At 40.5% G+C, this 44,475-nt stretch carries 40 protein-coding genes and 3 tRNA genes; 31 read left to right on the top strand and 12 right to left on the bottom strand.

Annotated features, from left to right (window positions below; all coding sequences use genetic code 11):
• The first annotated feature begins 403 nt into the window (after nucleotides 1-403).
• Complete coding sequence (locus A7Q09_RS06300; RefSeq protein WP_134390424.1) at nucleotides 404-748, top strand: hypothetical protein; 345 nt, start codon at nucleotides 404-406, stop codon at nucleotides 746-748.
• Nucleotides 749-956: 208 nt separating this feature from the next.
• On the opposite strand, the gene A7Q09_RS06295 is transcribed toward A7Q09_RS06300, so the two are convergent.
• Nucleotides 957-1,032 (bottom strand) — tRNA-Arg (locus tag A7Q09_RS06295).
• Between the two features lie 224 nt (nucleotides 1,033-1,256).
• Between A7Q09_RS06295 and A7Q09_RS06290 the strand changes: the two genes are divergently transcribed.
• The 4 genes from A7Q09_RS06290 (at nucleotide 1,257) to ispD (ending at nucleotide 4,481) form a co-directional block, all read left to right on the top strand.
• Nucleotides 1,257-2,033 carry an ABC transporter permease gene (locus A7Q09_RS06290; protein WP_134390423.1) on the top strand — a complete coding sequence of 259 codons (777 nt, stop codon included), beginning with the start codon at nucleotides 1,257-1,259 and terminating at the stop codon, nucleotides 2,031-2,033.
• A 183-nt stretch (nucleotides 2,034-2,216) separates the two neighbouring features.
• A complete protein-coding gene (locus A7Q09_RS06285; RefSeq protein WP_134390422.1) occupies nucleotides 2,217-2,963 on the top strand; it encodes an ABC transporter ATP-binding protein in 747 nt (248 codons plus the stop codon).
• Between the two features lies 1 nt (nucleotide 2,964).
• Nucleotides 2,965-3,780 carry an MlaD family protein gene (locus A7Q09_RS06280; RefSeq protein WP_134390421.1) on the top strand — a complete coding sequence of 272 codons (816 nt, stop codon included), beginning with the start codon at nucleotides 2,965-2,967 and terminating at the stop codon, nucleotides 3,778-3,780.
• Between the two features lie 5 nt (nucleotides 3,781-3,785).
• Nucleotides 3,786-4,481 carry a 2-C-methyl-D-erythritol 4-phosphate cytidylyltransferase gene (gene ispD / locus A7Q09_RS06275; RefSeq protein WP_134390420.1) on the top strand — a complete coding sequence of 232 codons (696 nt, stop codon included), beginning with the start codon at nucleotides 3,786-3,788 and terminating at the stop codon, nucleotides 4,479-4,481.
• A 27-nt stretch (nucleotides 4,482-4,508) separates the two neighbouring features.
• On the opposite strand, the gene rpmG is transcribed toward ispD, so the two are convergent.
• A complete protein-coding gene (rpmG, locus tag A7Q09_RS06270) occupies nucleotides 4,509-4,676 on the bottom strand; it encodes a 50S ribosomal protein L33 (RefSeq protein ID WP_009059060.1) in 168 nt (55 codons plus the stop codon).
• Between the two features lie 117 nt (nucleotides 4,677-4,793).
• On the opposite strand from rpmG, the gene A7Q09_RS06265 reads away from it, so the two are divergent.
• Nucleotides 4,794-5,687 (top strand): CHAD domain-containing protein, encoded by an 894-nt coding sequence (locus A7Q09_RS06265; RefSeq protein ID WP_134390419.1) that lies wholly within the window; start codon nucleotides 4,794-4,796, stop codon nucleotides 5,685-5,687.
• On the opposite strand, the gene A7Q09_RS06260 is transcribed toward A7Q09_RS06265, so the two are convergent.
• Nucleotides 5,680-6,978, bottom strand: coding sequence for an exo-beta-N-acetylmuramidase NamZ domain-containing protein (locus tag A7Q09_RS06260; RefSeq protein WP_244228577.1), 1,299 nt, complete (start codon nucleotides 6,976-6,978; stop codon nucleotides 5,680-5,682). The genes A7Q09_RS06265 and A7Q09_RS06260 overlap by 8 nt on opposite strands.
• 152 nt (nucleotides 6,979-7,130) lie before the next feature.
• On the opposite strand from A7Q09_RS06260, the gene glgP reads away from it, so the two are divergent.
• From glgP to rpoC, 17 genes are all read left to right on the top strand, one after another.
• Entirely contained in the window at nucleotides 7,131-8,849 is a 1,719-nt protein-coding gene (gene glgP / locus A7Q09_RS06255; RefSeq protein ID WP_166791937.1) for an alpha-glucan family phosphorylase, read from the top strand.
• A gap of 8 nt (nucleotides 8,850-8,857) precedes the next feature.
• On the top strand, nucleotides 8,858-9,709 hold the full coding sequence (locus A7Q09_RS06250) for a PPK2 family polyphosphate kinase (protein ID WP_134390428.1): 852 nt from the start codon (nucleotides 8,858-8,860) through the stop codon (nucleotides 9,707-9,709).
• Nucleotides 9,710-9,746: 37 nt separating this feature from the next.
• Nucleotides 9,747-11,138, top strand: a complete 1,392-nt coding sequence (gene fumC / locus A7Q09_RS06245; protein ID WP_134390417.1) for a class II fumarate hydratase — start codon at nucleotides 9,747-9,749, stop codon at nucleotides 11,136-11,138.
• 14 nt (nucleotides 11,139-11,152) lie between these two features.
• The gene (locus tag A7Q09_RS06240) at nucleotides 11,153-11,674 is read left to right on the top strand and encodes an adenylyltransferase/cytidyltransferase family protein (protein WP_134390416.1); all 522 of its coding nucleotides are present in this window, start codon (nucleotides 11,153-11,155) and stop codon (nucleotides 11,672-11,674) included.
• Nucleotides 11,675-11,701: 27 nt separating this feature from the next.
• On the top strand, nucleotides 11,702-12,310 hold the full coding sequence (purN, locus tag A7Q09_RS06235) for a phosphoribosylglycinamide formyltransferase (RefSeq protein WP_134390415.1): 609 nt from the start codon (nucleotides 11,702-11,704) through the stop codon (nucleotides 12,308-12,310).
• A gap of 24 nt (nucleotides 12,311-12,334) precedes the next feature.
• The gene (xseA, locus tag A7Q09_RS06230) at nucleotides 12,335-13,687 is read left to right on the top strand and encodes an exodeoxyribonuclease VII large subunit (RefSeq protein WP_134390427.1); all 1,353 of its coding nucleotides are present in this window, start codon (nucleotides 12,335-12,337) and stop codon (nucleotides 13,685-13,687) included.
• Nucleotides 13,688-13,856: 169 nt separating this feature from the next.
• A tRNA-Thr gene (locus tag A7Q09_RS06225) sits at nucleotides 13,857-13,929 on the top strand.
• 53 nt (nucleotides 13,930-13,982) lie between these two features.
• Nucleotides 13,983-15,167 (top strand): elongation factor Tu, encoded by a 1,185-nt coding sequence (gene tuf / locus A7Q09_RS06220; protein WP_134390414.1) that lies wholly within the window; start codon nucleotides 13,983-13,985, stop codon nucleotides 15,165-15,167.
• Nucleotides 15,168-15,203: 36 nt separating this feature from the next.
• Nucleotides 15,204-15,276 (top strand) — tRNA-Trp (locus A7Q09_RS06215).
• 10 nt (nucleotides 15,277-15,286) lie between these two features.
• A complete protein-coding gene (locus A7Q09_RS06210) occupies nucleotides 15,287-15,589 on the top strand; it encodes a preprotein translocase subunit SecE (protein WP_039721803.1) in 303 nt (100 codons plus the stop codon).
• Nucleotides 15,590-15,649: 60 nt separating this feature from the next.
• Nucleotides 15,650-16,252, top strand: a complete 603-nt coding sequence (gene nusG / locus A7Q09_RS06205; protein WP_134390413.1) for a transcription termination/antitermination protein NusG — start codon at nucleotides 15,650-15,652, stop codon at nucleotides 16,250-16,252.
• Nucleotides 16,253-16,315: 63 nt separating this feature from the next.
• Nucleotides 16,316-16,741, top strand: a complete 426-nt coding sequence (gene rplK / locus A7Q09_RS06200) for a 50S ribosomal protein L11 (RefSeq protein ID WP_134390412.1) — start codon at nucleotides 16,316-16,318, stop codon at nucleotides 16,739-16,741.
• 24 nt (nucleotides 16,742-16,765) lie between these two features.
• A complete protein-coding gene (gene rplA, locus A7Q09_RS06195; protein ID WP_134390411.1) occupies nucleotides 16,766-17,485 on the top strand; it encodes a 50S ribosomal protein L1 in 720 nt (239 codons plus the stop codon).
• 13 nt (nucleotides 17,486-17,498) lie between these two features.
• Nucleotides 17,499-18,035 (top strand): 50S ribosomal protein L10, encoded by a 537-nt coding sequence (gene rplJ, locus A7Q09_RS06190; RefSeq protein WP_134390410.1) that lies wholly within the window; start codon nucleotides 17,499-17,501, stop codon nucleotides 18,033-18,035.
• A 280-nt stretch (nucleotides 18,036-18,315) separates the two neighbouring features.
• Nucleotides 18,316-18,705, top strand: coding sequence for a 50S ribosomal protein L7/L12 (gene rplL, locus A7Q09_RS06185; protein ID WP_134390409.1), 390 nt, complete (start codon nucleotides 18,316-18,318; stop codon nucleotides 18,703-18,705).
• 27 nt (nucleotides 18,706-18,732) lie between these two features.
• Entirely contained in the window at nucleotides 18,733-22,602 is a 3,870-nt protein-coding gene (gene rpoB, locus A7Q09_RS06180; protein WP_134390408.1) for a DNA-directed RNA polymerase subunit beta, read from the top strand.
• A gap of 22 nt (nucleotides 22,603-22,624) precedes the next feature.
• Complete coding sequence (rpoC, locus tag A7Q09_RS06175) at nucleotides 22,625-26,800, top strand: DNA-directed RNA polymerase subunit beta' (protein ID WP_134390407.1); 4,176 nt, start codon at nucleotides 22,625-22,627, stop codon at nucleotides 26,798-26,800.
• Between the two features lie 63 nt (nucleotides 26,801-26,863).
• On the opposite strand, the gene A7Q09_RS06170 is transcribed toward rpoC, so the two are convergent.
• Complete coding sequence (locus A7Q09_RS06170) at nucleotides 26,864-27,754, bottom strand: bifunctional 5,10-methylenetetrahydrofolate dehydrogenase/5,10-methenyltetrahydrofolate cyclohydrolase (RefSeq protein WP_134390406.1); 891 nt, start codon at nucleotides 27,752-27,754, stop codon at nucleotides 26,864-26,866.
• A gap of 18 nt (nucleotides 27,755-27,772) precedes the next feature.
• Complete coding sequence (locus A7Q09_RS06165) at nucleotides 27,773-28,609, bottom strand: NAD-dependent epimerase/dehydratase family protein (RefSeq protein WP_134390405.1); 837 nt, start codon at nucleotides 28,607-28,609, stop codon at nucleotides 27,773-27,775.
• A gap of 107 nt (nucleotides 28,610-28,716) precedes the next feature.
• Here A7Q09_RS06165 and proB point away from each other — a divergent pair, with 107 nt between their 5' ends.
• Entirely contained in the window at nucleotides 28,717-29,526 is an 810-nt protein-coding gene (proB, locus tag A7Q09_RS06160) for a glutamate 5-kinase (protein WP_134390404.1), read from the top strand.
• Entirely contained in the window at nucleotides 29,486-30,748 is a 1,263-nt protein-coding gene (locus A7Q09_RS06155) for a glutamate-5-semialdehyde dehydrogenase (RefSeq protein WP_134390403.1), read from the top strand. The genes proB and A7Q09_RS06155 overlap by 41 nt, the downstream gene beginning before the upstream one ends.
• 164 nt (nucleotides 30,749-30,912) lie before the next feature.
• Here the strand turns inward: A7Q09_RS06155 and A7Q09_RS06150 are convergent, their stop codons facing one another.
• The 6 genes from A7Q09_RS06150 to A7Q09_RS06120 form a co-directional block, all read right to left on the bottom strand.
• Nucleotides 30,913-31,575, bottom strand: coding sequence for a YrhA family protein (locus A7Q09_RS06150; protein WP_134390402.1), 663 nt, complete (start codon nucleotides 31,573-31,575; stop codon nucleotides 30,913-30,915).
• Nucleotides 31,576-31,589: 14 nt separating this feature from the next.
• The gene (locus tag A7Q09_RS06145) at nucleotides 31,590-32,699 is read right to left on the bottom strand and encodes a hypothetical protein (RefSeq protein WP_134390401.1); all 1,110 of its coding nucleotides are present in this window, start codon (nucleotides 32,697-32,699) and stop codon (nucleotides 31,590-31,592) included.
• A gap of 421 nt (nucleotides 32,700-33,120) precedes the next feature.
• Entirely contained in the window at nucleotides 33,121-33,927 is an 807-nt protein-coding gene (locus tag A7Q09_RS06140; RefSeq protein WP_134390400.1) for an undecaprenyl-diphosphate phosphatase, read from the bottom strand.
• A 45-nt stretch (nucleotides 33,928-33,972) separates the two neighbouring features.
• The gene (locus tag A7Q09_RS06135) at nucleotides 33,973-34,938 is read right to left on the bottom strand and encodes a D-alanyl-D-alanine carboxypeptidase family protein (protein WP_134390399.1); all 966 of its coding nucleotides are present in this window, start codon (nucleotides 34,936-34,938) and stop codon (nucleotides 33,973-33,975) included.
• A 412-nt stretch (nucleotides 34,939-35,350) separates the two neighbouring features.
• The gene (gene hisG / locus A7Q09_RS06125; protein ID WP_134390426.1) at nucleotides 35,351-36,229 is read right to left on the bottom strand and encodes an ATP phosphoribosyltransferase; all 879 of its coding nucleotides are present in this window, start codon (nucleotides 36,227-36,229) and stop codon (nucleotides 35,351-35,353) included.
• Between the two features lie 114 nt (nucleotides 36,230-36,343).
• The gene (locus A7Q09_RS06120) at nucleotides 36,344-36,853 is read right to left on the bottom strand and encodes an HIT domain-containing protein (RefSeq protein WP_134390398.1); all 510 of its coding nucleotides are present in this window, start codon (nucleotides 36,851-36,853) and stop codon (nucleotides 36,344-36,346) included.
• A gap of 24 nt (nucleotides 36,854-36,877) precedes the next feature.
• On the opposite strand from A7Q09_RS06120, the gene holA reads away from it, so the two are divergent.
• On the top strand, nucleotides 36,878-38,008 hold the full coding sequence (holA, locus tag A7Q09_RS06115; protein WP_134390397.1) for a DNA polymerase III subunit delta: 1,131 nt from the start codon (nucleotides 36,878-36,880) through the stop codon (nucleotides 38,006-38,008).
• 80 nt (nucleotides 38,009-38,088) lie between these two features.
• Nucleotides 38,089-38,856 carry a glycosyltransferase family 2 protein gene (locus A7Q09_RS06110; protein ID WP_134390396.1) on the top strand — a complete coding sequence of 256 codons (768 nt, stop codon included), beginning with the start codon at nucleotides 38,089-38,091 and terminating at the stop codon, nucleotides 38,854-38,856.
• 1 nt (nucleotide 38,857) lies between these two features.
• On the opposite strand, the gene A7Q09_RS06105 is transcribed toward A7Q09_RS06110, so the two are convergent.
• Nucleotides 38,858-39,430 carry a nucleoside monophosphate kinase gene (locus tag A7Q09_RS06105; protein WP_134390425.1) on the bottom strand — a complete coding sequence of 191 codons (573 nt, stop codon included), beginning with the start codon at nucleotides 39,428-39,430 and terminating at the stop codon, nucleotides 38,858-38,860.
• A 176-nt stretch (nucleotides 39,431-39,606) separates the two neighbouring features.
• On the opposite strand from A7Q09_RS06105, the gene A7Q09_RS06100 reads away from it, so the two are divergent.
• Genes A7Q09_RS06100 through A7Q09_RS06085 form a run of 4 tightly spaced genes read left to right on the top strand, consistent with a single transcriptional unit; the run spans nucleotide 39,607 to nucleotide 44,290 of the window.
• Complete coding sequence (locus A7Q09_RS06100) at nucleotides 39,607-40,401, top strand: MotA/TolQ/ExbB proton channel family protein (protein ID WP_134390395.1); 795 nt, start codon at nucleotides 39,607-39,609, stop codon at nucleotides 40,399-40,401.
• A 25-nt stretch (nucleotides 40,402-40,426) separates the two neighbouring features.
• Nucleotides 40,427-40,855 (top strand): biopolymer transporter ExbD, encoded by a 429-nt coding sequence (locus A7Q09_RS06095; protein WP_039721787.1) that lies wholly within the window; start codon nucleotides 40,427-40,429, stop codon nucleotides 40,853-40,855.
• A gap of 46 nt (nucleotides 40,856-40,901) precedes the next feature.
• A complete protein-coding gene (locus tag A7Q09_RS06090) occupies nucleotides 40,902-43,265 on the top strand; it encodes a tetratricopeptide repeat protein (protein WP_134390394.1) in 2,364 nt (787 codons plus the stop codon).
• Entirely contained in the window at nucleotides 43,265-44,290 is a 1,026-nt protein-coding gene (locus A7Q09_RS06085) for an OmpA family protein (protein WP_244228574.1), read from the top strand. Before A7Q09_RS06090 ends, A7Q09_RS06085 begins: the two co-directional genes overlap by 1 nt.
• Nucleotides 44,291-44,475 lie beyond the last annotated feature (185 nt).

Here is a 44,475-nt window from a genome sequence, read left to right as displayed (position 1 = left end):
AGGCCGATGAGAGTGTCAGGGTCTATCAAAACCTCAACACCCTCATCGGAGAGCTTGCCCTGGCTAAATCTGGTCAGTTATCTCCAGGAATCCCCTGCCTTTAGGCATGGGGAGGATGTCAATCCAAAAGCATGTTGAGTTCACCAGAGTTTGTACTTTATGGATAAAGCAACATGAACAACTTCTGTAGCTAATGTAAAAAAACTGGAACCTCAATGGTTATTCCATTCCCAATCGTAGGCTATTATGAAAGGCAACTACTTCTCTAGTAACAGTAAGTAACGCCAGTGGGCTTGTCTGAATCCTATCTATGACACAAAACTAAGATGCTATGCTCTCTCAGTATTATCATAGAACGATAGTTTTCTTGCAAAAAAGATAAAGCACTGGATAATCTTAAGTAATGGAGTGGGTTCAAACAATTACGGTAATCATTACTGTTATAGGTGCTGTGGTCTGGTTTCAGAATAGTCTACGAGGGGAAATGAACAGTCTTCGAGGGGAAATGAATAGTCTACGAGGGGAAATGAACAGTCTTCGAGGGGAAATGAACAGCCTACGGTTAGAAATGAATTCTAGGTTTGAAGCGATGGAGAAAAGGCTGGATGATCTCCGCTCAGAAATGAATTCCAGGTTTGAAGCAGTGAACGCGAGGTTCGCCGAGCAGGGGAAAAGAATAGAGTTAATAGAAAAAATTTTGGCTAAAGCCGTTCGACTGGATGTAGAAGAACTTAAAAAATCTTCTTGATTGTTATGCTTTTACTCCGAAACCGTAAACGAAATACTTTCTTTCTTCCCAATGAGACAGTCGGTAGAGTAAAAATTCTAAAAATTCTTGTAGGAGAGATAAAATTTTTGGGCTTTTTTATGTATTCTGAGGTACTGTTCCATTTTTATAAGTTTTATTGAGTTTAACTTACCATCTTGATCTACTCTTGATTTTTGGCTATTTATCGTGGCGCACCCGGCGTGATTCGAACACGCGACCAACGGATTAGAAATCCGCTGCTCTATCCACTGAGCTACGGGTGCATAGAGCTATCATAATACTATAGCTTCATTCCTAGAGGAATTGCCAACCTTTGCTACATTTGTTTTCCTTTTGGAAAGGATAGTTCAAATATCTTATTTATCTTCAAAAAAGAGTGAATAAGTTTTTTCTTTTATTTTTAGGAATTTAATTTTTTCTTTTTTTTTCTTTTTTATTAAAACGAAAAAATAAAGCACTATCCAGTTACAGAAAAAGGAGGATTAAATTGATACAGCGTCTTGGGCATCAGTGTATTCAATTTTTAAGAAGCACGGGTGAAATTTTTTTCCTCCTCCTTGATACCATTTATTCCTTTTTTAGTTTTCCATTACGTTGGAAGCTGTTTTTGATGCAGATTTTATCTATTGGGGCAAAATCCCAGATGATAGTTTTAATAACCGGAGCTTTTACAGGCGCTGTTTTTGCAGCCCAAGTGCAGTTTCATTTTGGAAAACTTGGAATGAGTTCAGCTACGGGCCCAGTCGTAACTTTAGCCATGTTAAGGGAATTGGGGCCTGTACTCTGTGCTCTAATGGTGTCGGGTCGAGTAGGTTCTGCAATGGCTGCAGAAATTTCAACAATGAGAGTGACCGAACAGATTGACGCCTTGAGGGCTCTGGGAGTATACGTGACCCAATATCTGGTTGTGCCACGTTTTTTGGGCCTGGTTGTTTCTATGCCGTTGCTTGTGGCTATTACTTCGGGAGTAGGTATTCTCTGTGGCTATTTGGTCTCTGTGCCATTGCTGGGAGTGGAGCCTGCTTATTATTGGGAAAATACAATCCGCTTTACATCGCTTGATGATGTATGGATGGGAGAATTAAAAGGGATGTTTTTTGGGGGACTGATTGTATTGATTAGCTGCTATCGGGGACTTAATTGTCAATTGAGTGCTGAAGGAGTAGGGATTGCTGCGACGCAGGCAATGGTATATTCTTCGATATCCATTCTTATTTCTAACTTTTTCTTTAGTTTTCTTATGAATATCCTGTTTGCAGGATAAAGAAGAGATAGATAAATGACAAATGCTTATAAGGTGGGTATTTGTAAGAAAATATAAGTATGTGGGTGTTCTGTTGTTTGTGTCTGATAACTGATAAATGATGGAGAAGGGTAGAGAAACAAAAAAAGAGAGCAGGGAAAAGAACTTATTTGTTCTTGAATCGCACAAAAAGGTAGCAGAAAGATGCTGAAGGTAGTCAATATCAAAAAAACTTTCAATGGAACAGTTGTTTTAGATGGAGTCAATTTTGAAATCCTTGAAGGAGACCGGTTCATGATTATAGGAAGGAGCGGAGGGGGTAAAAGTGTCCTTTTACGCATTATTCTTGGCTTAATAAAGCCAGATTCTGGAGAAGTTTGGTATAAGGGTCAAAATATTGTAACCCTTTCGGAAAGAAAACTTGCTCCCTTACGGAGAGATATGGGAATGGTTTTTCAGAATGGTGCCCTATTTGATTTTATGACCGTTGAAGAAAATGTTGCTTTTGCCTTGCGGGAAAAAGGAGGAATGAGTGAAAAAGAGATTAAGAAAGAAGTGAGTGAACTTTTAGAAAGGCTTTTGTTAAAAGGCCAGGAAAAGAAGATGCCATCTGAGCTTAGTGGAGGAATGCGAAAAAGAGTAGCCGTGGCTCGTGCAGTTATAGCCAAACCGAAGATCATATTTTTCGATGAACCCACTGCTGGACTTGATCCTATAGCCTCTTCGGAACTTAACGCTCTTATTTGTTCTTTAAACAAAGAATTTAATGTAACTACTGTTATAGTTACCCATGATATGGAGGCGGTTCGGCAATTGGGAATCACTGTAGCCATGCTCTATAATGGTAAAATTTATTCTATTGGGACCCCACAAGAGTTCGAATCTTCTAAGGATCCAGTGATTCGGAATTTTGTACATGGGATTATAGAATCCGAAGTGAGGTGTAATTGAAATGGAACCAAAAAATTTGGAATTGAAGGTGGGTTTATTTCTTTTGATAGGACTAGCGATTTTAGGGGCATTGATCATTTATTTCGGCCGGTATGGGGAAAAATTTCGTCCTTCATATCAAATTACTGTCGAGTTTCCTAATGCTTATGGATTGATTAAGGGTGCGCCTGTTTATTTTGCGGGTGCACCAGTTGGTAGAGTGATCAGTACCCCACGGCAAATAAGGGAGGGGAGGGCAGTGGAGGTAGATATAAAAATTAACGCTGATGCTAAAATCCGTAAGGATGCTTTGTTTCAAATTGTAGATGTAGGGATGTTAGGGGATAAAGCTATTGCCATTACTCCTAAAGGAGTAACGGCTCCTTTTTTACGGAATGGGGATAAGGTTCGGGGAACTAGAGCTTCAACCTTAAGTGATGTGACAAGTCAGATCACTCCTTTAATAAATTCGGCGACCCAATTACTTGAAGGGGCGGGAACCATTGTAAACAGGATCAATCAGAATGTATTGACAGAGGAAACTGCAGCTGATCTTCGAGCTACTATAAAGGAGTTGCGGTTGGTTTTGAGTCGAACTGATCAGCTACTGGCAGACGCTCAGTATGGTAAAGGACCACTAGCAAAGATTCTTAACGATCCTGAAATTTCAGAAAATCTGTCCGCTTTCGTTTTCAATCTCCGAAAAAAAGGCATTCTTTTTTATTCGGATGTTGCTGCCAAAGAAGAAGCTAAAGCAGAATCGGTGCAAGCCCGCGAAGGAACAAAAACCAAAGGCCCGGTTCTAAAGGCAAAAATGGGAAAAAGCAATGTCAAATAGACACGATGAATGCTTCTATAGGAACCATTCTTGTTGCGGCTGGACAAAGCAAGCGGATGGGTTTTGACAAGATATTCAAACCGTTTGCTAATGGACTATGTCCTTTGGAAATCTGTTTGCATAGAATTCTGAGCTCTCCTTTAGTGGGACAAATTGTCGTGGTTGTATCGAAAGAAAATCTCGAAAGGGCGATGGAAAAAATTTCAACCCTTTGTCATGGTAAAGATATAAAAATTGTAGAAGGGGGCAAAGAAAGGCAAGATTCGGTCTATCAGGGATTATTGGCTTTGGATTCTCTTTGGGAATATGTAATGGTTCATGACTCGGCTAGACCTTTTATTAGCGAAGGACTTATTTCAGTAGTCTTCCAAGCAGCAAGAGAAATGGGAGCAGCTGTTTGCGGGAAACCTTGTTCGGATACTCTAAAAGAAGTAGATATGGATGGAAAAATCCTTAAGACCCTGGACAGAAGCAAAATATGGACGGTGCAGACGCCTCAGATTTTTAAAAGGTCTTTATTGGAAAAGGCCTATATGGCATTACAAAACCAAGGGGATATAGTAACCGATGATGCCTCCGCTGTTGAGCGAATTGGGGGAACTGTAAAAGTCGTTTTCTATAAAGGAAATAACATGAAGATGACATTGCAAGAAGATTGGGAGATAGCAAATCTCCTTTTGCAAAAGGAGAAATTTAACTAACCCATTAGCCTATTTCTATAGCTTTTTTTATTTAATTTCTCGATGTAGGGTGTGACGTCTAAGAAAAGGATTATACTTTCTGAGTTCAATCTTGCCTTGTTGTAACTTTTTGTTCTTTGTTCCATAGTAGCGAGAAGCAGGTTTGCCTTCGGCCTTCGCTTCCGTGCATTCAAGGATGATCTGTTCTCTTGGCATGTTTTAAACTTTATTTCTTAAAAAAATGATTGTCAATGGAAAGAATAAAAGAGAAGAAATTGGCCCTTTTTTTTCTTTTTAAACTGATAGATATTTTTTAACCGATCTTTTCTTATTATGGAAAAGCTAGTTAGGAGAATAAGCAAACAGCAGGAATGCCTGGATTTATGGGATACTGCCTCCAAGGACCTTTTGAAATGGAAAAATCCAGAAAGCTTCGCTGAACAGATCCATGATCTAAGAGTATTAGGCAAAAAATTGCGTGCCCTTTATTATTTTTTTAAGCCAATACTTGATTGCCGTCTTTTAGAAAAAGAAAAGCATCGTGTCAAGATGGCTATGTCAAGCTTAGGTTCTATAAGAGATTCGCATGTGTCGCTAGATGTTCTTAGAAAAATTAAGAAAGATGATCCTCAATTGATAATTCCCAACGAAATTGATCGTCTTTTGGAAGAACAATCGTTGGAATGGAACCAAAACCAATCCTTTTCTAATGGGGAGAAGATGGATGCTTCTAAAAAGCTTGCTTCGGCTATGGAAGTGCTTTTAGAAGCCAAAGAAAAGCTGCTTAGTCAATTAGCTAAACGAGCAATCGAAAAAAAAATAATCTTAGAAAGATTAACAAAAGGATTTCAAGCTGTAAAAAAAACAATGCAAAGAGCTATAAAAGAAGAATCGGCTGATTCGTTTCATCGTTGGAGACTCAAAACAAAGAGATTTTACTATCTCCTTGATCTTTGCATGCGGCAAAACGCTTCTAAAGAGCTAAGCAAAGTCCTAAAAAAATTTAAACAGATCGAACAACTACTTGGTCAAGCACATGATTTTCATGTGCTTGCCTCTTTTCTTATGAACAGGAAATATCTTAAAGAAGGACAGAATAAATCTTTCAAAAACTTTATCTTGCTACTGGATACTCTTGAAAAGGAAAAGGAAAAAAAAGCGTTATCTGTGGCTAAAAAAGTTGTAACGGCTGATTTTGAAAAAAACATTCAACGTATTGTTACTTAAAAGAATCAGAGTCCTCTGTCCTGTTGACCTTTTGTGCCTTTTTGATGGGAATTTTTTCCTCTATGGTTTTTATCTTACTTGGATAGAGCAAATAACGGTTTCTGGCTAATAAAAAAGCATTTAGCTCATAAGCCCATTTTCGTGCAATGGATTGAAGGGATCTGTAGGTATTGAGCTCTGTCAGAATAAGAGGACTGCCATAGACTTTAAAAAAAAGGTTTCTATGGGCAACAGAAGATCTTTGAAAAGGACTTGGATGGGCCATGTTGTTGATTCGAGACGCAAGAAAGACAGCAAGAGCGGTGAGATTGGCAGGAGTTTTAGGATCGATCTGCAATTCTAATCCAATAAGTCCATTAATAGATCTAGGAACAGCAAGAACTCCAGGAAGATTCAATCCGTTTATTTCTCTTGCCAACTGATAGCCATCCAGTCCTTTGGCTGCTATCAGCCTAAAGGCTTCTGTTGTGCCTGTTCCAAGTTCAAGTCCTGATAGACTGCCAACAAGACCTGTGACGACATAGTAAACAGGGGTGTCTTCTCTTGGTATATTGGGAGAGGTAGGGATCCATCGCAAGCCAGTATCTTGCCATACCATGGATCGATTCCATCCTTTCATGGGAATTACATAAAGTTGGCAGGGATGCGAGATGAACCCCCTGTCATTAGCCATCTGGGCTATTTCTCCCACTGTCATTCCATGCACATAAGGTACAGGAATAAAACTGACGAAGGATTTCCAGCTGGGATTAACCATTGGTCCCTCCACACGTAGTCCACCAAGAGGATTAGGTCTATCTAGTACATAAAAAGGAATTTGGGCTTCTCCACAGGCCTCCATCGCTGCCACCATAGTGCTTACGAAAGTATAGCTTCTGCAGCCAATGTCCTGAACGTCGAAAACTAAACAATCAAGATTCTTTAGCATTGCCTGCGTCGGCTTTTTTGTTGCTCCATAGAGGGAAAAAACCTTTAAACCCGTCAGTCTATCTCGATGAGAGGGAACTTCATCTCCGGCTTTGATTTTTCCTTCAATGCCATGCTCTGGGGCAAAAAGGCTGACGAGTTTGACCCCAGGTGCCTTTTGGAGTATCAGTCTGGTAGGTACTCCATGAGAATCTACACCACTTTGATTAGTAATAAGTCCTACTCTTTTCCCTCTTAAAGGGGCGAAATTTTCTTCCCGTAAAACGTCAATCCCAAGAAGAACGGCTGCATTGAGACAGGAGAAGAAGTTGTGAATTAAAACAAAAAAAATGAAAAGCAATAGACCCAATAGGGATCTTTTCATTTTTTTATCATTTTTATGCATGCGAGCAAAGTAAGCAAGACAATATTTTTGTTTGTAGGAGTTGGGAATAAAGTTTGATATTCTCTATTCTTCAGTATACAATCAAAAAGCTAAGCATAGTCCTCTGGGTGTGAGAAGCCATACCCCCTAAAATGAATCATTTTAAAAATTCTATCTATCGCACTATTGCTTATTTTTCAATGGAAATCGCTGTTGATGAGCGCATTCCTACTTATAGTGGAGGACTCGGTGTTTTGGCTGGAGACACATTAAGTGCCGCTGCTTCGGTCGGCTTTTCGATGGTTGGAGTTAGTCTGCTTTATCGCAAAGGGTATTTCTTTCAAAAGATTGATGAGCATGGAGTCCAAAGAGAAGAACCCGTAGAATGGGTAGTTGATGATTTTCTTGTAGAACAGCAACCCCGAATAAAAATTCAACTGGAAAATAGAGAGGTGACGGTTCGCTGTTGGCTCTATGAAATTGAGCAGAATGAGCATAAAGTTCCTGTTTATTTTTTAGATACCGATCTTCCAGAAAACGATCCTTATGATAGAAGTCTTAGTGGTTTTTTATATGGTGGAGATGACCGTTATAGATTATGTCAAGAGGCTGTTTTAGGGATTGGAGGCGTACGGATGCTTCGGGCTTTAGGCTATAAGAAAATAGATAGATTTCACATGAATGAGGGCCATTCTAGCCTCTTGACTCTTGAGTTGCTTAGAGAAATATCCGAAACAAAGCATGAGCCTATTTCTTGGGAGGATATCGAAGCGGTCAGGGCCCTTTGTGTTTTCACAACGCATACACCGGTGGCTTCTGGTCATGATAAGTTTCCTCTTTCTCTTGTAAAAGAGGTTTTACCTTTCTTTCCTTTCTATTATGGGGAGCTCAGGGATATTTTCTGTTGTGGGGACTTCCTAAACATGACTTATCTAGCTTTAAATCTTAGTCATTATATTAACGGCGTTGCCAAAAGACATTCGGAAGTTTCTCGAATGCTCTTTTCCCATTATGAAATAGATGCCATCACTAATGGGGTCCATGTGCCCTCTTGGGCCAGTCAGCCAATTCAGGAACTTTTTGATAAACATATCCCTCACTGGAGGGAGGATATTTTCAGTATTCGTTATGCTATTGCTATTCCTTTAAAGCAAATTTGGGAAGCCCATTTGATTAACAAAAGGCATTTATTGGACTTTGTGAATAGACAGAAAAACATTGGCATGGAGATTGATAATTTTACAATTGGTTTTGCCCGAAGAATGACCGCATACAAAAGACCAGAGCTTATTTTTTCCAATCTTGATCGGCTAAACTCTATTGCAAAAGCCATAGGACCGCTGCAATTAGTCTTTGCAGGCAAGGCGCACCCTAAAGACGAAGAGGGCAAAAAAATTATCCAAAGAATCCATGCTATCCATTCTTCTTTGAGTCCTGAAGTAAAACTTGTTTTTTTAGAAAATTATGATTTGGCTTTAGCTAAAAGGATTGTGGCTGGAGTCGATCTCTGGTTAAACAATCCGCTCCCGCCATTGGAAGCTTCTGGAACCAGTGGGATGAAAGCGGCTATCAATGGTGTTCCCTCTTTGAGCGTTCTGGATGGATGGTGGATAGAGGGCTGCATTGAGGGGATGACTGGATGGTCTATTGGGATGGATCATTTTCAAAGAAAAGAAGGAGGAGAAGATGACCATAGCAACGATCGGGATGCTGAGGCTCTCTATGACAAACTGGAAAAAGTAGTTATGCCCCTCTTTTATAAGAATAAGGATGCTTATTCATTAATTATGCGTTCCTGCATCGCCATTAATGGTTCTTTTTTTAATGCGCAACGGATGCTCATGCAGTATGTAATAAAAGCCTATTATTGAAAAGTATGATGAATACGGCTGCTTATCTAATTAAAGAAGGGCAAAAGGTCTCTTTAGCGGATTTTGATCCTGCCGATACAGGCCATTTTAGGAGGAAAGAAGAAGCTTTAACAAAGCTGAGTGCAGATATAGAAAAAATGATCAGTTTGCAGGATAAATTTTATGCCCGGAATACCTATTCTTTACTGATTATTCTACAAGGAATGGATTGTGCGGGGAAGGATAGTCTGATTAAACATGTTTTGTCTGGATTAAATCCGCAGGGTGTTGAGGTTTATAGTTTTAAAAAACCTACAGTTGAGGAATTAGAACATGACTTTTTATGGCGATGTTGGAAAAGATTACCTGCCAAAGGTCACATTGGAATTTTCAATAGATCTTATTATGAAGAACTTCTGGTGACTAGAGTCCATCCAGAACTTCTTGAAAAAGAAAGGTTTCCTCAACAGACTGTTGATGAAAAATTCTGGGAAAAAAGATTTTCGGCCATCAACCACTTTGAACGGTTTCTTGTAGAAAACGGGCTTTTGATTATCAAGTTTTTTCTTCATTTATCAAAAAAAGAGCAGGATAAGCGATTGGCAGAAAGAATCGAAAGGGAAGATAAGCAGTGGAAATTATCTCTTTCGGACCTGATGGAAAGAAAAAAATGGCCTGAGTATATTGCTGCCTATGAAAAGCTGCTTTCAGAGACTTCTACCATACAATGTCCTTGGTACATTTTACCAGCAGATCATAAGTGGTACAGCCAACTGCTGGCTGCTAGCATAATCGTAGAAAAAATGGAAGCCTTACAACTGGATTATCCTAAATTAAATGAAGAGGAAAAAGAAAAGCTAAAGGCGCTATTTTATAACTGAGCTTTTGCGATTGTTAAAAGTAAGAAAAAGGAAATTTATGGTAACTTACCGACAAGAAACAGATTCTCTTGGAACTATTGATGTTCCTTCAGATAAATATTATGGAGCCCAGACGGCTCGGTCCTTGATTCATTTTTCAATTGGTCAAGAAAAAATGCCCATTGAGCTGATTAGAGCCTTGGCATTGATCAAGAAAGCGGCTGCATTAACCAATGCCGAATTGAAGTTGCTTTCCGAAGAGAAAAAAAAATGGATTCTGAAAGCTTGTGATGAAATTTATCAAGGCCAGTTGGATGATCATTTTCCACTCCATGTGTGGCAAACTGGCAGTGGCACTCAAACAAATATGAATTGCAATGAAGTCATTGCCAATCGAGCAAACGAATTGGCTGGGTTTCCTCTTGGATCTAAAAGTCCTGTACATCCTAATGACGATGTGAACCGCTGCCAGTCTTCTAATGATGTTTTCCCATCGGCTATGCATATTGCTGCAGCCTTATCAACTCACAATCTTCTTTTGCCTGAAGTTTCTAAGCTAAGGGATGCTATAGAATTGAAATCAAAGGAATTTTTTCACATTATAAAAATAGGTCGTACCCATCTGATGGATGCGACTCCGATTTCCGTTGGACAAGAATTCAGTGGTTATGTTTTTCAGATTGATATTGGTATTTCTCATATAAAATCTAGCTTAGAGAAAGTCTATGGATTGGCTATTGGCGGCACCGCCGTAGGCACAGGGATCAATGCGCATCCGCTTTTTGGAGAAGAGGTAGCAAAAAAAATAGCCCAATGGACGAATCTTCCCTTTTTTTCGGTTCAAAATAAGTTTGCCTATCTGGCTGGTCACGAACCACTTCTAGCATTAAGTTCGGCTCTTAAAGGACTAGCTGCCTCTCTGTTTAAAATTGCTTCTGATATTCGTTTAATGGGATCTGGTCCACGATGTGGGCTTGCGGAATTAATACTTCCTGAAAACGAACCCGGCTCTTCTATTATGCCTGGCAAGGTGAATCCTACGCAAGCGGAGGCGCTCTCCATGGTCTGCATTGAGGTCATGGGTAATGATACAGCCGTAGCCATAGCGGGAAGCCAGGGGAATTTTGAATTGAATGTTTTTAAGCCTCTTATTATATGGAATGTCCTTCGGTCCATCCGTCTTTTAGCTGATGCATGTAAGAACTTTAGACGCTTTTGTATCGAGGGGTTGCAAGTCAATATTAAGAAATTGAAAGAATATGTTGATAATTCATTGATGCTCATCACCGTGTTGACACCTAAAATTGGATATGATTTGGCTGCAAAAATTGTCAAAAAAGCCTACCAGGAAAACTGCTCTTTGAAAACAGCAGCTATAGCATTGGGAATATTGACCGCAGAGGAATATGACCGGTATGTGCAGCCTGAAAAAATGATCGGTATTGAATAATTCAAAGCACAATCATGAATACTCGAAGTGCTTTATTGGGAATGGAAACAAGCTTTTGGTTTATACCCATGGATAAAGTGGTTGCTTTTCGTCAGTTCCTAGAAACTAGAAGCATTGTCGTGACCAATGGTTGTTTTGATCTATTCCATTTTGGACATTTGACCCTTCTCAGAGAGGCAAAAAAATTGGGAGATTTTCTTTGGGTAGGCATCAATGGGGATCAGTCGGTAAAAGAATTAAAAGGGGCTCAAAGACCTTACTTTTCTGAGTGGGAAAGAGCCACTATCGTTGGATCTTTTAAGTATGTGGATGCTGTGACTATTTTTCCAGAAGCACGAGCCACGACATTTCTTTCTTTGGTTAGGCCTGTGATTTATGTTAAGGGTGCAGACTATTCTTCCCAAACGATCCACCAGGAGGAAAAAGAAGTTCTAGACAGATGCCAGGCACTCATCAAATTTGTTCCCTTATATCCTGGTCGATCGACTTCGGGAATAGTGGAAAGAATACGAAAAGGAGTCCCCTCTGCAGATTAATGAGGAATGTCAAAGCTGAGCATTCTCATGTCAAATTCTAAGCTAGTCAACATTGCTGTGCTTGGTTCTGGGAAAGGCAGCAATTTTTTATCCATTGCTAAAGCGGTCTCTATGGGCCAACTCCCTGCTAGGATTTGTGTGGTGGTTTCGGACAATCCTGAGGCTTTGATTATAAAAAGAGCTACCGAGCTGGGTATTCCCACAGCAGTGTTGCCTTGTGGAAAATACAAAACTTGGCTGGAGCCATGGATTGAAGAAGAACTTGTTCGTGTTTTAAAACAGTATCATTCTGAGTTAGTTGTCCTAGCTGGCTTTATGCGTGTTTTAAAAGAGACTTTTCTTAAGGCCTTTGAAGGCAGGACAGTGAATATTCATCCTTCTTTGTTGCCTGCTTTCAAAGGAAAGGAAGCGTGGAAAGCAGCGTTAGAGGCTTGCGTTGCGGAAACTGGCTGCACCATTCATTGGGTAAGCAAAGAGGTGGATGGGGGTAAAATCATTGCCCAATCTAAGGTTCCTGTTCTGCCAGGGGATACTCCGGAAAGTTTACATGCTAGAATACAACAAGCAGAGCATGAATTGTATCCTAAGGTGCTGAAAGATCTCTGCTTGGATTGGATCAAAAAATATGCCAAATAATCTCTTTATCCACTAAAATCAGTGATGAAAGAAACGGAATTGGATCTTTGGCAGAGCGATGTTGCACGGCAAAATGCTCTTTTTGATGGCTTCAGTGCCCCTTGGACGGTTAGCGAGTTGACAAAAAAAATTCGATTTCTTTTGGAAGGGCAAATTGGAGAAGTCTGGGTAATTGGGGAAATTTCCAACTTAAGAATTCCTAGTTCTGGACATTGTTATTTTACATTGAAAGATGAAACAGCTGTGATCAACGCTGTATTTTTTAGGAGTGAGGCCCAGAAGCTCACATTCGAGTTAAGAGATGGGCTTTCTGTTGTGGTCAGGGGGTTGTTAACGGTTTACGAGACAAAAGGACAGTATCAACTCAGGGTGCTAGAAGCTAAGAAAAAAGGGGCTGGATCACTGTTAGAAAAGTTCGAGGAATTGAAACGAAAACTTTCTCAAGAAGGCCTTTTTGATTTATCGAGGAAAAAAAAGCTCCCTCTTTTTCCAGAAAAAATAGGAATTATAACCTCTTTAAAAGGAGCAGTGATTCAAGATTTTTCCAGAATTTTGCAACGAAGGGCTCCTGGCATAAGAATTTATGTTCGAGATGTAAGAGTGCAAGGAAATGGAGCGGCTGTCGAAATAGCGAGGGCTATAGAGGAATTTAGTTTAGCTCATGAGGTGGACATCTTGGTTCTAGCTCGAGGAGGTGGTAGCTTGGAAGACTTGTGGGCTTTTAATGAGGAGCAAGTGGCAAGAGCGCTTTTTCGCTGTATGATTCCAACAGTTTCTGCTGTCGGGCATGAAACGGATTTTACAATCGCCGATTTTGTTGCTGATGTGAGGGCTCCAACGCCTTCGGCGGCGGCGGAGATTGTATCCAGGGATTGGGAGGAATGGAGGCAAGAGCTTGAGCATTTGCGGCAGAGAATTTATCGGTTTTCTCTCCAGTTTATTGAAATATGGAAAGAAAGGTTAGAAAAAATCAGAAGCAGTTCTAGTCTTGCTGAACCCTCCCGCTACGTAGGATTGCTTCGGCAAAATGTGGATATGCTTGAACAATCCCTTGAAAAAGCGGCCATGGTGGCTGTCGAACGGATACGGACAAAACAGGCTCAACTGCGTTTACGGCTAAAGTCCTTCGATCCTATGCAGCATATTCGTTGTCTTAGAGAGGCATTAAAACTTTGGGGAGCTAGGCTCGAATCGGTTAGCCCTCAGGTTGTTCTCGACAGAGGCTACGCAATGGCCTTTGATCAACAGGGCCAACTATTAAAAGATGCTGGGAGTGTTGTCAGGGGAGAAAAAGTCATTGTCGTTCTTTCGAAAGGAAAGCTGTTAGGAGTAGTGGAGAAAACAGTTCGAAGCAAAGAGGAAGATTTTCCTCTTTGAAGAAGAAAGGTTTTTTGTTTGCTAGGAGTTCTTGACGAAAAGAAAATTTTTGTATTATATTGCTAACTCTTTTCATATTCATTGAAACAAAAGAGTATATCAGGAATATAGTATATATATATTTTAATAAGCATTGGATTGATTTATAATAAGAAGCATATTGCTTTTTGCCCATGTAGCTCAGTTGGTAGAGCACGTCCTTGGTAAGGACGGGGTCACCGGTTCAATCCCGGTCATGGGCTCGTAAAAAAAAATAATAACTTAGGAATAACTGAACTAAAAAGAGGGAAGGTCAATGGCAAAGGAGGCATTTTTACGAAAAAAACCCCATATTAATGTGGGAACAATTGGTCATGTCGATCATGGTAAAACAACTTTAACTTCGGCTATAACATTTGTGCTCGCCAAAAAAGGGCTTGCACAAAAAATGGCATATGAGCAGATCGACAAAGCTCCAGAGGAAAAAGAACGTGGCATTACCATCAACACGGCCCATGTGGAATATGAGTCGGAGAAAAGACACTATGCCCATGTGGATTGTCCTGGACATGCAGATTATATCAAAAACATGATTACTGGGGCAGCCCAAATGGATGGAGCGATCTTGGTGGTAAGTGCGGCTGATGGTCCGATGCCTCAAACAAGAGAGCATATCCTTTTAGCCCGGCAAGTTGGGGTTCCCTATATCGTTGTTTTTCTAAATAAAGTGGATATGGTCGATGATAAGGAATTGCTGGAACTAGTCGAGCTCGAAGTAAGAGAGTTGTTGACTCAATATGGGTTTCCTGGAGATAAAATTCCGATTATCAAAGGGAGTGCCTTGAAGGCTCTTGAAGGAGATCCTGAATACGAAAAGAGCATTCTTGAGCTTGTCGAAGCGATGGATAATTATATTCCAATTCCAGAAAGACCGAAAGATCAACCCTTTTTGATGCCGATCGAAGATGTCTTCAACATTGAGGGTCGTGGTACTGTGGTCACCGGTAGAGTCGAGAGAGGGACATTAAAGCGGATGGAAGAAGTAGAGATTGTGGGGCTTAGGCCAACGATCAAGACCGTAGTGACAGACATAGAGATGTTTAGGAAGACGTTGGATACAGCGGAAGCAGGGGATAATGTTGGCCTCTTGCTTCGAGGTATTAAAAAGGATGATGTGGAAAGGGGGCAGGTCGTTGCCAAGCCTGGTACGATAACTCCTCATAACAAATTTAAGGCTCAGGTCTATGTTTTAAAGAAAGAAGAAGGAGGCAGACATACCGCCTTTTTCAATGGGTATAGACCGCAATTTTTCTTCAGGACAACCGATGTGACTGGAACGGTTTCATTGAAAGAAGGCGTGGAGATGGTCATGCCAGGGGATAATGTTGAATTTACCGTGGAGCTGATTTCTCCTATCGCCATGGAAAAGTCAATGCGCTTTGCCATTCGCGAAGGAGGAAAGACGGTTGGAGCTGGAGTTGTGACTGAAATTCTTGAATAAAAGAGGCTTGAAAAACTGATCAAAAAACAGTAAATTAGGGCAGTAGCTCAATTGGTAGAGTAGCGGTCTCCAAAACCGTCGGTTGGGGGTTCGAGTCCCTCCTGCCCTGTAATATAAAAATGGCTATTTCTTGGATCGAGGTTGTTAACATTGTTGTCCTTTTTTTGAGTGCGGCTCTCTTAGTCTGGCTCTGGAAAAAAAAGGGGACATTGATTCGAGCTTTTATTGGAGAGGTTATCGTTGAGCTTAAAAAGTGTACATGGCCATGGGATCCAAAGGAAAAGGGGATAAGAAAGTATAAAGAATTGATTGATTCGACGTTGGCTGTGTCTATATATTCCATTATATTAGCGGCAATAGTGACTTCTGCTGATTTTATATTAGTAAGAGTAGTACATTTTATAATAACACTACATTTTTAGTTGCAATAGGGGGCAGTCTTTGGTCTCTTCTATCTAATTAGAGAAAAAAGTACAGTAAGGATGAAAGTGGAATATTCTAATGAGCCAATAGATGAGATTGCTGCAAAATCTCAAAAGATGCAATGGTATGCCTTACACGTTCTTTCTGGACAGGAAGAAAAAGTTAAAAAAAATTTAGAAAAGAGGATCAAGACCGAAGAAATGCAGGATCTTGTTGGCGAAGTGATTATTCCTGTAGAAAGAGTATCAGAAGTCCGAAAGGGGAAAAGAATTGAGGTTAATAGAAAACTCTATCCAGGCTATGTATTTATCCAGATTCAATTAAGGGATAGTTCTGGTAAGTTAATTGAGCGCTGTTGGTATTTTATTCGAGATACTCCTGGTGTGATAGGATTTGCGGATGGAGAAAATCCTTTACCTATGCCCAAGGAACAAGTCGAGGGGATGTTGAGGCAAATTCAGGAAAGGACAGAAAGTATCTTACCCAAAACTGTTTTCTCCGTTGGGGATCGAGTCAAAGTGGGAGATGGGCCTTTTTTGAATTCTGAGGGGGTAATTGAGGAGGTGGATTTGGAAAGAGGCAAACTGAGGGTTTCTGTTAATATTTTTGGGCGTTCTACCCCAGTAGAACTTGAGTATTGGCAAGTAGAAAAGGCGACTTAAAATTTATCTTTGATCCAAAGCTCATTCTATTAGAAGGAATCATTTTAAAAATTGGGAAAAACTATGGCTAAAGAAGTGAGTGCTATTGTTCGGTTGCAGATACCTGCTGGCCAGGCAAATCCTGCTCCTCCAGTTGGTCCGGCGCTAGGACAGCATGGGGTCAATATTATGGCATTTTGTAAGGAGTTTAATGCGGCAACTCAGAAGGAAGCGGGAAACATATTGCCCGTGGTAATTACTATCTATAAAGATAAGACATTTACTTTCATAACGAAGTCCCCACCCGCCTCTGTATTATTGAAGAAGGCCGCCAACATCGCAAGTGGTTCTAAAGAGCCAAACCGAACGAAAGTGGGAAAAGTAACTCGGGCTCAGATTAAGGATATTGTAAAAATCAAATGGAAAGATCTAAACGCTTCGACCGAAGAAGCAGCAATGAGAATGATCGAGGGGACTGCAAGGAATATGGGAATAGAGGTTATCGATTAATGGATAAGTAATGGAGAATCAAAAATGGATGGGGAGGAGAAACTCATGGCGAAGAAAAGAAGCAAAAGATACCGGTTGGCAGCTGAAAAGGTTGAAAAGAATAGGACCTATTCTTTGCCTGAGGCATTAGAGCTATTAAAGAACATGCCTAAAGCAGGATTCGACGAATCAGTAGATGTGGCTTTTCATTTAGGAGTGGATCCTAAGCAAAGTGATCAGATGGTTCGTGGGACGGTGAGTCTCCCACATGGCTCAGGAAAATCAATGAAGATAGCTGTTTTTGCCAAGGGGAGTGCGGCTGAAAGTGCGAAAGAGGCAGGGGCGGATTATGTTGGATATGAGGATCTAATAAAAAAAGTGCAGGAGGGGTTTACTGATTTTGATGTGGCTATCGCGACACCCGATGCGATGCAGGAGGTTAGAAAACTTGGGAAAATTCTTGGACCAAGAGGGCTCATGCCTAATCCTAGAACAGGAACGGTTACAGAAGATGTTGTTGGAGCTATAAAGGAATTTAGGAAGGGAAGAGTTGAATATAAGGTGGACAAGACGGCTAATCTCCATGTCGTAGCTGGCAAAGCTTCTTTCCCCAAAGAGGCTTTGGAAGACAATATAAAAGCTATTGTGGAAGCGGTGGCAAAAGCCAAACCACATTCCTCTAAAGGCAAATACTTTCAGTCTATGGCTATATCTTTAAGCCAATCGCCAAGTATTCGTGTTGATCCTTACTTGGTTGTCAAATAAGGAATAAGGTGCTATGAGAACAGAAAAAATAGCTTTAAAAGAACAAATTTTAGAAATTGTCAAAGCTTCTTCATTGATCGTTTTAATCGATTTTACGGGGTTAAAGGTTGCCGTTTTTTCTGAATTAAGAAAAAGGCTAAGAGCGGTCAATTGTCGCTGCCTTGTTTTGAAAAATACATTGCTAAGGCTTGCCTTAGAAGAAACCAAAATGGTTATGCCTCAGCAGAAGGATTTTATTGAAGCGAACTTATTGAAAGGTCCAACGGCGATTTTGTTTTCGGAAGCTAAAGATGTGGCTGGAGTGGCCAAAGTGTTGAAAAATTTTATTGCTGAGTTTCAACTTCCAAAGGTTAAGGGCGCTTTCATGGACAATGCCCTTCTTAGCGAAGAGGATTTTCTGAAATTAGCGGAGTTGCCTAGTTTGGAAGTTTTAAGGGGACAAATTCTTGGGACTCTTCAATTACCTGCGGTAAGATTGGTGAGATTAATTAATGAGCCAGCTACTGCCCTTGCACGCTTAGTAGAGATCTATTCAAAGAAGGAAAATTAAAAACCGTGCATTGTCTTATTTGATTGAGAGAATGGAAAGTAATTTGCTTACCTGGGGAAAGCCACCTCTTCCAAGTAAGAGAAAAACGGAGTAAAGTTTTGGCTTTTATATGTCAGAAAAGTTTATCCTTTGTAAAGTATTTTTTTTGAAAATATTCAAGAAAAATAGGGACAAAGGAACATGAAAAGAAGAGGGCGAAATGTCCACCTAGCCTTGGAGCCCTCCAAGGAGAATTGACAGAGCGGGTGCCTGTCTCTAGGTGGAATGAAAGGAGGATACAATGGCTGATCTGGATATGCTTGTCGATCAATTAAGTAAACTGACGATATTGGAAGCTTCTGAGCTAGTAAAAAAGTTGGAAGCCAAGTGGGGGGTTAGTGCTGCAGCTCCTGTTGCAGTGGCAGCAGCAGCCCCGACTGGAGCTCAGCAAGCTGCAGAAACTCCTGCAGAAGAGAAAACAACCTTTGCGGTCTATCTGAAAGAGATTGGGCCAAATAAAATTGCCGTGATTAAAGAGGTAAGGGCGGCGATTGCGGGGCTTGGGCTGGCGGAAGCTAAAGCGCTTGTCGAAGGGGCTCCCAAACTTCTAAAAGATGGAGTATCAAAGGAGGAAGCTGAAGAGATAAAGAAAAAAATAGAGGCTGCTGGAGCTAAAGTCGAAATTAAATAATAACTGCGTTATTGTGGGGCTTAGGATATGAATCAGAAAATGCAGAGAATCAATTTTGGAAAAATTCGGGAAGGATTGAGTTTGCCTAATCTTATTGAACATCAAACAAAATCTTATGCCGATTTTCTCCAACTCTCGGTAGCTCCACAGGATAGGAAACCTGAGGGGTTGCATGGAGTTTTTCAGGAAGTTTTTCCGATAGAAAGTTACGATGGGAAAGTCAGGCTGGAGTATGTCAATTACGAAATTGGCGACCCTAAATTTAGTCCCATTGATTGTCTGCGGGATGGAAAAACTTATGCAGCCCCTTTGCATGTTACGTTTCGACTTAAAGATGAGGAAGGGGTAAAGGAAGAGAAGGTTTATATGGGTGAGTTACCGATGATGACTCCTCAGGGAAGTTTCATCATTAATGGGGCTGAAAGGGTAATAGTCAACCAATTGCATAGATCTCCTGGGATCTGTTTTGAATCTTCTTTTCACAGTAACGGAAAGACGCTTTATTCCTTTCGGATCATTCCTGACAGAGGCAGTTGGCTTGAAGTTGCCTTTGATTCCAACGATCTGCTTTATGTCTACTTGGACAGAAGGAAAAAGAGAAGAAAATTTCTTATTACGACCTTGTTACGAGCCCTTGCCGCTGCATTGTCTGGGAGCTCATCTCCCTTGGGGACAGGTGGAGATGAAGAAATTATCAGACTTTTTTACACAGTTGAGGAAATCAATCTTTCTGAGGGTATTGAAGAAGAAAAAGTTGCCACCAAAGTGCTCGTTAACGAAGTGCGAGATCCCAATAACCCAGAGGTGGTTTTGGCTAGGGCTTATGAGCCAGTAACAAGAAGTGTGGTTCGGCAGCTGTTAGATTTGGGCATTAAGACGATTCAGGTTGTCGATGTACAATATGATGATACGCTGATTAAGTGTATAAAGAAAGATCCAACGAAAGATCCAATTGAGGCTTTAAAAGAAATATATAGAAGGCTGCGGCCTGGAGACCCGCCAACTGAATCGAATGCAAAGCTCCTTTTGAAAAGGCTTCTATTGGATCCAAAAAGATATGATTTAGGAAGGGTTGGGAGGTATAAACTCAATCAAAAATTGAACATCCAAGTAGACCCAGAGATTCGCATATTGACTTGGGAAGATCTTGTGGCTGCTACCCGCTATTTAATAAAACTTAAAAAAGGGGAAGGGATTACGGATGATATTGATCATTTAGGGAGCAGGCGCGTTCGTGCGGTTGGTGAGCTTGTAGCCAATCAGTGTCGAATGGGACTAGCTCGAACCGAAAGACTCGTCAAGGAACGGATGACGCTTTTTGATGTCAATACGGAAGGAATGACTCCTCAAAAATTGATTAATCCTAAGGCGTTATCGGCTACAATAAGAGATTTTTTTGCTCGCAGCCAGCTTTCTCAGTTGATGGATCAAATTAATCCTCTTTCAGAGCTGACTCATAAGAGAAGGCTTTCGGCTTTAGGTCCAGGGGGCTTGTCAAGAGAACGAGCCGGTTTCGAGGTCAGAGATGTGCACCCTTCCCATTATGGAAGGATTTGTCCTATCGAAACTCCAGAAGGACCCAATATTGGGCTTATTGCCACAATGGCTTCTTACAGCCGCTTTAATGAATACGGCATTTTGGAAACGCCTTATCGTAAGGTTGTTAATGGCAAGGTAACCAATGAAATCGTTTATCTTACAGCGGATCAGGAAGAAAATTACGTGATAGCCATGGCCAATACGGCGGTTTCTGATGATGGAATGATATTAGATCAGCGGGTTGCTGTCCGCTTTCGCAGAGAGTTTATGGAAGTGGAACGAGAAAAAGTAGAATACATGGATGTCTCGCCCAAGCAGATAGTTTCCATAGCTGCAGGGCTCATTCCATTTCTTGAACATGATGATGCGAATCGGGCACTCATGGGTTCTAATATGCAACGGCAGGCTGTTCCGCTCATCCAACCTGAAGCACCGATTGTGGGTACAGGTATTGAGGAAAGAGTCGCTAGGGACATTCAAGCTGTAGTGGTTAGTGAAACAGATGGCGTGGTAGCATCAGTTACGGGAAATGAAATCATTGTGACGCCGACTGGATCTCTTGCCGATCTTAAGAAAAAGAAAATCAAACAAGGTTCTGAAAAGGAAGTTGGCATATATAAGCTCAATAAGTTCATGCGATCCAATGCTGGGACTTGTATCAATCAAAAGCCCATTGTCAAAAAAGGACAGGTGGTTAAAAAAGGAGATATTCTAGCCGATGGTCCAAGTACGCAGAATGGAGAACTTGCTCTGGGAAGAAATCTGCTTGTGGCCTTTATGCCTTGGAATGGGTATAATTTTGAGGATGCTATCATTGTTTCAGAAAGGATTGTTAAAGAAGACCTTTTTACAAGTATTTATATCGATGAATTTGAAATTGTGGCTCGGGATACGAAATTGGGACCAGAAGAAATCACTAGAGATATTCCTAACGTAGGAGATGAGGCACTAAAAAACCTTGGGCCTGATGGAATCATTCGAGTTGGTGCGGAAGTTAAACCTGGGGATATCCTCGTAGGGAAAATAACACCTAAAAGCGAAACCGAACTGGCACCGGAAGAAAGGCTTTTAAGAGCCATTTTTGGGGAAAAAGCTGCTGATGTCAAAGATTCTTCTTTGAGGGTCCCTTCGGGCACTTATGGCATTGTAATGGATGTACGAGTCAGTTCAGGGACCGCTCGGGTGAGAAAAGAAAAGATAAGTGCTTCGGAAGCCAAACAGAAAATCAAAGAGATCGAAGAAAGATATGATAAAAAAGAAGAAGAGCTTCGAGAAGAACTGACGCAGGCTCTTTCCAATATTTTACTGAATGAGAAAATTCCACTGGATGTGGTGAATGTGGAGACGGGAGAAATTATTATCCCTGCTAACCGGAAAATCACGAAGGTGCTTTTAAGGAAAATGGCTCAAGCCTACGATAAGATTGAGATTGATCCAAGCCCCATCCGTTCCAAGATCTTTGATATTATTGGCAATTTTGAAGCCAAATTTGAACAACTAAGAAACGATAGAGAGTTAGAACTTGATCAAATAGAAAGTGGGGAAGATACAGAACCAGGGATCATCAAGCAGGTAAAAGTATTTATTGCTAACAAAAGAAAGCTTTCGGTGGGAGACAAAATGGCTGGAAGGCATGGGAATAAGGGAGTTGTTTCAAAAATTGTTCCCGTAGAAGATATGCCCTATCTGCCCGATGGTACCCCTGTGGATATTGTTCTTAATCCGCTGGGAGTTCCTTCTCGAATGAATGTAGGGCAAGTGCTTGAAACCCATCTTGGGATAGCTGCAAAGAAATTGGGGTTCAATGTGGCCACTCCTGTCTTTGATGGGGTTAAAGAAGAGAAAATACGGGAATTTTTGGTGAAGGCGGGTATGGATGAAGATGGGAAAAGCATCCTTTATGACGGTCGAACGGGAGAACGGTTTAATCAGAGAGTGGTTGTGGGAGTGATCTACATGATGAAACTCAATCATATGGTTGCTGATAAAATCCATGCCCGTGCTGTTGGACCTTATTCGCTAGTAACGCAACAGCCTTTGGGAGGCAAAGCGCAGTATGGTGGCCAACGGTTTGGGGAAATGGAAGTTTGGGCAATGGAAGCCTATGGCGCGGCTTATGTCTTGCAGGAGTTGTTAACGGTTAAATCAGACGACGTGCAAGGTCGAACAAGAATTTATGAGAGCATTGTTAAAGGGGAAAATTACTTAGAGACCACAACACCAGAATCTTTTAATGTGCTTGTCAAAGAAATGCAAGGGTTGTGTCTTGAAGTCACCATCGGCCAGCGATCGGATTCCTTTGGCTTACCTATGAAGCCAACCTCTTCGAAAGCCTTGAATGGGGGTGAAGCAGCTTAAAATAAAGAAGGAGTAAGACGATATGGAAGCAAATAATTTAACAGCTCGCCAGGTGCTTGGTTTTCAAAAAACAATAGGATTTGATGAGGTAAGAATTTCAATTGCTTCCCCTGAAACGATCGAATCATGGAGTAAGGGAGAAGTACGCAACCCGGAAACTATTAATTATCGGACCTTTAAACCCGAAAAAGGGGGATTGTTTTGCGAAAGGATTTTTGGACCAACAAAAGATTGGGAATGTGCGTGTGGGAAGTACAAAAGAATCAAATATAAGGGGGTTATTTGTGATAGATGTGGCGTAGAAGTGACTTTATCAAGGGTAAGAAGAGAGCGGATGGGGCATATTCGTCTTGCTGTGCCTGTTTCTCATATATGGTTTTTAAAATGCATGCCTAGTCGACTAGGTTTAATGATGGATATGACCGCAAAGGATCTTGAGCGGGTGATTTATTATGAAGATTATCTTGTGGTAGATCCAGGAAAAACGCCTTTGAAGTTCAAACAGCTGCTTTCCGAACAGGAGTATCGAGACGCATTGGCGCAATACGGGGAGGGTTCCTTTGTGGCGAAAATGGGAGCTGAAGCTGTAAGAGATGTTTTAAAGCAAATCAATTTAGAATCCCTTGCGAATGATCTTTCCAGAGCGATTGAAGGAACGAGGAGCAAACAACTTAAAAAAAAGCTTTCGAAAAGGCTGAAACTAGTTCAAGGACTTATAAGCTCGGAAACGAGGCCTGAATGGATGATATTGGAGGTGCTGCCTGTGATCCCTCCAGATTTAAGGCCTTTAGTTCCTCTTGAAGGAGGAAGATTTGCCACTTCAGATTTGAACGATCTTTACCGCAGGGTCATCAATCGAAATAACAGGTTGCGAACCCTTCTGCAGTTGAAAACCCCTGATGTGATTATCAGAAATGAGAAACGGATGTTGCAGGAGGCTGTAGATGCCCTCTTGGATAATGGTAGGCATGGAAGGGCTGTAACTGGGGCGGGGAATCGGCCACTAAAATCCTTATCGGATATGCTTCAGGGAAAAACGGGACGGTTCCGGATGAATCTGTTAGGCAAGCGAGTGGATTACAGCGGTCGATCGGTCATTGTTATCGGCCCAGAGTTAAAGCTCCACCAGTGCGGCCTTCCAAAAAAAATGGCTCTTGTTCTTTTTGAGCCTTTTATGATTAGAAGACTCAGAGAGCTGGGGCATGTCCATACGGTGCGAACGGCCAAGAAGATGATTGAAAAACAAGATCCACTGGTATGGGACGTACTTGAACAAGTAACTGCCGGACACTTAGTTCTTTTAAACAGGGCTCCTACATTGCATAGGCTTTCTATTCAAGCATTTGAACCGATCCTTATCGAAGGCGATGCAATTCGTATTCATCCTTTGGTTTGTACCGCCTACAATGCCGATTTTGATGGGGATCAGATGGCAGTCCATGTTCCACTTTCCATAGAAGCTCAGTTGGAGGCTCGACTTTTAATGCTTGCTCCATTGAACATCTTTTCGCCTTCCTGCGGCAAGCCGATCACTACGCCAACCCAAGATATAACGCTTGGTTGTTACTACATAACGCAAGCTCCCTTGAAGATCAAAGCTCAGGAACAAAAAAGAAAGCCGCTATTTTCCGATCCTTTGGAAGTCATCTTTGCTTACAATGAAGGAAATTTGCAGCTACATGATCTCATTTTTCTTAAAAATCCAGATTATGGAAAAGAGACGATTTTTGGGGATAAAAACAAAAAGGTTATTGAGACCACTCCTGGAAGAGTCATTTTTAATCAAATATGGCCTGAAGAACTGGGCTTTTACAATAAGCCTGCTGGTAAAAAGCAGCTTGGAGAAATCATCCTAAAGTGCTATCAAAAGGTTGGCAGAGAGAAAACGGTTCAATGCCTTGATCAGCTCAAGCAACTAGGCTTTTCTGAAGCGACAAAAGCTGGCATTTCCATTGGAATGGATGATATGATTGTCCCCACTGAGAAATCCAGGATCATTGCAAAAGCTTATGAGATGGTCAATGTTGTGGAACGGCAATACAGATCTGGGGCTATAACTGATGGAGAAAGATATAATAAAATTGTAGATATCTGGACACAAGCTACTGAAGAAATTTCTAGTGTGATCTACAAGACATTGGAGAATAATCTAGGAAGGCCGGAGTACAATCCTCTTTATCTTATGGTGGATTCGGGAGCCAGAGGGAATAGGCAACAGGTCAGACAACTTGCTGGAATGAGAGGCCTCATGGCCAAGCCCTCCGGGGAAATTATAGAAAGACCCATCATTTCAAATTTCAGAGAAGGACTTTCTGTCTTGGAATATTTTATCAGTACTCATGGGGCAAGGAAAGGACTTGCTGACACTGCTTTAAAAACGGCTGATGCGGGCTATTTGACAAGAAAATTGCATGATGTTGCCCAAGACGTGGTGATTACTGCTGAAGATTGTGGGACAAATAAGGGAATAATCGTCAAAGCGATTTATGAGGGGGATGAAGAAATTGTGAAATTATCCGAAAGGATTTATGGAAGGGTGTGTTGTGATGAAATCTTCGATCCAATGACCGGCAAGAAAATCATCCAACCTGGAGAACTCATCGATGAAAGGAAAGCTAAAGAGATAGAAGAGGCTGGAGTAGAAAAAGTCAAAATTCGTTCGGTCTTGACCTGCGAAAACAAGTGGGGCGTTTGTGCTATGTGTTATGGGTTGAATCTGGCTACAAATAAAATGACAAAGCTTGGTGAGTCAGTGGGAGTGATTGCTGCTCAATCTATTGGAGAACCAGGTACACAGCTGACCATGCGGACCTTTCATATTGGAGGAACTGCCTCTCAGGTTTTCAAACAACCTCAGATTCGAGCTCGAAACGATGGCATCGTCCAGTACATTGATCTTCGGACAGTTAAAACAGCTGAAAACCATTTCATAGTGTTAAGTAAAAGCGGTTATCTTGCTGTTCTGGATCCCTCAGGGAGAGAATTGGAAAGACATACGGTCATTGTTGGATCGATTATTTTGATTCCAGATGGAGAAACGGTGAAAAAAGGACAGGTTTTTGTTCAATGGGATCCTTATAATGTTCCAATTTTGACGGAGAAAGGGGGCATTGTTGAATTTAGGGATATCATTGAAGGGGTAACTGTGAAAAAGGAGTTGGATGAAACGACCAAACAAATTAGCACGATTGTCATTGAGCACAAACATGATCTTCATCCTCAGTTACTCATCTTGGACGAAAACACACGAGAAGTTATTGCTTTTTATGGTATTCCCGCGGGAGCAAGAATCGAAGTGAAGCCAGGAGATAAGGTCGTAGCTGGACAAAGAATAGCTAGAACTCCTAGAAAGATGGTTCAAACAAAGGATATAACTGGAGGGTTACCTCGAGTTGCAGAGCTTTTTGAAGCAAGAAAACCCAAAGATTCTGCCGAGATTGCCAAAATAGATGGGATTGTGGAAGATGGAGGAATTATCCGTGGCAAAAGAAGAATATTGATTAGGGATGTAGAAACGGGGATAGAAGAAGAGCATCTGATTCCCCTTTCTAAACATTTGATTGTTTATAAGGGAGATGTTGTTAAAAAGGGTCAGCAATTAACAGAAGGGCCAATTGTGCTCCAAGAACTTCTCGAAGTATGCGGCATTCAGGAATTACAGGAATACCTACTACATGAAGTGCAAGAGGTGTATAGACTACAAGGAGTCGAGATCAATGACAAGCATATTGAGATTATCATCAAACAGATGCTTAAAAAGGTAAAAATTCTTGATTCCGGGGATACTTCTTTCTTGTGGGAAGAACAGGTCGACCGATTAAAATTTGAAGAAGAAAATAGAATCGTTGAAGCTAAGGGAGGCAAGCCCGCTGTTGGGGTACCAGTCCTTCTTGGAATTACCAAATCTTCCTTGGACACGGATAGCTTCATAGCGGCTGCCAGCTTTCAGGATACGACAAGGGTTTTAACGGATGCGGCTACCCTTGGAAAAGTTGATCCTCTCAAAGGCTTTAAGGAAAACATCATTATGGGGAATTTAATTCCTTCAGGTACTGGATTCAGAGCGTATAGGAATATTCGGTTGGTGGAGCTCAGACCTGCTGAAAGCAAAGAAGAACAAAAGGAGCAGAAGTCTTCTGAAAATGGAGAAGAAGGTAATACTCTAGAAGAAAAATGGATTCCTCAGGCTGGAACATAAGGGGTCTCGAATTGAGAGCTCAGGAATAAAATGCAAGATATTGCAGAAACAAAAATTGGGAAATTATGAAAAGAGAGAAAGTTCAGCGGCTTTAACGGTATTGGATAAAAGCATTGCTATGGTCATGGGACCAACTCCTCCTGGATTTGGCGTAATCCAGGAGGCTATTTTTTTTATTTCATCAAAATCAACATCTCCAACAATCTTAAATCCCTTATGTGAGGAAGCATCAGCCACCCTGCTAACTCCAACATCAACAACCACTGCGCCAGCTTTAACAAAATCTTTTGTCACAAACCGCGCTTTTCCCATTGCGGCTATCAGGATATCAGCTCTTTGACAATGTTCTTTGATGTTTTGACTGAAGGAATGGACAATAGTCACCGTTGCATTCGCATACTTCGATTTTTGGAGGAGTAGAGCTGCCATCGGTTTTCCAACAATATTGCTTCTTCCAAGGATAACCACTTCTTTTCCTTCGATCTCAATGTGGTAGCGCTTCAACAGTTCTTGAATACCCAATGGAGTGCAGGGATAAAAGCAGTCTTTTTCTCCAAGGAGCATTTTCCCAAGGTTCATAGGATGAAATCCATCAATGTCCTTTTTGGGATCGATAGCAAGAGCTATTTCTTTCTCAGAAAGATGTCTGGGAAGTGGAAGTTGAACAAGTATGCCGTGGATGGAAGGATCTTGATTTAATTGATAGAGTTTCTCTAAGACTTCGTTTTGTGATACATCCTCAGCAAAAGAAATGACTTCGGATTTGATCCCAAGTTCTTGAGCTTTCTTCTGTTTCATTCTGACATAAAGTTCAGATGGTGGGAACTGGCCAGCTCTTATAAAAACGACAGAAGGTTGAACTCCACGTTGTAGCAACTTCTTAACAACTTCCATTGTTTCTCTATGAATCTGTTGTGCCACTAGTCTACCGTCCAGCAAATTGGCTTCTTTCATTGCAGCTATCCTAATCAATCAATGGGTTTTAAAAAATTTAATGAGTTCAGAATATCCTTCCTGAAAGGTCGGGAAATCAAGCATAAAACCAAAAGTTTTAGCTTTTTTATTGGAGACCCTTTTATTGGAATATCCTCTCTTGGGATGAGGCGCTTTGGGTTCAATAGGGGGGAGGGGAAGCTCAAACCTTTGACATAGCCAGTGAAAAAAATCTTCCTCGAGGGTGGGAAGGTCATCAGTGATATTAAATAGGCCAGGAATAGTTAAAAAATGCACAATTGCAGTTGCTAAATCCTGTCCATGGATCTGATTGATCCATTTTTTTCGGGGATCGATCCGAACGGTATTTTGTAGCAATCCAGTGATCCGGTAAACTCTTTGAGGCCCATAAATTCCGGATGCTCTTAAAACGGTACCGCCTCTGTCTAAAACTTTTTCTTCAGCTTTTTTTAAAATTTTTCCAGAGGAAGTTGCAGGAGTTGCCGGAGACTCTTCATCTACCCACTGGCCTTCTGTATGCGTATAGACTGAGGTAGAAGAGACTAATAGGAAAGGGCAATTTTTGGCTATGCTCAAGGCATTGTCGAGTCCAATCGAAAAGATTTTTTCAAATGCTAAAGGCTCAGCTCTATTTGAAGAAGCAGAAAAAATGACGGCTGAGATTTTGGACAGAGAATTTAGAGAATCATGATTGGTAATGTCTAAAGCCACTGCGGGAATTCCAAGCTGTTGCAAACGGTTTTTACTCTCCTGGCTTTTTACCAAGCCGATAACCTCTTGATTCTTCTGTTGTAAGCTTCTAGCTACTAATGTTCCTATATAACCACAGCCAATGATTAATACTGGATGATCCATTTGTTTTTTTAGTATAGTTTAATAAGAAAATAGAGAGAGAAAATGTCCGTTTTATTATTTTCTATTGCCTTTTTTCTGCTATCCTAAATTATTTCATAGTTTAAGACATGAAACCAGAAAGATGGGTGATCAAGTTAGGAACAGGAGTGTTGAGCACTAGGGAAGGTTCTCTTGATTTGCCTCAAATGGAGAATCTTACACAGCAGCTCATAGAAATTAAAAAGAAAAATATTGATGTGATTATTGTCAGCTCTGGGGCTATAAGCTGTGGAATGGATATTCTAGGTTATTCCAAAAGACCGGAGAGTATTGAGGAACTTCAGACATGTTCCACTTTAGGTCAACCTTATCTCATGCATTATTATAAACAACTGTTTTCAGCTCATGGGTTTCATGTGGCCCAACTCCTTGTGACATACTTTGATCTAGATAGTCTTTCTTTACGTAAGAATATTCAGAAACTTTTAGAGAATTTATTGCTCAAGAAAACCATTATCCCTATCATTAATGAAAACGATTGTGTTTCTTACGAAGAAATTCGGTTTGGGGACAACGATCGGCTTTCTTCTCATATTGCAGTTTTAGCAGAAGCCCAAAGGCTGATTATTCTGTCCAACGTTGCAGGACTGATGGATTGCAGAAATGGAAAAAACAAAATGATTTCCTATGTGGAAGAAATCGACAGCACGATTGAAAAGCTAGCAGAAGGAACCAGAAGTGAGAGATCGGTGGGAGGGATGATAACAAAAATTGAAGCTGCTAAAATAGCTCAAGCAAGTGGCATTCTAACACAGATTGCTGATGGAAGGGAAAAAAATGTTTTAGTGCGCATTTATAATGGAGAGCCATTGGGCACAATTTTTGAAACGAAAAAAAATGAAAGAACTCTCAGAACAAATTCAAGGTCTTTGCCGTAAGGCCAAAGAGGCAAGTCGCTTAATGTCTGAGCTTTCTTCTAAAAAGATTAATCAAGCTTTAATTGCTATAGGAGAAGAACTTCAGACAAGAAAGACAGCCATTCTTGCTGCTAACGATAGGGATATTGAAAAGGCAAAAATTATGGGTCTTTCCGAGGCGATCATAGACAGACTTTTTCTTGGGGAAAAAAGGTTTTCAGCCCTTATAAAATCCTTGGAAGACATAGTGTTGCTTCCTTGCCCAATTGGAGAAATTATCGAGCAATGGAAAAGGCCTAATGGAATGTTGATTAAAAAAGTGAGAGTTCCAATTGGAGTCATTGGAATCATTTATGAATCAAGACCTAATGTCACTGTTGATTCTGCAGCCTTATGTTTGAAATCAGGCAATGTAGCTATTCTTAGAGGAGGTACGGAAGCTTTTAACACAAATAAGGAACTTGTTACTGCTATACGCGAAGGACTTAGGAAAACGAATATTGTAGAAGAGGCTGTCATTCTCATTCCCACAACCGATCGGCGATCTATCCCCATTCTCTGCGCACAAAGAGATTTCATCGATCTGCTGATACCCAGAGGAGGAAAAGGATTGATTGAAACGGTGATGAACAATGCAAAGGTACCGGTCATTAAGCATTATCAGGGGATCTGTCATGTTTATGTTCATAGCGAAGCTTCCTTTAAAAAAGCCTTGGACATTGTCTTGAACGCTAAATGTCAAAGGCCGGCTGTCTGTAATGCTATGGAGACGCTTTTGGTGGATGAAAAAATTGCTTCGGATTTTCTTCCCTTGATTGTCCGGGAACTGCAAAATAGAGGAGTGGAAATTCGTGGTGATGAAAAATGCCTTCACATAATGGGAGATCGAATAAGTACTGCTAGGGAAGAGGACTGGTCCACAGAGTATCTGGATCTTATTTTATCGATAAAGATTGTTAGCAATCTTGATGAAGCCATCAATCACATTCATAAATATGGGTCTAATCATTCCGATGCGATTGTAACCGAAGACCCTGCTGCAGCAGAGGCTTTTTTACACAAAATCGATTCGGCTGCAGTTTACTGGAACGCTTCTACCCGTTTTACCGATGGATTTGAATTTGGATTTGGCGCCGAAATAGGTATCAGCACAGACAAAATCCACGCTCGAGGTCCCATGGGGCTGAAAGAGCTTACTTCTTATAAGTATATTATTTATGGAAATGGTCAGGTTCGAAACTGAATGACTAGTGAAATAAAAGCATTATACTAGCAAAACAAAAAAATATACGCGTTGGCTTCTTACTCTACTGTCTTGATGGGTAGAATAGCCATTGTTTCTATTGAAAGGCAAGTTTTAATTCAAGCTGTATTCTTAACTTAAAGGCTTAGCGGATTTTTTTGAACTTATCCATGCTCTTTCCCATTGCCATTTTTCTTTTCTTGTTTGTTTTGCTTTTCTTGTTCTTTTGAGGAATCTTCTTCTTTTAATTTTTCTTTGCCCGCTTCTGCTTTCTCATCTATTTCTTCTTCCTCTTCCTCTTCTTCCCACTCTTCAATGAGAATTTCTTCAGTGTAGAGACTTTCTTCGGATTCGTCTTCTTCGTCTTCTTCGTCAGTCATTTCTAAAGCTTCATATTTTAAAACGCTTGTCATCATATCATCGAAATCCTTAAATTCGACTACTTCCTGGAGATCCTCCTCATCCAAAGCCAGATATTTGTTTGTGGGGAAATGATAGGCATACCAGAAAAGATTGGAGTAGCCTAATATGAGATAATCCTTGTTTTGTTCGAAGGTCCCAATGGCTAGATTTTCAGATATTAATCCTGGAATCACTTGAAATTCATCTCTTTCGTGGTCCGAGGAAAAAAAGACAACCCCGTTATGGGCAAAACCATCTGCAACTTTTAAAAAATCAAGATAATCTTCTGGGATTTCTATACCGTATTTTTCTTTAACCTGATCTCTATAAGCCAAAACTTTTTCTTCTGGTCTCCCTCTAAAGGGCTCGAAGCCTGCATCGGTTTCTTCTTTATTGACCATTTCTAAATATTCGAGGTATTTCATAACATTGCCTTTGATTAGCGATATAACGCTTGGTTCTTTAGTTCATTGTCCTTTGTATAAAATCTAGACGATGCCACTTCCCATTTCATTTTATTTTCACTTTTAATAATTGGCAATATAAATTTTGGTTTATGGTTCGAAGGAAGCTTGATCCCATTGATAATGGCGCCTGCAGGTAGCCAGTCTTTTGCAAAACAACTTGCTTCTTTTGCAGCCAGATTTCTTATATGAAGATTTTTTGAAGGTTCTTTGTTTTCTTTGGAATGTATCTTTTGGAAAAGCTTTATAGCTTTTCTATATTTTTGATCAATCTGGTATGGCTGTTCTCCGATAAGACGAGAGAAGGCGACAATTTTATTTTCCCAAGAAAGAGGAAGAGTTGCTTGTGGATCAAGAATTTTTAATTCTTTACGCAACTGTTCGACTGAATGGATCGGTTTTTGAATGGGAGGATAAATAGGAAAAAGAGGTCTTACTGCATAAAATGGTTGTGGTGTTTGGGTGTTCCCATTTATTTGTGGATGAAGAAAAATGGCATGCCAGAAATGGTGGGGATTCATTTGGTTATTGTTGCTTTTAAAAGTTTGAACAAGTACAAGATTAGACGGATCATTTGGAGAAGGATGATTTTTGGACAGGACACTTTTCTGAATGATATGATGACAATTATAACTATCCTGGATAGTTTCCAATCTGCTTTGACGCAGCCTCTTAACGTTATAAAAAGCTATGGCATTACGCCGAATACCATCTTCATCAAGGATGGTTCCTAAGTTTTTTTTGGGAACTTTCCCTTTTTTCATAAGTTCTAGGCCCTCCTTACCAACGGCAAGGAGACTAAGCGATTTACCTACTGGATGAGACGCAAGGGCTGCTAAGAATTGAGGCCTTATTTTTTCATATTCTTTAACAATTTTTTTGTAATTTTTACTTTCTCTGTCCAGTGGTGTGACGATCGATTTTTCTAGAACTATTCCGGGAGCTTCTGGACAACCCTGAAGTATAGAAGCAGGGCTAGCAAGACCATCAAGGTTTTTAAGCATTCGATCCACTTTTAAGACCATCTCTTTTGAGGGAATAATGTTCCCATTAGAATCTCTTAAAAGACTCCTTTTCTTTTTCATAAAAAAGGAGTGGGTCGATAAGATGAGGGCACTAAAATAAAGGGTTTTTTTTCTTTAAGAACCCCTTTTTGAAAACACAATTGCAATACCTTGGAATATGAAGTTACTGATAGTTTCCTCATATGGAGAACATCTTAGGCTCTTGCTTTGCTCAATGGACTGAATGAACCCTATTAGGCCCAAATGAGCCCTATCCCACTGTGTTTGCATGCCAGATGCAGTTTGTGTGGGGTATAAGTCCGTAGAAATCCAAAACACCATGCCTGGCTCCTTAAGAAGAAGCCAATGCAACGGAGTTAGCTCTACTCTTTGCGGTCAATGGGTCGTTTAAAGAGCGCACAGTTATTTCTGTCTAAACTACTACAGATAGAGTAAGAGCCTGAGCGCTGTTGGCTGGAATCTCTTTTGAGTTAAAGAATGCTTAATGGGATTTCCATTCCATTGCAAAGTTCCCCAAGAGGACAAGCCCAAGTCCAACTCGATACCAGACAAAGGGAATAAATGTGTGTGTTTGAATGAAAGAAAGTAGCCACTTGACAGCAATGAAAGCAACGACGGCTGAAACGAAAAATCCCAGAAAAAGGGTGAGAGGAGGGTCAGGAGGAGGTACTTTTAAAAATTTAGTCTGTTCTATCCAAGAAAAGAGGCTTGCGGCAAACATAGTTGGAATTCCTAGCAGAAAAGCAAATTCAGTAGCGGCAGGGCGTGACACTCCGAAGAGTACAGCCATAAGAATGGTGGCAGCCGATCTTGAAAAGCCTGGTAGAACCCCTGCCATAACCTGACTTGCCCCAACAGCTATAGCAGTTAACCAGCTTATATCTTCCACAGAAGATTGATTGCGGCCAGAGACTTTTTCGACAAAGTAGATCCAAAATGCCCCACCAAAAATGGCAATGACTACTGGTCCCAGATCTTTAGGAAGCTCCCATCCCATTTTTTTTACCCATAATCCAAGTAAGGCAGTAATGAAGAAAGCTAAAGCGAGTTTCAAAAAGTAGGGAATTTTATCTTTGTTCTTCCACAAGAAAAAAAAACTAGAAATCCGTTCTTTATAAATAAGACAAACGGCCAAGACAGCTCCAAGTTGGATAAAAATGTTGAAAGTTTCAGATTTTTCTCCCATCCAATGCTCTGCAATAAGGAGATGGCCGGTACTTGATATGGGAAGAAATTCACTGATCCCCTCGATAATCCCTAAAAGGATAGTTTGCCATATGTCATTCATAATGAAAGACAACTAAAAATCATGGGCTTTGCTTCTTTAAAAGACTTAGAATTTCTCCTCGATGGTGGTATATTGTGGCTTAGTTTGAGAAAATCCATAATCGAATAGGATTCGAGCGTCATACCATTTGTCGGGGCTATGCAGTAAGGTCAGATAAAGAGTATGGCCGTTTCTTTCACAGGAAGCTGCATAAGTATGTAAGGAAATTCTTGTCCATCCTGTCTTTGCTGGTCCCATCCCCATATAACTGCCCAGTAATCGGTTATGGTTATACATAACTCGGGATATCCCTCCATTTTGAAAATGAATTTTTTTGGTTTGGCAGATTTGGTTAATAATCGGATTCTTTATGGCCGCTTGAAAGATTCGCATAAGATCTTGAGCTGTTGTGTACTGTCCAGGTTCAAATAGCCCATGAGGATTAACAAAATGGGTATTCCGACAGCCTAAAGAAGCCGCTTTTTGATTCATCTCTTCAACAAATTTCTCAACGGAGCCACTAGAATATCTAGCTAGGGCCAAAGCGGCATCATTACAAGAACCGATTAGAAGTTCTTCTACTAGTTGACTGACAGGAACAATTTCTCCTGCAATAAGAGGAACATGAGAGGGTTGCACCAGTGTGTCTTCTCTTTTGATCCGTACGCTACCTTTGAATGCTGTTTTATCGTAAGCGACCAAAGCAGTCATAAGCTTAGTGGTACTAGCAGGGGCATAGGGAACATCTTCATTTCTTGCAAAAAGTACTTTGTGAGAGGTAGCATCGTAGAGGAGGACTCCACTGGCCTGGACAAGAGAGTTGACTTGCTCGTAACTAAGATCTTTAATCCCTCCTTTATAGGAATGATGCGATCTACTCCTTGCCAAAAGTTGGTTAGGAGGGGCAATAATTGCAATAATTAAAAAGACAAAGGATAAAAAAGAAAAAATGGATAACTGGGGAAAAGAAAGGTAATAGCAAGCGGATATTTTTTGTAATGGTCTTCTGTAAGATACATAAAAACAATTCATGATGTTAAATTATAAGAACAACAATCGGCTGCTGTCCAGAATTTTTTAGCCTGGCAAGAGGTCGACACCCTTTTATGAGTCGGCCTGCATAAAGAGACTCAAGATAGGCCAGATCAGTTTTTGTACCTTTTTTTCTAAAAGGCATCTCTTAAGAAGGCTAGCCAGAATAGCTCCACTCCTTTTGTGGCTTTCGATCCCAACGTGTTGGAATCAATCCACTGCTCATTGCCACTTGAGTCCGACTATTTGCTAGCAAATACTGGACATCATTCTCTTTGGAATGGAAAAGCCAATTTAAGCTTTGTATCGAAGCCTCTTTTTATGCCTATTTGCACGCCTTCGTTTCCGGCGCTTATGTTTGTTCATTTTTGCCTTGCGGCGTTTTTTAAGTGATCCCATGTCCAATAAATTGTTAGTAAATGATTTTGTTTAACGAATATTCTATAATTCCCTCTGCTCCCAGTTCTTTTAGTCGTGGGGCAAGTTCCCTTACTGAGCTTTCATCCAGAATCGTTTCCACTGCTACCCATTGACAATCGGCCAAGGGAGATACAGTGGGATTTCGGAGAGCTGGTAAAATTTTTAATATCGCATTTAAATTTTCTTTGGGTACATTCATCTTTAAACCAACTTTATTCCGCGCATTTAGAGCAGATTGTAAGAGAAGAGCCATTGAAGTAAGTTTTTTTCTTTTTTCCTTGTTTTCCCATACAGCATGGGAACAGATGAATTGAGGATAGCTTTCTAATATCGTATCCACTATCCGTAGATGGTTTGCTCTAAGAGAAGAGCCTGTTTCTGTTATATCGACAATGGCATCGACCAACTCTGGTACTTTTACTTCTGTGGCTCCCCATGAAAATTCCACATGAGCTTCAACTCCAATTCTCTTTAAGTATTGTTTGACCATATTAACAGCTTCCGTAGCTATCCACTTACCTTGGAGATCTGCAGGCTTTTGAATAGGAGAGTTTTCGTGAACAGCAAGAACCCACTTTACCGGTGCAGATGTTGTTTTGTTATATCTGAGTTCACAAATAATGTGGACATCCGCATGGTTCTCTAATATCCAATCTTTGCCTGTAATGCCGCAATCCAAAAAACCCTGTTCTACATATCGAGCAATTTCTTGAGGTCTCACCAGTCTTACTTCTAGCTCCTCATCATCTATAGCAGGCCGATAATCACGACTGTTCCGAGCGATAACATAACCAGCTTTTGCGAACAGATCGATTGTCGCCTCTTCCAAGCTTCCTTTTGGTAGTCCAAATCTTAATTTCAAAACACTCATGGGAAAAGCTTCGACTCTATCCAATCTTTTGATTTTGTAAAGATCTTTTTGTGCCTTTTTGATAAGTAAGGCCAAAATGAAGAAGGAAACAAAAGAGAATAAAGACTCATAGGGCTATTTCATTTCTTCTTGAGCGATGGAATCTTTGGAAAGATCTTCCTTGAGGAGTCTGTATACGGTTGGAAGATCGTCTGGATGGACACGGGTATTACCAATGGTGGTAATGAAATTCGTGTCATTTTTCCAGCGAGGGACAAGATGCCAATGAAGATGACTTTCAATACCTGCCCCAGCAGCTGCACCCACATTTAAGCCCACATTAAATCCATGAGGAGAAAAAAGCTTCTGAATACTTTTACAAAGTCTATTTAAAGTATGAAAGCATTCTAGCATTTCTGTGTCAGTTAATTCCGTGATATTTTTAATTATTCTATAAGGAACGACCATACAATGGGCGGTATTGTAGGGATAACGATTGAGCAGTGAAAAAGTGGTTTTTCCTCTTGTTAAAACAAAATTCTTTTCGTCATCGCTACTCTGAGCGATGATTTCAAAAAGATGATCAATAGCCGAAGAGTCTCGTTCGAAATAAGCTTTTCTCCAAGGAGCCCAAAGATGTTCCATTTTTTAAAATGTATCTATTGATTTATGAAAAGCAAAGCAGTGGCGAAAAGTCGAGTTTTTATTTTTGGTGGCGAGGATTTCTATGAAGCCCAAAAAAAGGCAAGGGCTCTCATTGAATCCTTTAGAGATAAAGATCCTCATCTAGAGATTATTCACATTGCAGAAGAAGGAGAGAGCCAGAGTGAAATATTATCCCTGCTTGAGCGATTGCGTGAGGAAATACTAACTCCTTCTTTGTTTGCAACAACGAAACTTATTTTTTGGAAAGGGGCTAGTTTTTTAGCTGCCAATGGGTTGGCAGATAAAAGAATAGAGGAGGATATTCGTCAATTTTTTAACTTATTACAAGACCCCCCCCTTGATGAGCTCATTGTTGTCATTCTTGCTGAGTCGATCGACAAAAGAAAGAAGCTTTTTCAAGAGCTAAAGGCTCATTTTCATGTGGAACTAACTGATAAACTGGATCCTTTGGATCCCTCCTCTTTATTGGAAGTGATGGAGAAGTTGGAACAAAGAGGAATCGAGGCGGATCAAAGTTTGGGTCAACAACTATTAATGGAGTCCAGAGCTCAGCGTTCGTTACTTGACATGGAAATTGAAAAGTTATCTCTTTTCCTCGGAGAAAAGGGAAAGATTCAACCTGAAGAGATCTCCAATTTGCTTTGTGGGAAAAGAGAAACAGTTATCTGGAGACTTTGTGATCTTGTAATTTCCGCAAAATTCGATTTGGCTCTGGTGGAATTGCAAATTTTGATGCAAGAGGGAGGTTCAGAAATGGGAATCCTCCTTGCTTTAGCCCAAAGGATTTTCTGGGCTTGTCTTGGTTTGGTTTTATTGAAGATCGGTTGGCTTGATGTTCAAAGTAAAGGAAAATATTTGAAGCTTATTTTGAAAGAAGAGGGCTATTTTTTATATCCCCAAAAAAAATCTGGGGAGCTGGTGAATCAATGGGCTTTTGGGCAGAATTTGCAACTAGCCCAAAACATAGACTTAGATTTTTGGTTATGGGCTCTTCGGCACACCTATGAAACAAATAAAATACTCATTTCTGGAAATATTTCTCCAGACCTTAGGGGTAGAATACTTGAAAGGCTACTTATTAAACTGAAAATATATTATGAAAAAGTAATAGAAAAGTCTAAAGACTCCGTTTAAAACAGTTTTTACCTTTAATATTTGAAAGCAAAATTGTAGCCATGGATATCATGGGTAAGATCTACGAGCGGCCATAGAAAATGATGACGACATCCAATGAGAGAGCGGAACCGGTAGATCTATCGGTAATTATTCCATTTCATAATGAAGCGGAAAATCTTCCAGCTTTGCTGACCGAGCTTGACCAATGCCTTCCAGCTTTGGGTCTTCATGTCGAAATTATCATGGTGAACGATGCTAGTACGGATTGCTATGAGCGTCCAGCGGCAACACCCAGATTTCCTATAATTTGGCTAGATTTAACCGAAAGAAGTGGTCAGAGTGCTGCTATGTATTTTGGAATCAGTCAAGCTTCCGGTCGATATGTAGCTTTTATGGATGCGGACCTTCAAAACGATCCAAAGGATCTGGAAAAATTATATTATAAGCTGAATGAGGAGGGATTAGATTTAATAACCGGTTTAAGGATCGACAGAAAAGATAGTTGGTTTAGAAAAATCTCTTCGAAAATAGCCAACAAAATTCGGTCCTCCCTTTTAGGCGATAACACGCGTGATACAGGCTGTTCGCTGAAAGTGATGAGGTCTGAATTAGCCAAAAGACTTCCCGGATGGAATGGCATGCATAGGTTTATCCCAGCTCTTGCCCAAGCAATGGGATATAGGGTAGGTGAATGTCCCGTAAACCATCGTCCAAGAAGAGCAGGCAAAAGCAAAGTAATTTCATGGAAAAGGGCCATTCATGCTACCATCGATTTGATAGGGATGGTCTGGTTTTGTAAAAGACAATTTAAAGGCCGGCTTACCTCCCATCCAGCCATCAATCCAGCTAAAAAGATACCCAATTAAGTCAGGGTAAGGGTTCTAGGATCCGACGTAAAACCTGGTAGGGTAGAGCAGAACAGTCGATTTCTTTAAGTTGAGCCGGAGAAAAAAGATGCAGGAGGGGTTTTGTTTCCCTTTCATAGATCTCGAAACGCTTTCTGATGACTTCTTCTGTATCGTCTACGCGGTGATCCTGAACAGCTCGACCTTTCAGTCTGGAAACAAGGATACTACGGTCTGAGCAGTAGAGATGATAGACAAAAAGAATTTCTACTTTTTCCGACAGAATATACCATTGACGAACATTTCTTGGCAGGCCATCTAATACCAAATAGTCCACTTTCGGTCGAAATCTGCCTTCCGCTATCATTTGATCAATATAAGAGTTAAAAAGCTGGATAGTAATATCATCGGGGACAAGGAGTCCTTTTGAAGAATATTCCAAAAACGTTTTGCCGATAGCACTATTTGTGTCCACGGACCGAAAAAGCTCTCCAGATGAAAAATGAAAGAACCCAGGAATCGTTCCTAAAATTTTTCCTTGGGTTCCTTTTCCAGAACCTGGGGCTCCAATAAGTAAGAGAGATTTGTACTTCACGTTGATTTTCAATTTATTTAAAAGCCAATAAAAAAAAACTAGCTTTTTTCAATATTCAATCAAGATTGCCAAAGGAATCTTATTTGATAAACTAAAAAAGAAAGAATTCATGACTTTTCCTTGGAATTTCTTTTTAATTATCTAAAAGCCTATGCGAGTATAAATAGTTGTTATCTATGAAAATTACCTATCTGTTGGATTTTGTTTTTCCTTTTTTAGCTGTATTATCAGAAGAGGGAGCGTCGAAACCCGTTACTGTTATGGATCTGCTAAAATCGGGTGGTTGGGTTATACTGCCTCTTTTTTTTATTTCTTTTTTGGTTGTTGCCTTAATTTTCTACTATTTTGCTTCTATACGCCTATCAGCTGTTTGGACAAAGGATCTTGACAGGCGGATAGAAAATGCCCTTAAGAAACAGGATCTGCTTTTAGTTGCAGAAGTAATAAAAAACCGATCCGAAGGCTGTGCCCGTCTTTTAAAAGAAGTATTGAATTTTTTATCAAAGCATAAAGATGCAGATCTTGAATCGGTGACTTCTGTGGCTGAAGCTTTTGGAAGCGGATTTTCCTCATTACTCAACCAAAGAATACTTTATTTACTGGATGCAGGAGTGATCGCTCCAATGTTAGGTCTTTTTGGAACGGTCATTGGGATATTAAGATCTTTTGGCTCGATTGCTGCCGAGCCTTCGCCAATGCGGACACTGCTGCTTGCTGGAGGTGTATCTCAAGCTCTTGTCTCTACTGCTATTGGACTGATTGTTGGCATTTCGGCCATGTTTTTCTATTCTTTTTTTAGGGGAAGGGTTCAATATCTAATCTCTGTGTTTGAAGAGCGGTCAGTCATATGGGTTCAAGAAATTTACCTTTTGAACAAGAAAATCCAGAACAAGCTGGTACCAGAAGTCAAAGCTTTTGCTTCTGGATCTTATGAGGTGGATGAATCGAGTGAAGAAAATAAGGAAGCATAAGGAAGGTAGAGGAGAAGCTTAACGTATGAATTTCAGAAAAAGAGTAGGAGTTGAACAGATCGGCTTACAGCTTGCACCCATGATTGATGTAATTTTGTTTTTGCTTTCCTTCTTCCTTTTGACTTGGAATTTAGCCCGCTATGAAGCTGATCTAGAAGTGAAAATACCCAAAGCTAAAAATGGAGAGTTACCCAAGAGGTTACCTGGTGAAGTAATCATTAATATTACCAAAGATGGGCAAGTCAATTTAAATCATAGGGTTGTCTCAGCTAAAGAACTAGAAGAAATTATCAAAGGAGTGATTCAGCAATATCCTGATCAAGCAATAATTATTCGTGCTGATGAAGAAACAAGTTACAAAGAAGTAATCAAAGTGTTGGATGTTTGTCGAGCGGTTAATGCCTGGAATATTGCCTTTGCGACAAACCGACCCGATATGACTTCTTCACAATAAAAGAAAGATGGTTAAAATTTTATAAAAGTTCCGAAGATGTAAAGGAATGAAATGTAGTAAAAGATCTTGGAACAAACCCCTTCTTATCAGCTTGTCTCTCTTTGTTAGCCTCTTTCTTTTTTGGATATCGAATGCAATGCTTTTGGCTCGTACTGAGAAAGGGGGGGCTCAGCGTGTGGAAATCATTCCTACGGCAGATGTTGATTTAGATAGAGCGATAGCTCTTTATAGGCAAGGTGAGTATGAAGAGGCAATAAAAATATTTTATAGAATACTGCCGTTATTATCTCCAGGGAAAAAAACTGAAGCACTTTATTCAATGGCTGATTGCTATCGGCTGATCGGAAGAAAAGAGGATGCAATTAAAATTTATCAACTGCTTATTCAAAGCGATCCATCAAGTGCTTTTGCACCCACAGCCTATTTTTGGGAAGGCAAGTTATTATCAGAATTAGGTCAATTTGCCCAGGCGGCTGGAGCGCTCAAAATAGCTGTGGAAAAAGCCGATCCTCAGACGGCTAATGCTGCTAGTTTTCTTCTTGCATTGTGTCAACTTCGAATAGGTGAAGAAGAAAAAGGAGTGTGTAGACTCAGGGAATTGGTTGAGAAATCCGCAGATCTAAGGGTTGAGGCTGCTGCGGTATTGGCAACCTATTATGAATCTATTTTCGATTGGAGAAATGCTTTCGAATTTTGGTCCATTGTTTTACAGGAAAGTAAAGATCCTCACACAAAATCAAAAGCTTTGACACGCTGTGGTTGGGCCGCTTGGAAATCTGGACAGGCAAAAGAAGCCGAGCATTATTTAACCCAAGCTTCAGGAGGGCCTCCCTATACGGAATGGAATAGAATAGCCAACAGCGGTCTTTTTGAATTTTACTTATCTCAAAACCGATATAAGGAAGCTATTCAATTTTATGAAAAACATAAGGAAGGGTTTATAGAAAACCAGAAAGAAAAAATTCTCTTAGATTTATCAACTGCCTATATAGAGACTAAAGACTATTCGAAAGCTCTTTCGATTATTGATGTATTTCTTACCAATTATCCCAAATCCTCGTTGGTTGATCTGGCTATATATAGAAAAATAGTTGCTAATTATTATCTAGAGCAAGGTTCGTTGGAAAAAAATGCCCAGCAATTTTTCTCACAATATCCCTCCTCTCCCTATATCTATCCTCTCCTTTATCTGGAAGCAGAAGACTATAACAGAACCGGAAAATTTGCTTTGGCTCTTCCGATATGGGAAAAATTGGAATCAGCTCATTCGGGCTTAGTCTCCAAAGAGGCTATTCTGCTTGGGCGCGCTAATTCTTTGTATGGTCTTGAAAAGTGGAGTGAGGCAGCCGAGCTTTTTAAAAAGTTCTTAACCGAATACCCCAAATCGAGAGAAATGGTTCATGTGAAGATACATCTGGCGAGTGTCCTCGAGAAAGTTGGGGAAAAGAAGGAGGCATTGAAATACTGGCAGGAAGCTCTTGGAGCCGTTAAAAGAAATGATCCAGAAAGGCAAAGTTGCCTTGAGCAAATCGGCATTTTAGCATACGATCTAAAAGAAAATAGCTTGGCAGCGGAGACTATGCAGAAAGTTTTGAGCGAATATCCACATTCTTCCTATCGTGGGATTGCGGCGTGGATTGTCGGACAATCAAAATATGATAATAAACAGTATGAAGCGGCCATTGAGTATTTTTCTTTAGCTAGAGAAGCCGAACCTGAAAAACTCTACTTGGCAGCTACATTGATGCTTGCCTGGATTGCCTATCACCAAGATGATGTTGAGAAAGTCTGCTCCTATGTCCAATCTTACGAAGATAATTATAAAAAAGGCGCTGAATCGATTCCACCAGAACTTTATTATTGGATAGCTTCTCGACTTTTACAAAAAGGGAAACTCGATTTAGCCGTTTTATATTTTAAAAAAGTCATTCAAACTGCTCAATCTAAAGATAAGTACTATATTTCAAGCCTTTGGCAGCTGGCTGAAACAGAACGCAAGCTAATGAATTGGAAAGAGGCTAATACTTATTATCTTGAATTCCAAAAAGCAGATCCTCAAAACGCTTCCAATTCGCCTGTCCTTTTAGGCTTAGCTGAGACACAAATTGCTCTAGGGCAGTTTGTTGATGCACAGAAAAACTTAGAAGAGGTATTGTTAAAGGAACCTGAAGGAGAAAATAATGCCAAAGCCAGGATGCTTATCGGGGATAACTATTTGGCCCAAAAAAATTATCGGGAAGCAGCAAAAGCCTACACGACTTTGAGTTTGATTTATCAAGACGATACTATAACCCCCAAAGCCATGCAAAAAGCTGCTTTTTCTTTTTCTAAAGCTGGAGATAATGATCAGGCCGCTTTTTGGGAAAAAAAACTAAAAGAAAAATACCCGAAGTACAAACCGGACGCCTAATGAAAACAGAACCATTCGATTCCATTTCCCTAATCTTAGATAGGAAAACGGTTACCTTAGCTATTCTTCTTTCTCTTATCGTGCATTTAGGTCTAATTTTAACAGTTGGTCCTTTGCGGATTAAAAATTTCTCTTTGCCTTATACGGCAAAAAAATTCATTAGGAGGATAGATCTAAAAAGAGCTGAGTTGCCAGCTTCCATTTTTCAAGCCAGAGCCGAAACCAAAAGCCCATCGGTTACCCCCATTCCTGCTCTGGAAGCTCCGAAACAGATCAAGGCTATTAATCCTTTAGTTCAAGACATCACACAAGCCAATCCGATTAGGATCCCAATGCCATCGGTTGTTCCTGGGGGAGCTCCTGAAGTCGCGGTGTTATCTCCGACACCCCCTACGGCCGTAAGCCCCTATGAAGAGGATGCTAAATCTCAGCTTCAATCCATGATCTCTCATCTAATAATCGGACCTTCCTCATTCGGTGTGCCAAATACAAATAATATTCTACCTTCAGGTCTTGGACACGATCCAATTCCAGGAGCTAGTGCAGCTGGTCAAGCGGGGACCCATCCCACAGGGACAAGCGGGGGGGAAGGAATACCAGGGGTGGATGACATTCAAACACAGTTCAAAGCGGCTGCTAATTTTGATCCAAGGATTCCTCAACCAGTAGTTTTGCGTTTGCCAAGCGATATCCTCTTTGACTTCGATTCGGCTAACATAAAAGCCGATGCGGAACCACTTCTTTTCCAAGTGCTAGAAATCTTGAAAAAATACCATCGGGCCGATGTTGAAATCGGCGGTCATACGGACACATTCGGTGATAATATGTATAATTTACAGTTAAGCGAACAAAGAGCCTTTGCTGTCCAGCAATGGTTAGAAGCTCATCTGCCAGCAGGAATGTATAATTTTCATTCTACTGGGTATGGGAAAAGTCATCCTATTGTTAATCCAAGGGGATCAATTGAAGAACAGGCAAAAAATCGCAGAGTAGAAATAGTCATTCGAGCGCTAGTTGAAGAATAAGGCAGTCAATTTGTTCTTTTATGGCTCACCACACCCATTGCGCTTTTAGTAGTAAAAGTCTATTACCATCCATCGCCGTAATGCCCCTGCCTTCAGGCATGGGGATATAAGGCGATAAATTATAGCTATGTGTAGTATAATTATGTATGAACAGAAAAGAACAATTGAAATCCAAAAAAAATATT

Origin of the sequence: Methylacidiphilum sp. Yel, from assembly GCF_004421185.1 — a bacterium.
In the GTDB taxonomy this organism is placed as follows: domain Bacteria; phylum Verrucomicrobiota; class Verrucomicrobiia; order Methylacidiphilales; family Methylacidiphilaceae; genus Methylacidiphilum.
This window is presented reverse-complemented; position numbering and strand designations above follow the sequence as displayed.

Coding starts and splice junctions, on each gene's coding strand:
- xseA (WP_134390427.1), top strand. CDS start 12,335: ATGAAAGAAACGGAATTGGATCTTTGGCAGAGCGATGTTGCACGGCAA.
- A7Q09_RS06100 (WP_134390395.1), top strand. CDS start 39,607: ATGAAAATTACCTATCTGTTGGATTTTGTTTTTCCTTTTTTAGCTGTA.
- hisG (WP_134390426.1), bottom strand. CDS start 36,229: ATGAGTGTTTTGAAATTAAGATTTGGACTACCAAAAGGAAGCTTGGAA.
- A7Q09_RS06085 (WP_244228574.1), top strand. CDS start 43,265: ATGAAAACAGAACCATTCGATTCCATTTCCCTAATCTTAGATAGGAAA.
- A7Q09_RS06120 (WP_134390398.1), bottom strand. CDS start 36,853: ATGGAACATCTTTGGGCTCCTTGGAGAAAAGCTTATTTCGAACGAGAC.
- A7Q09_RS06300 (WP_134390424.1), top strand. CDS start 404: ATGGAGTGGGTTCAAACAATTACGGTAATCATTACTGTTATAGGTGCT.
- A7Q09_RS06135 (WP_134390399.1), bottom strand. CDS start 34,938: ATGAATTGTTTTTATGTATCTTACAGAAGACCATTACAAAAAATATCC.
- A7Q09_RS06145 (WP_134390401.1), bottom strand. CDS start 32,699: ATGAAAAAGAAAAGGAGTCTTTTAAGAGATTCTAATGGGAACATTATT.
- rplK (WP_134390412.1), top strand. CDS start 16,316: ATGGCTAAAGAAGTGAGTGCTATTGTTCGGTTGCAGATACCTGCTGGC.
- ispD (WP_134390420.1), top strand. CDS start 3,786: ATGAATGCTTCTATAGGAACCATTCTTGTTGCGGCTGGACAAAGCAAG.
- rplL (WP_134390409.1), top strand. CDS start 18,316: ATGGCTGATCTGGATATGCTTGTCGATCAATTAAGTAAACTGACGATA.
- fumC (WP_134390417.1), top strand. CDS start 9,747: ATGGTAACTTACCGACAAGAAACAGATTCTCTTGGAACTATTGATGTT.
- A7Q09_RS06240 (WP_134390416.1), top strand. CDS start 11,153: ATGAATACTCGAAGTGCTTTATTGGGAATGGAAACAAGCTTTTGGTTT.
- rpoC (WP_134390407.1), top strand. CDS start 22,625: ATGGAAGCAAATAATTTAACAGCTCGCCAGGTGCTTGGTTTTCAAAAA.
- A7Q09_RS06260 (WP_244228577.1), bottom strand. CDS start 6,978: ATGAAAAGATCCCTATTGGGTCTATTGCTTTTCATTTTTTTTGTTTTA.
- A7Q09_RS06250 (WP_134390428.1), top strand. CDS start 8,858: ATGAATACGGCTGCTTATCTAATTAAAGAAGGGCAAAAGGTCTCTTTA.
- A7Q09_RS06210 (WP_039721803.1), top strand. CDS start 15,287: ATGGCTATTTCTTGGATCGAGGTTGTTAACATTGTTGTCCTTTTTTTG.
- holA (WP_134390397.1), top strand. CDS start 36,878: ATGAAAAGCAAAGCAGTGGCGAAAAGTCGAGTTTTTATTTTTGGTGGC.
- rpmG (WP_009059060.1), bottom strand. CDS start 4,676: ATGCCAAGAGAACAGATCATCCTTGAATGCACGGAAGCGAAGGCCGAA.
- A7Q09_RS06170 (WP_134390406.1), bottom strand. CDS start 27,754: ATGAAAGAAGCCAATTTGCTGGACGGTAGACTAGTGGCACAACAGATT.
- rplJ (WP_134390410.1), top strand. CDS start 17,499: ATGAGAACAGAAAAAATAGCTTTAAAAGAACAAATTTTAGAAATTGTC.
- purN (WP_134390415.1), top strand. CDS start 11,702: ATGTCAAATTCTAAGCTAGTCAACATTGCTGTGCTTGGTTCTGGGAAA.
- A7Q09_RS06150 (WP_134390402.1), bottom strand. CDS start 31,575: ATGAAATACCTCGAATATTTAGAAATGGTCAATAAAGAAGAAACCGAT.
- rpoB (WP_134390408.1), top strand. CDS start 18,733: ATGAATCAGAAAATGCAGAGAATCAATTTTGGAAAAATTCGGGAAGGA.
- proB (WP_134390404.1), top strand. CDS start 28,717: ATGAAACCAGAAAGATGGGTGATCAAGTTAGGAACAGGAGTGTTGAGC.
- A7Q09_RS06110 (WP_134390396.1), top strand. CDS start 38,089: ATGATGACGACATCCAATGAGAGAGCGGAACCGGTAGATCTATCGGTA.
- A7Q09_RS06155 (WP_134390403.1), top strand. CDS start 29,486: ATGAAAGAACTCTCAGAACAAATTCAAGGTCTTTGCCGTAAGGCCAAA.
- glgP (WP_166791937.1), top strand. CDS start 7,131: ATGAATCATTTTAAAAATTCTATCTATCGCACTATTGCTTATTTTTCA.
- A7Q09_RS06280 (WP_134390421.1), top strand. CDS start 2,965: ATGGAACCAAAAAATTTGGAATTGAAGGTGGGTTTATTTCTTTTGATA.
- A7Q09_RS06165 (WP_134390405.1), bottom strand. CDS start 28,609: ATGGATCATCCAGTATTAATCATTGGCTGTGGTTATATAGGAACATTA.
- tuf (WP_134390414.1), top strand. CDS start 13,983: ATGGCAAAGGAGGCATTTTTACGAAAAAAACCCCATATTAATGTGGGA.
- A7Q09_RS06265 (WP_134390419.1), top strand. CDS start 4,794: ATGGAAAAGCTAGTTAGGAGAATAAGCAAACAGCAGGAATGCCTGGAT.
- A7Q09_RS06095 (WP_039721787.1), top strand. CDS start 40,427: ATGAATTTCAGAAAAAGAGTAGGAGTTGAACAGATCGGCTTACAGCTT.
- A7Q09_RS06090 (WP_134390394.1), top strand. CDS start 40,902: ATGAAATGTAGTAAAAGATCTTGGAACAAACCCCTTCTTATCAGCTTG.
- rplA (WP_134390411.1), top strand. CDS start 16,766: ATGGATGGGGAGGAGAAACTCATGGCGAAGAAAAGAAGCAAAAGATAC.
- A7Q09_RS06140 (WP_134390400.1), bottom strand. CDS start 33,927: ATGAATGACATATGGCAAACTATCCTTTTAGGGATTATCGAGGGGATC.
- nusG (WP_134390413.1), top strand. CDS start 15,650: ATGAAAGTGGAATATTCTAATGAGCCAATAGATGAGATTGCTGCAAAA.
- A7Q09_RS06285 (WP_134390422.1), top strand. CDS start 2,217: ATGCTGAAGGTAGTCAATATCAAAAAAACTTTCAATGGAACAGTTGTT.